The sequence below is a fragment of the Streptomyces sclerotialus genome, assembly GCF_040907265.1.
In the GTDB taxonomy this organism is placed as follows: domain Bacteria; phylum Actinomycetota; class Actinomycetes; order Streptomycetales; family Streptomycetaceae; genus Streptomyces; species Streptomyces sclerotialus.
Genome location: NZ_JBFOHP010000002.1, coordinates 5,003,533 through 5,059,926, shown reverse-complemented (window position 1 = coordinate 5,059,926; position 56,394 = coordinate 5,003,533). Strand labels below are relative to the sequence as shown.

Annotated in this window: 51 protein-coding genes (2 of these 51 cut by a window edge); 22 read left to right on the top strand and 29 right to left on the bottom strand. The window is 71.7% G+C overall.

Annotated elements, in window-relative coordinates; translation table 11 throughout:
- Positions 1-77 carry the start of a hypothetical protein gene (locus tag AAC944_RS22485; protein WP_051871478.1) on the bottom strand. It extends 133 nt beyond the left edge of the window, so 77 of the gene's 210 nt are visible here — the first part of the coding sequence; the start codon lies at positions 75-77; the stop codon falls past the left edge of the window.
- Positions 78-197: 120 nt separating this feature from the next.
- Between AAC944_RS22485 and AAC944_RS22480 the strand changes: the two genes are divergently transcribed.
- Positions 198-1,019 (top strand): helix-turn-helix domain-containing protein, encoded by an 822-nt coding sequence (locus AAC944_RS22480; protein ID WP_030609614.1) that lies wholly within the window; start codon positions 198-200, stop codon positions 1,017-1,019.
- Positions 1,009-1,200 (top strand): DUF397 domain-containing protein, encoded by a 192-nt coding sequence (locus tag AAC944_RS22475; protein WP_078888344.1) that lies wholly within the window; start codon positions 1,009-1,011, stop codon positions 1,198-1,200. Before AAC944_RS22480 ends, AAC944_RS22475 begins: the two co-directional genes overlap by 11 nt.
- On the opposite strand, the gene AAC944_RS22470 is transcribed toward AAC944_RS22475, so the two are convergent.
- Both AAC944_RS22470 and AAC944_RS22465 read right to left on the bottom strand, forming a co-directional pair.
- Complete coding sequence (locus tag AAC944_RS22470; protein ID WP_030609617.1) at positions 1,166-2,470, bottom strand: metallophosphoesterase; 1,305 nt, start codon at positions 2,468-2,470, stop codon at positions 1,166-1,168. The two genes, AAC944_RS22475 and AAC944_RS22470, sit on opposite strands and share 35 nt — an antisense overlap.
- Positions 2,467-2,739 carry an SCO4848 family membrane protein gene (locus tag AAC944_RS22465; RefSeq protein ID WP_030609619.1) on the bottom strand — a complete coding sequence of 91 codons (273 nt, stop codon included), beginning with the start codon at positions 2,737-2,739 and terminating at the stop codon, positions 2,467-2,469. Before AAC944_RS22465 ends, AAC944_RS22470 begins: the two co-directional genes overlap by 4 nt.
- A gap of 100 nt (positions 2,740-2,839) precedes the next feature.
- Here AAC944_RS22465 and AAC944_RS22460 point away from each other — a divergent pair, with 100 nt between their 5' ends.
- On the top strand, positions 2,840-4,129 hold the full coding sequence (locus AAC944_RS22460; protein WP_438272750.1) for a D-alanyl-D-alanine carboxypeptidase family protein: 1,290 nt from the start codon (positions 2,840-2,842) through the stop codon (positions 4,127-4,129).
- 77 nt (positions 4,130-4,206) lie between these two features.
- On the opposite strand, the gene AAC944_RS22455 is transcribed toward AAC944_RS22460, so the two are convergent.
- The 7 genes from AAC944_RS22455 to pdxR all read right to left on the bottom strand — a co-directional run bounded on the left by AAC944_RS22455 (position 4,207) and on the right by pdxR (position 11,022).
- Positions 4,207-5,115 (bottom strand): YihY/virulence factor BrkB family protein, encoded by a 909-nt coding sequence (locus tag AAC944_RS22455; protein WP_051871479.1) that lies wholly within the window; start codon positions 5,113-5,115, stop codon positions 4,207-4,209.
- A 100-nt stretch (positions 5,116-5,215) separates the two neighbouring features.
- Positions 5,216-5,797 (bottom strand): 2'-5' RNA ligase family protein, encoded by a 582-nt coding sequence (locus tag AAC944_RS22450; RefSeq protein ID WP_030609627.1) that lies wholly within the window; start codon positions 5,795-5,797, stop codon positions 5,216-5,218.
- 142 nt (positions 5,798-5,939) lie between these two features.
- Positions 5,940-6,953, bottom strand: a complete 1,014-nt coding sequence (gene trpS, locus AAC944_RS22445) for a tryptophan--tRNA ligase (RefSeq protein WP_030609630.1) — start codon at positions 6,951-6,953, stop codon at positions 5,940-5,942.
- Positions 6,954-7,078: 125 nt separating this feature from the next.
- Complete coding sequence (locus AAC944_RS22440) at positions 7,079-8,266, bottom strand: glutathionylspermidine synthase family protein (protein WP_030609634.1); 1,188 nt, start codon at positions 8,264-8,266, stop codon at positions 7,079-7,081.
- 13 nt (positions 8,267-8,279) lie between these two features.
- On the bottom strand, positions 8,280-8,636 hold the full coding sequence (locus tag AAC944_RS22435; RefSeq protein ID WP_030609636.1) for a hypothetical protein: 357 nt from the start codon (positions 8,634-8,636) through the stop codon (positions 8,280-8,282).
- Between the two features lie 137 nt (positions 8,637-8,773).
- Positions 8,774-9,520: an SDR family oxidoreductase gene (locus AAC944_RS22430; protein WP_030609639.1), complete on the bottom strand. Its 747-nt coding sequence runs from the start codon at positions 9,518-9,520 to the stop codon at positions 8,774-8,776.
- Positions 9,517-11,022: a MocR-like pyridoxine biosynthesis transcription factor PdxR gene (gene pdxR, locus AAC944_RS22425; protein WP_051871480.1), complete on the bottom strand. Its 1,506-nt coding sequence runs from the start codon at positions 11,020-11,022 to the stop codon at positions 9,517-9,519. Before pdxR ends, AAC944_RS22430 begins: the two co-directional genes overlap by 4 nt.
- A gap of 47 nt (positions 11,023-11,069) precedes the next feature.
- Between pdxR and AAC944_RS22420 the strand changes: the two genes are divergently transcribed.
- Positions 11,070-11,555, top strand: a complete 486-nt coding sequence (locus tag AAC944_RS22420; RefSeq protein ID WP_030609645.1) for a carboxymuconolactone decarboxylase family protein — start codon at positions 11,070-11,072, stop codon at positions 11,553-11,555.
- Complete coding sequence (locus AAC944_RS22415; RefSeq protein ID WP_030609648.1) at positions 11,552-12,274, top strand: isocitrate lyase/PEP mutase family protein; 723 nt, start codon at positions 11,552-11,554, stop codon at positions 12,272-12,274. Before AAC944_RS22420 ends, AAC944_RS22415 begins: the two co-directional genes overlap by 4 nt.
- Positions 12,275-12,346: 72 nt before the next feature.
- Here AAC944_RS22415 and AAC944_RS22410 read toward each other — a convergent pair whose 3' ends face one another.
- A complete protein-coding gene (locus tag AAC944_RS22410) occupies positions 12,347-13,510 on the bottom strand; it encodes a trypsin-like serine peptidase (RefSeq protein WP_030609651.1) in 1,164 nt (387 codons plus the stop codon).
- A 103-nt stretch (positions 13,511-13,613) separates the two neighbouring features.
- Between AAC944_RS22410 and AAC944_RS22405 the strand changes: the two genes are divergently transcribed.
- Positions 13,614-14,147 (top strand): GNAT family N-acetyltransferase, encoded by a 534-nt coding sequence (locus tag AAC944_RS22405; RefSeq protein ID WP_030609654.1) that lies wholly within the window; start codon positions 13,614-13,616, stop codon positions 14,145-14,147.
- 57 nt (positions 14,148-14,204) lie between these two features.
- On the opposite strand, the gene AAC944_RS22400 is transcribed toward AAC944_RS22405, so the two are convergent.
- The 10 genes from AAC944_RS22400 to AAC944_RS22355 all read right to left on the bottom strand — a co-directional run bounded on the left by AAC944_RS22400 (position 14,205) and on the right by AAC944_RS22355 (position 26,680).
- Positions 14,205-15,197 (bottom strand): ABC transporter substrate-binding protein, encoded by a 993-nt coding sequence (locus tag AAC944_RS22400; RefSeq protein ID WP_030609657.1) that lies wholly within the window; start codon positions 15,195-15,197, stop codon positions 14,205-14,207.
- A 3-nt stretch (positions 15,198-15,200) separates the two neighbouring features.
- On the bottom strand, positions 15,201-17,192 hold the full coding sequence (locus AAC944_RS22395; RefSeq protein WP_030609660.1) for an ABC transporter permease: 1,992 nt from the start codon (positions 17,190-17,192) through the stop codon (positions 15,201-15,203).
- Entirely contained in the window at positions 17,189-17,368 is a 180-nt protein-coding gene (locus AAC944_RS22390; protein WP_030609662.1) for a hypothetical protein, read from the bottom strand. Before AAC944_RS22390 ends, AAC944_RS22395 begins: the two co-directional genes overlap by 4 nt.
- Positions 17,368-18,495, bottom strand: coding sequence for a quaternary amine ABC transporter ATP-binding protein (locus AAC944_RS22385; protein ID WP_030609666.1), 1,128 nt, complete (start codon positions 18,493-18,495; stop codon positions 17,368-17,370). Before AAC944_RS22385 ends, AAC944_RS22390 begins: the two co-directional genes overlap by 1 nt.
- Positions 18,495-20,057, bottom strand: a complete 1,563-nt coding sequence (locus tag AAC944_RS22380; RefSeq protein ID WP_030609667.1) for a GMC family oxidoreductase — start codon at positions 20,055-20,057, stop codon at positions 18,495-18,497. The genes AAC944_RS22385 and AAC944_RS22380 overlap by 1 nt, the downstream gene beginning before the upstream one ends.
- Before the next feature lie 274 nt (positions 20,058-20,331).
- Positions 20,332-21,840, bottom strand: coding sequence for an aldehyde dehydrogenase family protein (locus tag AAC944_RS22375; protein ID WP_030609669.1), 1,509 nt, complete (start codon positions 21,838-21,840; stop codon positions 20,332-20,334).
- Positions 21,841-22,134: 294 nt separating this feature from the next.
- Positions 22,135-23,124, bottom strand: a complete 990-nt coding sequence (locus tag AAC944_RS22370) for a malate dehydrogenase (RefSeq protein ID WP_030609670.1) — start codon at positions 23,122-23,124, stop codon at positions 22,135-22,137.
- Positions 23,125-23,549: 425 nt separating this feature from the next.
- Positions 23,550-24,773 (bottom strand): helix-turn-helix domain-containing protein, encoded by a 1,224-nt coding sequence (locus AAC944_RS22365; protein WP_030609672.1) that lies wholly within the window; start codon positions 24,771-24,773, stop codon positions 23,550-23,552.
- 183 nt (positions 24,774-24,956) lie between these two features.
- Entirely contained in the window at positions 24,957-25,850 is an 894-nt protein-coding gene (locus AAC944_RS22360) for a helix-turn-helix domain-containing protein (protein WP_051871481.1), read from the bottom strand.
- On the bottom strand, positions 25,847-26,680 hold the full coding sequence (locus AAC944_RS22355) for a helix-turn-helix domain-containing protein (RefSeq protein ID WP_030609676.1): 834 nt from the start codon (positions 26,678-26,680) through the stop codon (positions 25,847-25,849). The genes AAC944_RS22360 and AAC944_RS22355 overlap by 4 nt, the downstream gene beginning before the upstream one ends.
- 315 nt (positions 26,681-26,995) lie before the next feature.
- On the opposite strand from AAC944_RS22355, the gene AAC944_RS22350 reads away from it, so the two are divergent.
- Positions 26,996-27,385 (top strand): peptidase inhibitor family I36 protein, encoded by a 390-nt coding sequence (locus AAC944_RS22350; protein ID WP_030609678.1) that lies wholly within the window; start codon positions 26,996-26,998, stop codon positions 27,383-27,385.
- A gap of 64 nt (positions 27,386-27,449) precedes the next feature.
- Here the strand turns inward: AAC944_RS22350 and AAC944_RS22345 are convergent, their stop codons facing one another.
- Together AAC944_RS22345 and AAC944_RS22340 are read right to left on the bottom strand one after the other, a co-directional pair.
- Positions 27,450-27,878: a DUF3017 domain-containing protein gene (locus AAC944_RS22345; protein WP_030609680.1), complete on the bottom strand. Its 429-nt coding sequence runs from the start codon at positions 27,876-27,878 to the stop codon at positions 27,450-27,452.
- 48 nt (positions 27,879-27,926) lie between these two features.
- Positions 27,927-28,781 (bottom strand): bifunctional methylenetetrahydrofolate dehydrogenase/methenyltetrahydrofolate cyclohydrolase, encoded by an 855-nt coding sequence (locus AAC944_RS22340; RefSeq protein ID WP_030609681.1) that lies wholly within the window; start codon positions 28,779-28,781, stop codon positions 27,927-27,929.
- 371 nt (positions 28,782-29,152) lie between these two features.
- Between AAC944_RS22340 and AAC944_RS22335 the strand changes: the two genes are divergently transcribed.
- Positions 29,153-29,782, top strand: coding sequence for a hypothetical protein (locus AAC944_RS22335; RefSeq protein ID WP_030609684.1), 630 nt, complete (start codon positions 29,153-29,155; stop codon positions 29,780-29,782).
- A gap of 70 nt (positions 29,783-29,852) precedes the next feature.
- Here AAC944_RS22335 and AAC944_RS22330 read toward each other — a convergent pair whose 3' ends face one another.
- The 3 genes from AAC944_RS22330 to purN all read right to left on the bottom strand — a co-directional run bounded on the left by AAC944_RS22330 (position 29,853) and on the right by purN (position 32,728).
- Positions 29,853-30,398: a hypothetical protein gene (locus tag AAC944_RS22330; RefSeq protein ID WP_030609686.1), complete on the bottom strand. Its 546-nt coding sequence runs from the start codon at positions 30,396-30,398 to the stop codon at positions 29,853-29,855.
- Between the two features lie 105 nt (positions 30,399-30,503).
- The gene (purH, locus tag AAC944_RS22325) at positions 30,504-32,072 is read right to left on the bottom strand and encodes a bifunctional phosphoribosylaminoimidazolecarboxamide formyltransferase/IMP cyclohydrolase (RefSeq protein ID WP_030609688.1); all 1,569 of its coding nucleotides are present in this window, start codon (positions 32,070-32,072) and stop codon (positions 30,504-30,506) included.
- A complete protein-coding gene (gene purN / locus AAC944_RS22320; protein ID WP_030609690.1) occupies positions 32,069-32,728 on the bottom strand; it encodes a phosphoribosylglycinamide formyltransferase in 660 nt (219 codons plus the stop codon). The genes purH and purN overlap by 4 nt, the downstream gene beginning before the upstream one ends.
- A 273-nt stretch (positions 32,729-33,001) precedes the next feature.
- Here purN and AAC944_RS22315 point away from each other — a divergent pair, with 273 nt between their 5' ends.
- A complete protein-coding gene (locus AAC944_RS22315; RefSeq protein WP_030609692.1) occupies positions 33,002-34,000 on the top strand; it encodes a hypothetical protein in 999 nt (332 codons plus the stop codon).
- Here the strand turns inward: AAC944_RS22315 and AAC944_RS22310 are convergent.
- Complete coding sequence (locus AAC944_RS22310; protein ID WP_051871482.1) at positions 33,984-35,420, bottom strand: cell division protein PerM; 1,437 nt, start codon at positions 35,418-35,420, stop codon at positions 33,984-33,986. The genes AAC944_RS22315 and AAC944_RS22310 overlap by 17 nt on opposite strands.
- 84 nt (positions 35,421-35,504) lie before the next feature.
- Here AAC944_RS22310 and AAC944_RS22305 point away from each other — a divergent pair, with 84 nt between their 5' ends.
- The gene (locus AAC944_RS22305) at positions 35,505-36,413 is read left to right on the top strand and encodes an RNA polymerase sigma factor (protein WP_051871483.1); all 909 of its coding nucleotides are present in this window, start codon (positions 35,505-35,507) and stop codon (positions 36,411-36,413) included.
- A gap of 112 nt (positions 36,414-36,525) precedes the next feature.
- Here the strand turns inward: AAC944_RS22305 and sucD are convergent, their stop codons facing one another.
- Complete coding sequence (gene sucD / locus AAC944_RS22300) at positions 36,526-37,410, bottom strand: succinate--CoA ligase subunit alpha (protein ID WP_030609702.1); 885 nt, start codon at positions 37,408-37,410, stop codon at positions 36,526-36,528.
- A gap of 21 nt (positions 37,411-37,431) precedes the next feature.
- Entirely contained in the window at positions 37,432-38,610 is a 1,179-nt protein-coding gene (sucC, locus tag AAC944_RS22295; protein ID WP_030609704.1) for an ADP-forming succinate--CoA ligase subunit beta, read from the bottom strand.
- Between the two features lie 703 nt (positions 38,611-39,313).
- Here sucC and AAC944_RS22290 point away from each other — a divergent pair.
- From AAC944_RS22290 to AAC944_RS22235, 12 genes are all read left to right on the top strand, one after another.
- Complete coding sequence (locus AAC944_RS22290; protein ID WP_030609707.1) at positions 39,314-41,206, top strand: phage tail sheath family protein; 1,893 nt, start codon at positions 39,314-39,316, stop codon at positions 41,204-41,206.
- Positions 41,207-41,245: 39 nt separating this feature from the next.
- The gene (locus AAC944_RS22285; protein ID WP_030254205.1) at positions 41,246-41,770 is read left to right on the top strand and encodes a phage tail protein; all 525 of its coding nucleotides are present in this window, start codon (positions 41,246-41,248) and stop codon (positions 41,768-41,770) included.
- Between the two features lie 86 nt (positions 41,771-41,856).
- On the top strand, positions 41,857-42,612 hold the full coding sequence (locus AAC944_RS22280; protein WP_030609710.1) for a T4 family baseplate hub assembly chaperone: 756 nt from the start codon (positions 41,857-41,859) through the stop codon (positions 42,610-42,612).
- Complete coding sequence (locus AAC944_RS22275; RefSeq protein ID WP_030609713.1) at positions 42,605-43,378, top strand: hypothetical protein; 774 nt, start codon at positions 42,605-42,607, stop codon at positions 43,376-43,378. Before AAC944_RS22280 ends, AAC944_RS22275 begins: the two co-directional genes overlap by 8 nt.
- A gap of 46 nt (positions 43,379-43,424) precedes the next feature.
- Entirely contained in the window at positions 43,425-44,402 is a 978-nt protein-coding gene (locus AAC944_RS22270; protein ID WP_051871484.1) for a Pvc16 family protein, read from the top strand.
- Between the two features lie 32 nt (positions 44,403-44,434).
- Complete coding sequence (locus AAC944_RS22265; RefSeq protein WP_030609717.1) at positions 44,435-46,444, top strand: ATP-binding protein; 2,010 nt, start codon at positions 44,435-44,437, stop codon at positions 46,442-46,444.
- Between the two features lie 14 nt (positions 46,445-46,458).
- A complete protein-coding gene (locus AAC944_RS22260; protein WP_368396404.1) occupies positions 46,459-46,782 on the top strand; it encodes a hypothetical protein in 324 nt (107 codons plus the stop codon).
- Positions 46,779-53,975 carry an eCIS core domain-containing protein gene (locus AAC944_RS22255; protein WP_030609723.1) on the top strand — a complete coding sequence of 2,399 codons (7,197 nt, stop codon included), beginning with the start codon at positions 46,779-46,781 and terminating at the stop codon, positions 53,973-53,975. The genes AAC944_RS22260 and AAC944_RS22255 overlap by 4 nt, the downstream gene beginning before the upstream one ends.
- A 22-nt stretch (positions 53,976-53,997) precedes the next feature.
- A complete protein-coding gene (locus tag AAC944_RS22250) occupies positions 53,998-54,687 on the top strand; it encodes a hypothetical protein (RefSeq protein ID WP_030609727.1) in 690 nt (229 codons plus the stop codon).
- 58 nt (positions 54,688-54,745) lie between these two features.
- Entirely contained in the window at positions 54,746-55,411 is a 666-nt protein-coding gene (locus tag AAC944_RS22245; RefSeq protein WP_030609730.1) for a hypothetical protein, read from the top strand.
- Positions 55,408-55,794, top strand: a complete 387-nt coding sequence (locus tag AAC944_RS22240; protein ID WP_030609733.1) for a LysM peptidoglycan-binding domain-containing protein — start codon at positions 55,408-55,410, stop codon at positions 55,792-55,794. The genes AAC944_RS22245 and AAC944_RS22240 overlap by 4 nt, the downstream gene beginning before the upstream one ends.
- Positions 55,787-56,394, top strand: the 5' portion of a protein-coding gene (locus AAC944_RS22235; RefSeq protein ID WP_030609736.1) for a hypothetical protein. Its footprint extends 535 nt past the window's final position; only the first 608 of its 1,143 coding nucleotides appear in the window; the start codon lies at positions 55,787-55,789; its stop codon lies beyond the right edge, outside the window. Before AAC944_RS22240 ends, AAC944_RS22235 begins: the two co-directional genes overlap by 8 nt.

Below are 56,394 nucleotides of genomic sequence, written 5' to 3'. Positions count from 1 at the left end.
CGCAGGCACTGCTCGCAGTCGGGCAGGGGCCGGGGAACCGGCAGGGGAAGGGACGAGGGCGGCTGTACGGCCAGCATGCGGAAGCACTCCTTCGAGGGGCGGGCGCGAACTCTTCCCCCTCAGCTTCGGCCGGTTTCCCTACGCTCAACAGCGGGTGACGCGTGACACCGGGTCCGTCACCGGAGGGGGTGGGGCACATGCTGGGTGAGGGCATCCCGGAATCGCGTTCGGCGTACGGCACCGAGCTGCGGCAGCGGCGCGAAGCGGCCGGACTGACGCAGGAAGCGCTGAGCCAGCGCGCGATCATGTCCCGTACGCACATCGCCCACATCGAGGCGGGCCGCCGTAAGCCGTCGCTGGACGACGCGCGACGGCTGGACCAGGTGCTGAATACGGGCGGCTTCTTCGAACGCTTCCTGCCGACGCTGGACGACCGGTCGCTGCCGAACTATTTCGCGCTGGCGGCCGAGCTGGAGAAGCGGGCGACGATGATCCGCGAGTACGCGTCGTCGCTGGTCCCGGGCTTGCTGCAGACCGAGGCCTACGCGCGGGCGGTCTTCCGGGCCTACTACCCGCCCAGGAGCGCTGAGGCGTATGACAAGGTCGTCGGCACACGCATGGAGCGCGCTCGCATGCTGCAGGCCCCCACCACGCCGGTGATGTGGGACCTGCTGGACGAGGCGGTGCTGCGCCGCCCCATCGGCGGTCCGGCGACCATGGCCGAGCAGCTGCGGCACATCGCACAGCTGGGCGAGAGCGAACGCATCCGGGTACACGTCATCCCCTTCGGCGTCGGCGCGTACCCGCTACTGGAGGGGCCGGTCATGCTGATGTCGTTCGACGACGCACCGCCCGTTGCCTACGCTGAGGGCCTGAAAACGGGCCACGTCATCGACTTTCCGGCAGCTGTGCAGCAGTGTCTCCTGAACTACGAACTGGCTCTGAGTGACGCGCTCTCGCACCGGGACTCGCTGGCGTTGATCAGATCGGTGGCGGAGGAGTACGAACATGTGGCGTAAGTCGAGCTACAGCGGCGGCAACGGCGCCAACTGCCTTGAGGCCGACCTCAGTCGTCCGCCCGGCGTCCCCGTGCGCGACAGCAAGAACCCGCACGGGCCCGTGCTGATATTCGGGGACGCCGCCTGGGGCGCGTTCATACGCGCGGTCACGCGCTCCGCGCCGCCAACTGGATCACCGTGACGTCCGGCGGGGCGCCGACGCGGACCGGTGGGCCCCAGGCGCCTGCGCCGCGGGTGACGTAGAGCTGGGTGTCGCCGTAGCGGTCCAGGCCCGCGACGGTCGGATTCGCGGCCTCGGCGATCAGGTTGCCGGGCCAGAGCTGGCCGCCGTGGGTGTGGCCGGAGAGCTGGAGGTCCACACCGTGCCGTACCGCCTCGTGGATCATCACGGGCTGGTGGGCCAGGAGGACCGAGGCGCGGGCCGGGTCGCGGTCGCCGAGCGCACGGGCGTAGTCGGGGCCGTCGGCGTGGTTCTCGCCGGAGATGTCGTTGACGCCGGCGAGGTCGAAGCCGGGCAGTTCGACGCGGGCGTTGCGCAGCGGGTGGACGCCCAGTTCGCGTACGTGGTCGACCCACTCCTCCACGCCGGAGAAGTACTCGTGGTTGCCGGTGACGAAGAAGGACCCGTGCCGGGCCTCCAGCCGGCGCAGCGGCTCGGCGGCCGGGCCGAGGTCGGCGACGCTGCCGTCGACGAGGTCGCCGACGACCGCGATCAGGTCGGGGCTGGTGCGGTTGACCGCCGCCACGACCCGTTCGGTGTGGGCGCGGCCGAGGATCGGGCCGAGGTGGATGTCGCTGACGACGGCGATGCGGTAGCCGTGCGCGGCGCGCGGGAGCTTGCCGAGCGGGACGGTGACCCGCTTCACGCGCGGGCCGCTGAGCACGCTGTACGTGCCGTACCCGACGGTCGCGGCGGCTGCGGCCGTCGCGCCGACGGCCACGGTGCGGGCGACGAAGAGCCGCCGGGAGGGGGGCACGGCGGGCACGGCGGTCACGGCCGGGGACGCCTCGGCTACCGGTGACGCTTCGGCAACCGGCGGCGCTTCGGTGGCCAGGGAACCCCCGGCCGCCGGGGGCACCGCGGCGGCCGGTGCTTCGGCCCGCTCTCCCGTGTCCGTCACCGCGTCCGCGCCCGCGCGGCGTGCGGCGATCCGCAGCCACACCGCCCGTACCACCTCACCCGCGAGCAGCGCGAGGGTGAGGTAGAGGACCAGGGCGAGCCAGAGGTAGCCCGGCCAGGCGAAGGCCTGCTGGAGGGGGAAGGGGGCGCCCGCGCGGGGCGCGACGAAGGCGCCGAGGATCAGCAGCGGGAGGACGACGGCGAGCACCGTGCCGGTGCGGCGCGCGGCGCTGCCGGGAGAGGTCGTGTCGCGGACCAGGCGGCGCCAGAGGTACCGGTGCACGGCGCCGAGCAGCGCGAAGATCGCCGCGACGACCAGGAGGAAGATCACGTGGCGGACTTCTCGTCCGCAGGGGCGGCGGCCTCGCGCCGGAGGGCCCGTACGCCACGCAACCCGATCACTCCGATTGCCGTCCCCAAGAGAAAGGACGTCACGGCGAGCGCCAGATGCACCCAGAAGTAGGCAGTCGGGTCACCTGCGTCATCGAAGGCGAGACCACTTCCGTCCTTGACCAGATTCTTGACGAAAGTGATCCAGATGAACCAGCTCCAGACCCCGAAGGCGAGCAGGAACCAGGAGACGGGGCGCGAGAGCTTCATGCCTTCCAGTATGAGCGGCGGGCCTGCGGCGCCGTCGGCAGGGGCCGCATCCGACGGGGTGGCGACTGGCGCGCCGGGCACTGCGGGTACGTTCACCGACGTGCCGACGATTCCTCCCTCCCCCGCACCCGCCCCTGCCCTGTCCGCAGCCCGCCGCCGTACCGGCCGCGGGGCCGCGGCCGCCGCCCTGGTGTGCGCGGCGCTGGCCGCCCCGCAGGCCGTGGCGGCGCCCGCGTACGCCGACGGAGCGAAGCCCTCGAAGACGCCCGGGCCGCCCGCGAAGATGTCCACGGTCGGCGGCGATCAGCTGGCGAAGGCCGGTACCCAGGTACGGCTGAAGGACGGCGCCCCGAAGCTGCCGAAGGGGCTGTCCGCGCGCTCGTGGATCGTCTCCGACCCCGAGTCCGGCGAGGTGCTCGCCGCGCGCAACGCGCACTGGCCGCTGCCGCCCGCCTCCACGCTGAAGATGCTCTTCGCCGACACCCTGCTGCCGAAGTTCCCCAAGACCCAGAAGCACAAGGTCGCGCCGGAGGACCTGGCGGGCATGGGCGAGGGCAGCAGCCTGGTGGGCATCAAGGAGAACCAGACCTACACTGTGCACGACCTGTGGCTGGGCGTCTTCCTGCGCTCGGGCAACGACGCCGTGCACACCCTGGCCGCGATGAACCACGGCGTCCCGCAGACCGTCCGCGACATGCAGGCCCACGCGGACGAGCTGAACGCGCACGACACGCACGTCGTCACCCCGGACGGCTACGACGCGAAAGGGCAGGTCTCCAGCGCGTACGACCTGAGCCTGTTCGCCCGGTCCGGGCTGCAGAACGCCGACTTCCGGGAGTACTGCTCGACGGCGTTCGCGCAGTTCCCCGGCGAGGCGAAGAAGGGCAAGAAGCGGCCGACCTTCGGCATACAGAACACCAACCGGCTGCTGACCGGCGCGTTCGGCATGAAGCCGTACAAGGGCATCGCGGGCGTGAAGAACGGCAACACCACCCACGCGGGCGCGACCTTCACCGGTGTCGCGCAGCGCGGCGACAAGGTACTGCTCGTCACGGTCATGAACCCCGCCAAGAACGAGGCGAACGAGGTCTACAAGGAGACCGCGGCGCTGTTCGACTGGGGCTTCGCTGCCCGGGACAAGGTCGAGCCGGTGGGGCGGCTGGTCGGCCCGCAGAGCGAGGAGGGCGACGCCACGAAGCCCGGCGCGGCCGAGAAGGCACACGAAAAGCCGTCCGCCGCGCATCTGGCCGCGACGGACGGCGGAAGCCCGGGCGGCGCGTGGACCGCGCTGGGGATCGCGGGCGGCGCGCTGGTGGTCCTGGGCGGCGTGGCCTTCGCGGTACACCGCCGCTGGCCGCTCCCGGAGCTGGTACGGCGCCGCGGCCGCTGAAGCCCCGGCCCTCCGGCGGGCCGCGGCGGGGGGCGTCAGGCGGCCCGCCGGAGGACGTCAGGCAACCGTGAAAGGCGTCAGGCAGCGTCCTCCGCGGTGTCGCCGGCCGCCGCGGCCGGTACCTCGACCGGCTCGTCGGCGGGCTCCTGGGTGGCCGTCCACGCCGCGCAGAAGACCAGCAGCTTCGCGGTGAAGTTGATCCACAGCAGCAGCGCGATCGGGGTGCCGAACGCGCCGTACATGTTCTTCGCCGCGACGCCCTGCAGATAGCCGCTGAGCGCGTACTTCAGCACCTCGAAGCCGACCGCTCCGATCAGTGACGCGACGGCCACGGCGCGGCGCGGCGGCTCCGCGCCGGGCAGCTGGGTCAGGACGTACGCCAGCAGCAGGAAGTCGGCGAGCACGGCGATCAGGAAGCCGGCCAGCTTGAGCAGGACGCTGCCCGCGCCGTCCTCGGGGATGCCGAGGCCCTGCGCCACCCGGCCCACCGCGGCCGAGGCGAACGCGGAGCAGGCCAGCGAGACGACCGCCACGCCGCCCAGGCCCAGCAGCAGCGCCCCGTCCCGGGCCTTGGCCAGGAAGAAGTTGCCGTCCTCGTCGTCGGTCTCCCACACGGCACGCAGGCAGTCCCGGAGCGACTGGACCCAGCCGACGCCCGTGAAGAGCAGCGCGGCACCGGCGATCACCCCGACGGTGCCCGCGTTCTCCACCAGCGCCCCGACGTCCAGCTGCCCGGCGATGCCGGGGACCTGCTCGGTGAGCTGGTGCTGGAACTCGCGCAGCTGCGCGTCGGTGAGCGTCGCGGCGCCGATCGCCGCGGAGACCGTGAGCAGCGGGAAGAGCGCGACGAAGCTGGTGAACGTGATCGCGGCGGCCAGCCGGGTCCAGTGCACGCGGTCCATCCGCTGGTAAGCGCGCCACAGGTGCGTGCGCATCAGCCACACCACGGCAGAGCCGATCACCGGCAGCCTGGTCAGCCAGTCCATGAACCCCGTCTACCCCCTCCGGCCGGTGTCCCGTCCGGCGGAACCCTAACCTCCGGATGGCCGTACGCCAGGGAGGACGCGCGCCAGGGAGGACGCGCGGCTAGTGGGACGGGGCCGGCGGCCTGGTGAGGTCCGCCTGCCGGGGCACGCCCGCGACCGGCGCGCCGAAGGGGTACTCGCGCTCCAGCCGCCAGACGCCGTCCGCGCCCTGCTGGTACAGCGCGAAGCCGCCGATCGTCCAGGCGGCCTCGAAGTCCGCCAGCTCCCGCTGCGCCCGGTCCATCGCCTCCTCGGAGATGCCGTGCGCGACGGTGACGTGCGGGTGGTACGGGAACTGCAGCTCACGGGCGCACGGCCCGGACGCCGCACGGATGCGCTCCTGGAGGGCCGTGCAGCCCGCCTTGCCGTCGACGAGCTTGACGAAGACGACGGGCGAGAGCGGCCGGAAGGTGTCGGTGCCCTTCAGACGCAGCGTGAAGGGCCGGAAGTCCGCCGCGACCTCGGCGAGGTACTCCTCGACCCGCGGCAGATCCGCGGGGTCGGCCTCGGTGGGCGGCAGGAGGGTGACGTGGGTGGGGATGGCGTGCGCGGCCGGGTCCCCGAAGCCCGCGCGCTGCTCCTGGAGGAAGCGGCCGTACGGCTCCGGGACCGCGATCGAAACGCCGAGCGTTACGGTCCCCACTGCGTTCTCCTCCCTGAAAAGGATGGTGTCCCCGGTTGCCAGTGTGCCGGGTGCGCCGCCGTTACGGCGAGCGGCGCCGGTCCCGCCCCCGCCGGGACCTCCGGCCCCGTCCCGCGGGGCCGGGGCGGTCCCGCGCGTGCCGTCAGTGCTTGGCGGGCAGGAAGCCGATCCGGTCGTACGTCGTGGCCAGCGTCTCGGCGGCCACCCCGCGCGCCTTCTCGGCGCCCTTGGCCAGGATCGAGTCCAGCGTCTCGGGGTCGTCGAGGTATTCCTGCGTACGGTCCCGGAAGGGTGTGACGAAATCGACCATCACCTCGGCGAGGTCGGTCTTGAGCGCTCCGTACATCTTGCCCTCGTAGTCCTTCTCCAGCTGCGGGACGTCCGTGCCGGTGAGGGTGGAGAGGATGGTCAGGAGGTTGCTCACGCCCGGCTTGGCCTCGCGGTCGAAGCGGATCACCGTGTCCGTGTCGGTCACCGCGCTCTTGATCTTCTTGGCCGTGACCTTGGGCTCGTCGAGCAGGTCGATGATGCCCTTCGGCGAGGACGCCGACTTGCTCATCTTGATCGCCGGGTCCTGAAGATCCTGGATCTTCGCGGTCTCCTTGACGATGTACGGGTTCGGGACGGTGAACGTGTCACCGAAGCGCTGGTTGAAGCGGTCCGCGAGGACGCGGGTCAGCTCCAGGTGCTGGCGCTGGTCCTCGCCGACCGGGACCTGGTCGGCCTGGTACAGGAGGATGTCGGCGACCATCAGCACGGGGTACGTGAAGAGGCCGACCGTCGTGCGGTCCTGGCCCTGCTTCGCCGACTTGTCCTTGAACTGGGTCATCCGGGACGCCTCGCCGAAGCCGGTGAGGCAGTTCAGCACCCAGGCGAGCTGCGCGTGCTCGGGGACGTGGCTCTGGACGAAGAGGGTGCAGTGCTCGGGGTCCAGACCGGCCGCGAGGAGCTGGGCGGCCGCGACGCGGGTGTTCGCGCGCAGCTCCTTCGGGTCCTGCGGCACGGTGATCGCGTGCTGGTCCACGACCATGTAGAACGCGTCGTGGGACTCCTGGAGCGCTACCCACTGGCGGACCGCGCCGAGGTAGTTGCCGAGGTGGAAGGAGCCGGCGGTGGGCTGGATACCGGAGAGCACACGCGGACGATCGAGAGCCATGCCACTTATTGTCTCAGGTCCGCGGACGATCCCCGCCGCCCGGTGGAGAACCTGTGACGGCGGTCTCGTCACCTCCGTGCCTCGTCCGCGCCTCCTCCGTACCTCATCAGCGCCTCGTCCGTGCCTCAGAGGATCACGTGCGGCAGGAAGCGGGCGTACTCGTCCGTGACCAGGCCCGCCGACTCCCGGATGCCCAGGCCCGCGGCCTCGTCCTCGACGACCCAGGCGCCCAGGACGACGCGGTTGCCGTCGAAGTCGGGCAGCGGCGCCAGCTCCTGGTAGCAGCAGGCCTCGTCCCGTGCGGCGGCGGCCGGCGCGCCCGGTGGATGGACGGTGACGCCCGCGCCCTCCCGGCCGAGCAGCGGCTTGGCGACGTACCCGGTGGTACGGGCCAGGTCGCGGGGGCCGTCGAGGTAGGCCGGGAGGAGGTTCGGGTGACCCGGGTACAGCTCCCACAAGATCGCCAGCAGCGCCTTGTTGGACAGCAGCATCTTCCAGGCGGGCTCGATCCAGAGGGTGGAGCCCGTACCGCCGCCGTTGTCGAGGGTGTCCAGGACGTGCGGGCCGAAGCGGTCGGTGGCCAGCCACTCCCAGGGGTAGAGCTTGAAGCAGGCCCGGACGAACTTCAGCCGCTGGTCGACGAAGCGCCCGGCGAGCCGGTCCCAGCCGATCTCCTCCATGGAGATCGCGATCGTCTCCAGGCCCGCCTGCTGCGCGGTCTCGATGAGGTAGGCGACGGTCATCAGGTCCTCGCCCAGCTCGTCCCCCGCGGAGTGCGCGAAGTGCAGCGGCGCGCCCGGCGGCAGCAGCTTCGCCTGCCGCTTCCAGGCGTCGACCAGCCGCTCGTGGAGGGAGTTCCACTGGTCGGCGCCGGGGAACCGCTCCTCCATCCAGAACCACTGCGGACTCGCCGCCTCGACGAGCGAAGTGGGTGTGTCAGCGTTGTACTCCAGCATCTTCGCCGGGCCCGTGCCGTCGTAGCGCAGGTCGAACCGTCCGTAGAGGGAGGGCAGTTCGTCCCTGCGCCGCCATGCCTCGGCTATCAGCCCCGCCAGGCGCGGGTCGTCGATGCCGAGGTCGGCGAAGCGGTCGTGCTCGACGATGTGCGCGGCCGCGGCCAGACACATGCCGTGCAGCTCCTCGACGACCTCCTCCAGCGCCTCGACCTCGGCCAGGCTGAACTCGTAGTACGCGCTCTCGTCCCAGTACGGGCGCAGCGAGTCGTCCGGGTAGCGGGTCAGGGGGTAGATCAGCCCCTGCGCCTCGACGGTCTCCTGCCAGCCCGGGCGGGGTGTGATGGTGTGCCGCCGCATCGCCGCCCGCCGCTCAGCCGCCGGCCGACCCCGAGCAGCCGAAGCCGCCCCGGTCCACCGCCTGGCTCTTGCTGAACGTGCCGTAGTCGGCGTAGCCGCGGTCGACGTCGGCGTCGTAGTACCACTGGCCGTCGATCTGGCGGCCGCCGGACCTGCCGCCCTTCTTGCCGCCCTTGGCCGCCGAAGTGCCGCCGCTGGTGCAGTTCTTGCTGTCGACGACGCGGTAGCCGGTGAGCGCGTCGTAACTGCCGCGGTCCACGCACCGCTTGTCCGGCTCGGACCCGCAGGAGGTGAGGGCGGCGGCCAGCGCGCCCATCCCGCCCAGGATCACCGTGCTCGACCGCAGCCGCCGCCGTACCTTTTCCGCCATTTCTCGAACTCCCCCGTGAAACCGGTGACTCGGTGGAACACTTCCGCCTCAGCAGCCTAGACGCCCTGCTCCGCGCCGGGGACGGCCCCCCGCCCGTACCGGCGCCACGGGACGGGAGGTACGGCCCAAAGGGGCGATTACCGGCCGCCCGCGACCCTCAGGACCGTGCCCGTGGCGTACGAGGCGTCCGGCGAGAGCAGCCAGACGATGGCGGCGGCTATCTCGTCGGGAGCGCCGGGACGGCGGAGGGGGATGCCCGGGGCCGCCTGCGCGGCGCGGTCGGGGGCTCCCATGGCGGCGTGCATGTCCGTGTCGATGATCCCCGGGGCGACGGCGTTGACGCGGACGCCGTCCGGACCCAGCTCCTTCGCCAGCCCGACGGTCAGGGCGTCGAGGGCCGCTTTGGACGCGGCGTAGTGGACGTAGTCGCCGGGGCTGCCGAGGGTGGCGGCGGCCGAGGAGACGTTGACGATCGCTCCGGTCCGGCGCGGGGTCATGACCTGCGCTGCACGACGGCAGCAGAGCAGGGCGCCGAGGACGTTGACGTCGAGGACCCGGCGCAGCACGTCGGTGTCGGCGTCGGCGAGCCTGCCGAGCGGGCCGGTCACACCGGCGTTGTTGACCAGTCCGGTGACCGGGCCGAGCCGCTCGGCCGCCGTGTCGAACAGCCGGTCCACGTCGGCCTCTTCGGCGGTGTCGGCCCGCACGGTGACGCAGCGTGCCCCGGCGGCCCGTACCGCCTCGGCCGTCCGCCCGGCGGCCTCGGCGTCCGCCACGTACGACAGGGCCACGTCATGGCCCGCCCCGGCCAGCCGGAGGCAGGTCGCGGCGCCGATGCCGCGGCTGCCGCCGGTGACGAGGGTGACGGGACGGGGGGTGGTCATGTGGCGGCTCCTTGCGGTGGTCGGTCGGGGTGACGGTTTCCGGCGGACCGTTCAGGGGGCGGCGGCAGTGCTCGCAGCAGTGCGTCCAGGGCGCCGGAGAAGGCGTGCTCCGGTGGGTGGCCGTAGCCGACGACGAGGGCGTCCGCGGGCTCGTCGGGAGGGAGCGGCTCGTCAGCGCCGGACGGTCGCGGGGCCGTGAAGGTGGCCAGGCCTTCGAGGGCCAGGCCGTTGCGGCGGGCCGCGCGCAGGGTCGGCCGCTCGGTCCCGGCGGGCAGCTGGAGGACCGCGTGCAGTCCCGCGGCGAGGCCGGTGACCCGGACGTGCGGTGCGCGGGCGGCGAGCGCGGCGGTGAGCTGGTCGCGGCGGCGCCGGTAGCGCAGCCGCATGGTGCGGACGTGCCGGTCGTACGCGCCGCTGGAGAGGAGTTCCGCAAGGGTCAGCTGGTCCAGGGAGCCGGACTGCCACTCGCCGGTGTCCTTCAGCGCGAGCAGCGGCGCGACGAGCCGGTCCGGCAGTACGAGCCAGGACAGGCGCAGGCCGGGGGCGAGGCTCTTGCTGGCGGTCCCCATGTAGACGACGTGCTCGGGGTCCAGGCTCTGCAACGCGCCCACCTGCCGCCCGTCGTACCGGAACTCGCCGTCGTAGTCGTCCTCCAGGACCAGCCCGCCGGTCCGCCGCGCCCAGTCCACGGCGGCGGCGCGGCGGTCCGGGTGCAGCGGCACGCCGGTGGGGAACTGGTGCGCGGGGGTGAGCAGCACGGCCCCGGCACCGGGCCGGCCGGCGAGCAGGTCGGTGCGGGCGCCGTGCGCGTCCACCGGGAGCGGTACGGGGCGCAGCCCCGCGCGGTCCAGGGCGTCGCGGTGGAAGGGCAGGCCGTAGGACTCCACCGCGGCCTCGCGGGCGCCGGACCGCCGCAGCAGCCGGGCGAGCAGCGCCAGGCCCTGCACGAAGCCCGCGCACAGGACGATGCGGTCGGGGTGGGCGTACACGCCACGGGCCCGGGCGAGGTAATCGGCGAGTACGGCACGCAGCTCGGGCCGCCCGGCCGGGGAGCCGTACCCGAACGCCTCACCCGGCGCGACGGTCAGCGCCTGCCGGGCCGCGGCGAGCCAGGCGGTGCGAGGGAAGGCGGAGACGTCGGGGGTGCCCGCGGTGAGGTCGTAGGCCGGCGGGGGCGGTGCGGCGGGCGGCCGGGCCCGCGTGCGCGCCGGTTCCGGTGCTGCCGGGCGCCGCGGCACGCGCTCCGCCACTCGGGTGCCCGATCCCTGGCGGGCGGTGAGCCAGCCCTCGGCGACCAGCTCGGCGTAGGCCTCGGCGACGGTGTTGCGGGCCAGGCCCAGGTCGGCGGCAAGGGTGCGGGAGGACGGCAGCCGGGTGCCGGGGGCGAGCCGCCCGGTGCGCGCCGCGTCCCGCAGCGCGTGCACCAGGGCGGCGCGTCTGCCCTGGGTGCCGGGCAGATCCAGGTACAGATCGCGCCCGAAAGCGGCCCAGGAATCGGTCATGGAAATGGACCATACCGAGGGACCGGTCCGGACGTAGCGTCGGACTCATGACGACGAACACGACGACCGGCCAGGGCGCCGGTACGCACGGCCCCCGCCTGAACTGGTCCGAGCACGCCCCCGAGGTCATGAAGGCCATGATCCGCCTGGAGACGGCGGCCAGGAAGGGCCTCGACCCCGCACTGGTCGAGCTGGTCAAGATCCGGGCCTCGCAGCTCAACCACTGCGCGTACTGCATCGACATGCACATCACGGACGCCCGTAAGGCCGGCGAGACCGAGCAGCGGATCTACTTCCTGAACGCCTGGGAGGAGGCCGCCGAGGCGTACACCGAGAAGGAGCAGGCGGCGCTCGCGCTCACCGAGGCCGTCACGGTCCTCACCGACGGCTTCGTGCCGGACGCGGTGTACGCGCGTGCCGCCGCGCACTTCGAGGACGCCGAGCTGGCCCAGCTCATCGCCCTGATCACCACCATCAACGCCTGGAACCGCTTCGGCGTGACCTGCCGGCTGACGCCGGAGTCCCTGAAGTGACGGCGGCGCGGCTGCGCGCCCTGCACCACGGGCGGGCCCCCGGGGACCCGCTCGTGCTGCCCGGCCCCTGGGACGCCGCGAGCGCGCGGGTCTTCGCGGAGGCCGGGTTCGAGGCGTTGGCCACGCCGAGCGCGGGCATCGGCGAGTCGCTGGGGTACGGGGACGGGCACACCCCGGCGGACGAGATGTTCGCCGCGGTCGCCCGGATCACCCGGGTGGTCGACGTGCCGGTCACCGCCGACGTGGAGGCGGGGTACGGGCTGTCCGCCAAGGAGCTGGTCGAACGGCTCCTGGAAGCGGGGGCCGTGGGCTGCAACCTGGAGGACTCCGACGCGGCGACCGGCACGCTGCGCGATCCGGCGGAGCAGGCGGAGTGGCTCGCCGAGGTGCGGGCCGCCGCCGGGGACGCACTGGTGATCAACGCCCGGATCGACACGTTCCTGCGCGGGGTGGCGGGGGCCGGGCCCGCCGTGGAACGGGGACTGCGGTACGTCGCGGCGGGCGCGGACTGCGTGTACCCGATCCTCGCGCCGCCGGAGCTGCTGGCCGAGCTGGCCGCGGGCATCGGCGCGCCGGTGAATGCCGTCGCCCTGCCGGGCGGACCGTCCCCGCGCGAGCTGGGGGCCGCGGGCGCCTCCCGCGTGACCTTCGGCGGCGGGCTGCAGCGCCAGGCCATGGAGACGCTGCGCGGGGTGGCGGCGGCGCTGCGGGCGGGCTGACCGTACGCGGTGGCCGCTTCCGTACGGGTACGGAAGCGGCCACCGGTCGGTCCTACCGCCGTCCGCCGTGCGTCACCGTCCGGCGAACTTCTTGCTGATCGCGTGGAACACGCCCTCGGCCTCGGGGCCGAGCTGCGGTCCGGCCAGCCAGGTGTGGTCCAGCGAGCCGATGGAGCTGTTGGAGACCAGGGCGAGTTCGCCGTCGCGGCTGGCGAACCAGCCGCCGCCGGAGGTGCCGCCGGTCATGGTGCAGCCGATCCAGTGCATGGCCGGGGTGCCCTGGGCCATCGTCAGCCGCACGGGCCGGTCGAGGCAGTTCATCATCTTCGCGCCGTCGTACGGGGGCGCCGCCGGGTAGCCGATCGCCTTGGTGGAGCTGATGCCGCCACTGCCCGACGGGGCATCGAACCAGACCGGCACCGAGGCGCCGACGGTCTCCTCCAGCGACTTGCCGCCGCCGTTCTCCGGCTTCACGTGCAGCACGGCGAAGTCGTAGGCGGACGCGGCGTTGCCGGTGCGTCCGCCGCCGTCGATCCACTGCGAGGAGGTCTGGGACCAGTCGGCCCACCAGGTGCCGTACGGGGTGATGTTCTGCTGCGAGGAGGCGGAGACCTGGTTCGCGGGCAGTCCGTTGTCGTTGTACGACGGGACGAAGACGATGTTGCGCATCCAGCCGCCGCTCTTGCCGGTGTGCACGCAGTGGCCCGCGGTCCACACCAGGTTGGACTTCCCCGGGTTGGCCGGGTCGGAGACGACGGTGCCGGAGCAGACCATGGGGCCGTCGGGACTGTCGAAGAAGATCTTCCCGACGGGCGCCATGTGCTCGTGGTACGGGCGCTCGACCTGCTGCGCGGTCACCGGGCGCGGCTCGGGGTCGGTGGCGCCCGGGCCGCCGCCGGAGCCGGCGCTCTGCGTGGTGACCACGGGCGCGTCCTCGGCCTTCGCCATCCGGGACGGCTTCCACAGGTCCTTGATGATCGGGTTGGCGAACTCGGACGCCTTCCGGGCCCAGGTCTCCTTGTCCCAGTCCTGCCAGCCGCCCTGCTCCCACTTCTTCAGCGCGTCCAGGCTGTTGGGCAGGCCGTTGGGCAGCTTGGGCGTGTCCGGCGACCCGCCGGCCTCGGCCGCGCTGTCCTGGCCCGCTGCCTTGGTGTCCTCGGGCCCGCACGCGGTGGCGGTGACGAGCAGCGCGGCGACCGCGACGGCGGCTGCCGCGGTACGGCGTATGGATGACATGGAACCTTACTCCCCGTTATGAACCGGTTTTTGTCATGACCCCATTCAGGGCCCGCCCTACTATGCCGGTAACCAGGGGTCGACGCGCGAGGAGGAGTCTGTGATGCACGTCTTACTGGAGACGGAACGGCTGCGCCTGCGCGCATTCACCGGTGCGGATCTGGACAATCTGCGTGAGCTGCACGGGGATTCCGAAGTCATGCGATTTCTGGACGGCGGCCCGCCGACACCGGACGCACTCGTCACCCATTATTCGCACCCGGGGCATTTCGGTTACTGGGCCGCGGAGGAACGTGCCACCGCCGCATTTCTCGGCTGGTTCGAATTCCGGCCCGTGCGCGACGGCCGTACCGACGAGGTCGAGCTCGGGTACCGGCTCCGGCGCTCCGCCTGGGGGAGGGGCTACGCCACGGAGGGCTCCCTGGCGCTGCTCCACAAGGGCTTCACCGAGCTGGGCGTGGTGCGGGTGACGGCCACGACGATGGCCGTGCACACCGGTTCCCGCCGGGTGCTGGAGAAGTGCGGACTGCGGTACGTCCGCACGTTCCACGAGGAATGGCCCGACCCCCTCCCGGGCGCCGAGCACGGCGATGTCGAATACGCGCTGACGGCCGAGGAACGGTCCCGGTCCGGATGACGACGGCCGGGCACCCCCTGAGGGATGCCCGGCCGCTTCACCGCCACTCTCGGCGGATCACTTCTTCGGCAGCCACTTCTGCCATACGTCCCGGTTCTTCTTCACCCAGCTCGCGGCCGCGTCCTCCGCGGACATGTGCTTGTCGGCGATGAGCTCGGAGACGTAATTCTGGTCCTCCACCGACCACTTGAAGTTCTTCAGGAACTTCGCGGCCGGGCTGTCGCCCTTGGCGAAGTCGGCGTTGAAGAACTTCTTCAGCGGGGTCGTCGGATAGGCGCAGTCGATCGACTCCGGGTCCTTGGTGCCCTTCTCCGCACACTCGTCGGTGTACTTCGGGAGCTTGACCTCCTCCAGCGGCAGCTGGTTGAAGAGCCAGTGCGGCGCGTACCAGTACGTCAGGAAGGGCTTCTTCTCCTTGGCGAACTGCTGCATCTGCGTGATCTGCGCCGCCTCGGAACCGGCGAAGACGACCTCGTAGTCCAGCTTGAGGTTCTTCACCAGCGCCTTGTCGTTGGTGACGTAGGACGGCGAGCCGTCCATCAGCTGGCCCTTGTTCCCGCTCTCCGCGGTCCGCAGCTGCTTGGCGTACTTGTTGAGGTTCTTCCAGTTCAGTACGTCCGGGTGCTTGTCGGCCCAGTACTTCGGGACCCACCAGCCGATGTGGCCGTCCACGCCCAGGTCGCCGCCGTCGACGATGGTCTTCTTCTCGTCGACGTACATCTTCTCCTGGGCCGGGTGACCCCAGTCCTCCATGATCGCGTCGACCCGGCCCTGGCTCAGCGCGTCCCAGGCCGGGGTCTCGTCCACCTGGACGGTGTCGACCTGGTAGCCCAGCTCGTGCTCCAGCAGGTACTTGGCGACCGCGACGTTGGACTGCGCGCCCACCCACGTCTGCGTGGAGAGGGTGACCGTCTTGGTACCGGCCGCCGCGGCGAACGGCGACGTCTGCTTGGTCATGTCGGCCTTGCCGCAGCCGCTGAGGGCCAGCAGTACGGCTCCGGTCAGCGCCGTGGCGCCGACGGCCGTGGTCCGCTTACGCATACGGGTCATGGCTCAGGCTCCCTTCCCCGCGCGGCGGTCCGTCGGCTGCGTCACCCGGTCGAGCATCAGGCCCAGGCAGACGATGGCGATACCGGCGATCATGCCGAGACCCAGGTCGCCCTTGGACAGGCCGGTGACGACGTCGTAGCCGAGCGCGCCACCGCCCACCAGGCCGCCGATGATGACGACGGCGAGGACCAGGACGACGCCCTGGTTGACGGCCAGCAGCAGCGCGGGCTTGGCCAGCGGCAGCTGCACCTGGCGGAGCTGCTGCCAGCGGGTGGCGCCGAGCGACCGGGCGGACTCCATGGCGGCCGGGCTGACCTGGCGCAGGCCCTGGGTGGTGATGCGGATGACGGCGGGCAGCGCGTAGACCACGGCCGCCGCCGCGGCCGGGGCGCGGCCCACGCCGAACAGCGCGACCACCGGGATCAGGTACACGAACTGCGGCATGGTCTGGCAGACGTCCAGCACCGGCCGGAGGATCTTCTCCATCCGGGCGCTGCCGGCCGCGAGCACGCCCACGCCGATGCCGACGACCAGCGTGACGACCAGCGCGGACAGCACCTGCGACAGGGTGTTCATGGACGGCACCCAGACGCCCAGCACGCCGATGACGGCGAGCGCGACGGTCGCGGTGAGCGCGGTGCGCCAGGTCCCGATCAGCCAGGCCAGCGCGGCGACGATCAGCAGCGCGCCCCACCAGGGCAGCGCGGTCAGGCCGTCGCGGAGCGGGTTGAGCACCCAGGAGGTGAAGCCCGCTGCCCAGTCGGCGGTGCCGCCGATGACGGGGATGCCGGAGTAGAGGTGGTCCACCATCCACTCCTTGAAGTGGTTCACCGGCGGGGCGATGTCGACGACGGCGCCGGACGGCCAGATCAGCGAGCCGGCGAGGCGGCCCGCGAGGACGGCGAGCGCGGTCACGACGGCGACGGCCGGCCAGACGAACCGGCCGCGCAGCCAGGCAGGTCCGGTGCCCTGCCCGTCGCCGAGCCGCTCGCCCGCCTTGGCGGTGGTGCGGTCCATGACGATGGCCAGCAGCACGATCGGGATCGAGGCGGCCAGCGCCGAGCCGACGTCGACGGAGGCCAGCGCCTGGTACACGCGGTCACCGAGGCCGGCGGCGCCGATCATCGAGGCGATGACCACCATGGACAGCGCCATCATGATCGTCTGGTTGACGCCGAGCAGCAGCTCCTTGCGGGCCAGCGGCAGCCGGGCGGTCAGCAGCCGCTGCCGGCCGGTGGCGCCGAGCGAGGAGACGGCCTCCAGCACGCCGGCGTCGGCGCCGCGCAGGCCGAGCGCGGTGAGCCGGGCCATCGGCGGGGCCGCGTAGATCACGGTGGCGAGCAGCGCGGCGGGGACGCCGATGCCGAAGACCATGACGAACGGCAGCAGGTACGCGAAGGCCGGCAGCACCTGCATGGTGTCCAGGACCGGCCGCAGCAGGCGGAACATCCGGTCCGAGAGACCGCCGGCGAGGCCGAGGACGGCACCCACGACGATCGAGACGAGGACCGAGACGACCATCAGCGCGATGGTCTGCATGGTCGGCACCCACATCCCGAGCACGCCGCTGACCGCCAGCGACAGCAGCGCGGTGACGGCGATGCGCAGGCCCGCGACGCGCCAGGCGACGAGGGTGACCAGTGCGGTCACGCCGGTCCAGCCCAGGGCGAGGAGGCAGAGGTAGACGGCGCGTACGGAGATGACCACGCCGTTGGAGAGGTGGCCGAGGAAGTAGACGAAGAACCAGTGCGAGTCGCGGTTGTCCACGATCCAGGTGCTGGCGTCGCCGAACGGACCGGAGAGGTCGACGGTCAGCGCGTCCGGCCAGACGCCGCTCGCCCATTTGGCGTTGACGAGCGGGACGAGAACGGCCGCGGCGACGGCGAGGACGAGCAGCTTGCCGAGGGCGCCGTGGCGCAGCGAGGCGGTGAGGCGGGCCGCGCGCGGGGAGGCGCCGGCCGCCGCGGTGGCGGGGCTGGTCGTGGCGGCGCTCATACGCGCCCCCGCTTCGCGCTGCCGGTCGGCACGTTCAGCGCGGCGGCGCGCTGGGCCTCGTGCCAGTACCGGCGGGCCGCTGCGCGCAGCCCTCGCAGGGACAGCGGCCGGACGGCCGCGGTGCGGGCTCTCAGGTTCGGTGTCACGGGGACGGTGGGGACGGTACGGGGATGCATCAGGCGGCCGCCTTTCCCTCGGCGGGATCGCCTTCGTCGAGCCGGGCCACCACGTTGAGCAGACAGGCGTGGTCCACGACACCCACGCAGCGGCCGTCCTCGACGACGCGCGCCGCGCCGCCGGAGCGGGCCACGGTCTCGATGGCGTCGGAGATCAGCGTGTCGGGGGCGAGCGCGGCGCCCTCGTCGGCCTCGCCGGACTCGGCGGGCCGCATGGCGCGGCGTACGGTCAGGACCTGCTCGCGCGGCACGTCGCGGACGAAGTCCCGGACGTACTCGTCGGCCGGCGAGCCGACGATCTCCTCGGGGGTACCGAGCTGGACGATCTTCCCGTCCCGCATCAGGGCGATGCGGTCGCCGAGCAGCAGGGCCTCGGCGAGGTCGTGGGTGATGAAGACCATCGTGCGGCCCTCCTCCTTGTGCAGGCGGATGACCTCCTCCTGCATGTCGCGCCGGATGAGCGGGTCCAGCGCGCTGAAGGGCTCGTCGAAGAGCAGGATCTCGGGGTCGACGGTGAGCGCGCGGGCCAGGCCGACGCGCTGCTGCTGGCCGCCGGAGAGCTGGCCGGGGCGGCGCTGTTCCAGGCCGCCGAGGCCGACCTTCTCGACCATCTCCATGGCCTTGGCGCGGCGTTCGGCCTTGCCGACGCCCTGGATCTCCAGGCCGTACGCCACGTTGTCCAGCACCGAGCGGTGCGGCAGCAGGCCGAAGTGCTGGAAGACCATGGCGGCGCGGTGCCGGCGCAGCTCGCGCAGCGCGGACTTGTCCATGCCGCGCACGTCCTCGCCGTCCATCTCGAGGTCGCCGCTGGTCGGCTCGATGAGCCGGGTCAGACAGCGGACGAGGGTGGACTTGCCGGAGCCGGAGAGGCCCATGACGACGAAGACCTCGCCCTTCTTGACGTCGAAGGTGACGTCCCGGACGGCGGCGGTGCAGCCGGTCTTCTCGCGCAGCTCCTGCGCGGAGAGCTCGGTGAGCGAAGCGTCCTCCGGGATCTTCTCGGCCTTGGGCCCGAAGACCTTCCACAGGTGGCGGACGGCGAAGACGGCGTCCTGCCCGGGCGCCGGTGCGGCGGGCGTGGCGGGGGACTTGTCGTTGGCGGATGCGCCGATGACGGTGCCGGCCATCACGCATCACCTCCCTGGGTCGGGGTCTCGGTGAGAATCTCGGCGCACTTCTCCCCCACCATCAGCACGCCGATCATCGGGTTCACAGCGGGCATCGTCGGGAAGACGGACGCGTCCGCGATACGGATACCGTTCAGCCCGCGGATCTTCAACTGCGGGTCGACGACGGCCAGTTCGTCATCCGCGGCACCCATCTTGCAGGTACCGGCGGGGTGGTACACGGTGTGCGCGGCCTTGCGCACGAGCTCGCTGATCTCCGCGTCGTCGGTGACGTCCGGGCCGGGGAAGACCTCGCGCTTGAGCCACTTCTTGAACGGCTCGGCCTCGGCGACCTTCCGGGCCAGCTTGATGCCGTCGACCAGGGTCTGCCCGTCGTAGTCGCCCTCGTCCTCGAAGTACTTGAAGTCCAGCGCGGGCTTGACCTCGGGGTCCGCGGAGGTCAGGTAAAGGCGGCCGCGGGCGCGGGACTTGGGGATGTTCGGGGTCATCGACACGCCGTGCTCGGGGCGTTCGTAGCCCAGCCGCTCGGGGTTGTCGGTGAAGGGGATCTGGTAGAAGTGGAACATCAGGTCCGGGCCCTTGTGGTCCGGGTCCCGCTTCACGAAGAGGCCCGCGTCGGAGTCCATCGCGGAGTTGCCCGGGAGCGGCCCGTTGGTCTCCCAGACGATGACCGACTCGGGGTGGTCGATGAGGTTCTCGCCGACGCCCGGCAGGTCGAGCTTGCACTCGATGCCCAGCGCCTCCAGGTCCTTCCTCGGACCGATGCCGGAGTGCATCAGCAGCCGCGGGGTGTCCACCGCGCCGGCGCAGACCAGCACCTCGCGGCCGGCCTCCAGGTAGATCTCCTCGCCGTCCTTGGTGCGGACGTGGACGCCCTTGGCGGTGGTGCCGTCCAGCTCCAGCTTGTACGCCCAGGTCTCGAGCAGCAGCGTGAGGTTCGGGCGGTCACCGGCCTCCATGTGCGGGTGCAGGTACGCCACCGACGCGGACGACCGCTTGTTGTTCTCCGGGTGGTACGACAGGTCGAAGAACCCGACGCCCTCCTCGAACGGCTGGTCGTTGAAGCCGACGACCTCGGGGACGTCCAGGGCGTCCTTGACGGCCTCGATCCAGTCCGTGGCGATCTGGTTCTGGTCCTTCTTGGCCACGCGCACGATGTTGTTGCGCAGCTTGCCGAAGTACGGGTCCATCGCCTTGGCGTTCCAGCCGGTGGCGCCCGCCGCTTCCCACTCGTCCCAGTCGGACGGCAGCGGCTTGAAGGAGATGAGGGTGTTGTGCGAGGAGCAGCCGCCGAGGACCTTGGCGCGGCTGTGCAGGATGTGCGAGTTGCCGCGCGGCTGCTCGGTGGTCGTGTACTCGTAGTCCAGCTCGCCGCCGAGCAGGCCGAGCCACTTGCGCAGCGTCAGCACGTCCTCGCGGTCGATGTCGGACGGGCCGCCCTCGATGACGGCGACGGTGACGTCGGGGTCCTCGGTCAGGCGGGAGGCGATCACCGATCCTGCGGTGCCGCCGCCGACGATCACGTAGTCCGCTGACATCTTCTTCGCTGCTGCGGGAGGCATGGGGAGCTCCTTGTGGTTTTTCAACGTGCGTGCGGTTGCGCAGTTCTTGGGAGCGGATGCGCTCGGCCGGTGGGCGGGAGGGCCCGGCGTGGGCGAGCGGTGACGCGCTGCGGGGCTGCGGATCCGCGGGGCCGCTTCGTTGCGGCCGGGAGATTCAGGGGGCGGGCCGGGCCTGCGGGGGTACGGGTGCGGCCGGGCCCGCGGGAGGGGCGGGCTTGCGGGTGTCCGGGCGGGCCGCGACGGTGCTGCGGCCCACCCGGTCACCGCGAGCGGGTCAGCCCGCGAACCAGCGCACCGGCTCCGGGCGCAGGTTCTCGTAGATGTGCTTGCTCTCGCGGTACTCGTCCAGACCGGCCGGGCCCAGCTCGCGGCCGATGCCGGACTTGCCCATGCCGCCCCACTCCGCCTGCGGGAGGTAGGGGTGGTAGTCGTTGATCCAGACGGTGCCGTGGCGCAGCCGGGCCGCGACGCGGCGGGCGCGCGCGGTGTCGCCGGACCACACCGCGCCGGCCAGGCCGTACTCGGTGTCGTTGGCGAGCGCGACGGCCTCGTCCTCGGTGGTGAAGGTCTCCACCGTCAGGATCGGCCCGAAGGTCTCCTCGCGGACGACCTTCATGTCGCGGTGGCACTGGTCCAGGATGGTCGGCTGGTAGAAGTAGCCGCCCTCGGGCCGGACGTCGGAGGGCTTGGGGCGGGAGCCGCCGCAGCGCAGCCGGGCGCCTTCCTTGAGCGCGGACTCGACGTACGCCTCGACCTTGTCCAGCTGCTGCTGAGAGACCAGCGGGCCGCACTCGACGCCCTCTTCGGTGCCGCGGCCGAGCTTGATGCGCTCGGCACGGCGGGCCAGCTCGGCGACGAAGCGGTCCTTCACCGAGGCCTGGACGATCAGCCGCGCACCGGCCGAGCAGACCTGCCCGCTGTGGATGAAGGCGGCGTTCAGCGCCTGGTCGACGGCGGTGTCGAACTCCTCGTCCGTGGCACAGGCGTCCGCGAACACCACGTTGGGGTTCTTCCCGCCCAGCTCCAGGGCGATCTTCTTCGCGCCGGACACGGCGGCGGCGCCCGCCTTCGTACCGCTGACCACACCACCGGTGAAGGAGAACAGATCCACATCCGGGTGCTCGGCCAGCCGCTGCCCGACGGGCACGCCCGCGCCGGTGACGATGTTCGCGACGCCGTTCGGCAGCCCGGCCTCCACCAGCAGCTTCACCAGGTGCACGGTGGACATCGGCGTGACCTCGCTGGGCTTGATCACGAAGGTGTTGCCGGCCGCCAGCGCCGGGGCGATCTTCCAGCTGGCCTGCAGCAGCGGGTAGTTCCAGGGCGTGATCATCGCGCAGACGCCGACCGGCTCGTACACGACGACGCTGTGCACGTCCTCGCTGCCCGCGTCGACGACCCGGCCGCCGCTCTCGTTCATCACGAGGTCGGCGAAGTACCGGAAGGCGTTGGTCACGTCGTCGACGTCGACGCGCCCCTCCTCCAGGGTCTTGCCGGTGTCGCGGCTCTCGATGAGCGCGATCTCCTCGCGGTCCCGCTGCAGCAGGTCCGCGACGCGGCGGAGCAGCGCGGCCCGCTCGGCCGCCTGCGTACGGGGCCACTCGCCGGCCCCGCCGTCGAACGCCCGGGACGCCGCGGCGACGGCCGCGTCCACGTCCTCGACGCCACCCTCCGACACGTTCGCCAGCACCGTCGCATCGGCGGGGTCGAGGACCTCCCGCGTGGCGTCGGATGCGGCGGCGCGCCACACCCCGTCTACGTGAATGGTCTCGATTGCCGACACGTCCGCTCAGCCTTCCACTTCTACTTGCCGTTCTGTGCCTGCCGGTTCACACCAGCAACATCGACCCCTCCCCCTTTATCCGTTCCTCATGCGCAAAACTTCACGGAAGGTGACGGGAGTCACGGAATCGTTATCGGTACGCCAGCGTTTGTCCCGTTATCGTGATTCGATGCGCACTACAGCGGGGTGATCGTCGCCGTCGGCACACGACGAGAGCCCCGGAAACGCGACGAGCCCGTACCGCTCACCTCTCGGTGAGTCGGTACGGGCTCGGGTTCACCCGAAGGGGTCGGGTCAGATCAGGCCCAGGCCGCGGACCGCGTCGCGCTCCTCGGTGAGCTCCTTGACCGAGGCGTCGATGCGGGCGCGGGAGAAGTCGTTGATCTCCAGGCCCTGGACGATCTCGTACTTGCCGTCCTTGGTGGTGACCGGGAAGGAGGAGATGATGCCCTCCGGCACGCCGTAGGAGCCGTCCGAGGGGATACCCATCGAGGTCCAGTCGCCGGCGGCGGTGCCGTTCACCCAGGTGTGGACGTGGTCGATGGCGGCGTTGGCGGCCGAGGCGGCCGAGGACGCGCCACGGGCATCGATGATCGCCGCACCGCGCTTGGCGACGGTCGGGATGAAGTCCTCGGCGAGCCACTTCTCGTCGTTGACGGCCTCGGCGGCGTTCTTGCCGGCCACCTCGGCGTGGAAGATGTCCGGGTACTGGGTCGCGGAGTGGTTGCCCCAGATCGTGAGCTTCTTGATCTCGGAGACCGGGACGCCGGTCTTCTTCGAGAGCTGCGAGAGCGCGCGGTTGTGGTCCAGGCGGGTCATCGCGGTGAAGCGCTCGGCCGGTACGTCCGGCGCGGCGGCCTGGGCGATCAGCGCGTTGGTGTTGGCCGGGTTGCCGACGACCAGGACCTTGATGTCGTCCGCCGCGTGGTCGTTGATGGCCTTGCCCTGCGGCTTGAAGATGCCGCCGTTGGCCTCCAGCAGGTCACCGCGCTCCATGCCCTTGGTACGGGGGCGGGCGCCGACGAGGAGGGCGACGTTCGCGCCGTCGAAGGCGACGTTCGGGTCGTCGGTGATCTCGATGCCCTGGAGCAGCGGGAAGGCGCAGTCGTCGAGCTCCATCGCGGTGCCCTCGGCGGCCTTCAGGCCCTGCGGGATCTCCAGCAGCCGCAGCTTGACCGGCACGTCGGCGCCGAGCAGGTGACCGGAAGCGATGCGGAAGAGGAGTGCGTAGCCGATCTGGCCGGCGGCGCCGGTGACGGTGACATTGACGGGAGTGCGGGTCATGGCGATCTCCTGCGGCGAGTTCTTCTGGGGGCAAGCCCCAGAGCCACCATGGTTGCGGTGGGCGGTGGGTGTTCCTGCCCATGTATACGGAGCCCCTCGACACCTCGATGTATCTCGGTATCAAGAGACCCGGGCGTCAGGCTATCGGACGGCGGCGCGCGTCCGGTGACAGGCCGGTGTGTGACTCCTCACCGGCCGTCACCCCACCGGTCGCCGGCCGCGCGCCCGGGGACGCGCAGCCGGCCCGCGGCAGGGGTGGGCGGCCGTCCGCGACAAGGAGGGGGAGCGCAAACGGCCGCCGGGTGGTGCCACGCCCGTGGGGGGGCCGACCGGTCGTCTGCCCCGGATCGGCCGGGCCATGCCACCCGGTTCCGCGGTACGCCCCGAACGGCTCACCCCCCGTCGCCCGTCCCGCCCCGCTCCGGTCAAGGGCCGGTGGCCGGGGCCGACCCGGTGGCCGGGGCCGACCCGGTGTCCGCAGCGGCCCGCGGCGCCGTGCAGCTCTGGTAGCCGGCGTTCGTCGTACCGCACGCCCTGACCTTCTCCGGCGCGCCGCTGACCCGCACCATCGCGGTGTACGCCGAACCGTCCCGGCCCGCCGTCGCCTCCTCCGTACGCCCGCCGGAGGTGACGGTGGCCCGGTCGCCCTGGGCCGCACCCGTGACGCGGGCCCAGGCGGTACCGCAGACCTTGCTGTACCTGACCTCGATCAGCGCCCTGCCCATCACACCGCGGGACGGCGTGGTGGCCTGGTCACCGCCGCACCCCATCTCCTCGGGGTCCTTGCCGGCGCAGCCGGCTCCGGTGCACTTCACACCGGCCGGCAGCGCCGGTTCCTCGGACGGGACGGGCGCGGGCGCGGGTTTCGCCTGCTGTCCGCCGTTCCCGGCGCCGAGCAGCAGTACGGCGGCCGCGATGAGCAGCAGCGCCCCGACGACCCCGGTCACGAACATCGTGACCCGGCGGCGGCGCTCCGGGTCCTGCGGCCCGGCGGGGAAGGGCGGGCCGGGCTCGGCAGGGACGGACGAAGGAGATGTCGGCGGAACGGCGGGCGCGGGGTGCGCGCCGAGGGCCGCGAAGCCGGCCGCGGCGGGGGCCGCTGAGGCCTCTGGAGCCTCTGGAGCGCGCTGGTGCGGCACTCTCGCCGCGGCCGGTGCCTCGGGCGGTACAGCCGGTGCCTCGGGCTGCACGGCCGGTGCCTCGGGCGCCGCCGGGGCTGAGGCCACCGGCGGTGCGGCGGTCACGTGCGCGGCGCCGCCCGGGCCGCCGGACCGCTTGCCGGACCGCTTCGCGGTGTCCGGCGCCGGGCCGAACTCCCCCAGCGCGGCCCGTGCCTCGGCCACCCGTATCGCTTCCATCGTGACGTCGTGCCGCATCTCCGCCCGGCTCCAGGCGCGTTCGGCCAGCTCCCACAGGGTGGTGAGGTGACCGGAGTGCGCGCCCGTCACCTCGGCCAGCGCCACCACCGCACGCCGCGGTGGCAGCAGCCGCCCGTTGAGGTACCGCTCCCAGGACGTCTTGCTGTAGCCCGTACGGTCCGCGACGGCCGATATGCTCAGGCCGCTGCGCTCCACCAGCCTGCGTAACTGACCGGCGAACTCCCTCACTTGCGGATCGAGTTCGTCCGGTAGCGCCCTCCAGCGAGGCATTGCCTCCCCCTAACCCCCCGAACTGCTGCGGTCATCCGTTGAGATGCCACACGTCAGGATGCCAGTTCCCAGGGAGGGGGCGCAGGGAAGCGTTCACGCTTCGGACACGCACCTCCGCGCGCCGGACACGTACGGAGCCGCCGGCTCCGGCCGGTGCCGGGAGGCCCGGCACCGGCCCAAGGGTCAGGGCCCGGGAGGCTCATGGCCGCCGGGGGAACGGAAGCACCGCTGCCGGGCGCCGTCCGCCGGGTCGAGGCAGAGCGTGATCCCGCCGCCTGCCGACGCGGCCGACATGGGCGTCACCAGGTACCCCCCGGCGTCGTACGCGTCGGCCACCCGCACCGTCCGCGGCCGCTCCCCCGGCACGGTCAGCACCACCCGGTCACCGACCCTGCCGTGCGTGATCCGGCCCCACGCCGCGCGGCAGACCGTGCTGTACCGGATCTGGAGCCGCACCCCGCCGGGGACCGTCCGCTCCAGCGGAGTCACCAGCCGCCCCGCGCCGCCGCACCGCATGGACTCCGGGTCCTCGCCCGCACAGGCCGCGCCCCGGCAACCGGCCGAGGAAGAAGCGGACGCGGGCACCGCCCCGGCCGCGGGCCGCCGCTCCCCGGCCCCCTCCCCCGGCACGGCGAGCAGCACCGCCGTGAACGCGGCGGCCGCGGCACCGGCGGCGACACCCGCGGTGGCCGCGGCCCGCCGCCCGTGCCGTACCGGCTTCGGCTTCGGCTGCGGGCCGTCGGCCGGGGCCGCCCGCGCCGTCTCCGGCGCCGCCTCCGCCGGTACGGCCGCCGCCACGGAACCGGCGGCCCCCGCGCGCCCGCTCCAGGCGTGGTCGGCCAGCTCCCACAGCGCGAGGAGCCGCCCCGGTGGCTGCTGGGCCAGGCGGCACAGCGCCGCGACCGCGTCCCGCGGGGGCAGCTTCTTCCCGTTGAGGTACCGCTCCCAGGACGACTTGCTGTACGGGGTACGCGCGGCCAGCGCCGCCAGGCTCAGCCCCGTACGCGTCCGCAGCTCCCGCAGCCCTTCGGCCAGCCGGACGGTCTCGACCTGTCCCGGCGTCCGGGCGCCGCTCACCGGCGCAGCACCTTCCACGTGTCGGGCCCCACGATGCCGTCGGCAGGCAGTCCGCTCGCCGCCTGCAGCCGCTTCGCGGCGCGCATCGTCCGCTCGCCGACGATGCCGTCCACCGTGCCCGGGTCGTAGCCGTGGTGACGCAGCAGGCACTGGGCCTCGACGACCTCCCAGCCCCCTACCCCGCCGGCCAGCACCGCCTCGACCGACCTGCTGTGCCCGGCGGACAGCGTCCCGGCCTCCGTGCGGCCGACCTCGCAGCCGAACGTCTGGCCGGGCGTGGGCCGGAAGGCACCGGCCGAGGCGCCCGACACGCCGGCCTGCCCCGCCGGGGCGCCCTGCCAGGGGCGGAGTACGAGCAGCGCGACGGCGGCCGCCAGGAGGGCCGCCGTGAGGCCCGCGACGACCAGCGTCCGCACGCGGCGCTGCGGGGCGGGAACGGCCTCGGACGCGGGCCTCCCGTCCGGCGCCGGCGGTCCCTCGGGCGCGGGCGGCCCGTCCGCGGCAGGTGCCTCCTGGTGGCCGGGCGGCGGAGCCGCGGGCGTCTCCGGTGCCGGCCGGTGGGCTTCCTGCCAGGCCGCCGCCGCGACCTCGTGCAGGGCCAGTGACCGGGTCGGGTCGGCGCCGCACAGCCGTGCGAGCGCCTCGACCGCGTCCCGTGGCGGCAGCTTCTTGCCGTTGAGATAGCGCTCCCAGGACGACTTGCTGTACGCGGTCCTGGCGGCCAGCGCGGCCAGACTGAGGCCACTGCGGTCCTTCATTCCCCTGAGCTGTACGACCAGTTGCCGCACCCGCTGGTCGAGCGGTGCGGGCAGCTCCTGCCAACGCGACATGTCCCACCCCGTACGCGTCGAAAGTCCCCCGAGGCGTCATGCCCCCTGTGGTGCGGATGATGCCCACGAGCGGCCGCCCGGTTCCCTCTGCCGCGGTTCCCGCACCGCGCGGTGCAGCGTGCGGCGTCCCGCACGCGTCCCACGCCGGCGTCCCCGCTCCCGGCGTCCCAGCAGGTCAGCCCCTGGTACGTCCCACGATCGCCCAACTCCCGCCGGAACGATGGCAGTTCCTCAGCCGCGGGCCGCACAGTCGTCATCGGAAACCGGGCGGCGCGGTCCACCCCGCACCGCCCCCGACACGGGGAGGAACCCACCATGAACGCACGCAAGCGGATCGCGATCGGCATCTGCACCGTCACGCTGGCGGCCGGGCTGGGCGGCGGGACCGGAACGGCCGCCGCGGCCCCGGCGCAGGCGACGGTCAAGGCGAGCTGCCCGTCAGGCGCGCTGTGCCTGTGGCAGGACAGCGACTTCCGCGGCCGCCGCCTGGTCTTCCGGGACACCGGCTACTGGCAGTACCTCAACCGGTACGGCTTCTCCCACAGCGTGTCCTCGTACTGGAACCGCCGGGGCGACGACGCGGCCTTCCTCAGCCACTCGGGGCGGAAGATCTGCATCGACGGCAGCGAGCGCAACGGCCGGATGGGCGGCTGGAACGACCAGGTGAAGGCGGTCTACCTGGCACGCACCGGCAGCAACTGCTGAACGGAACGGGGCCGCGCGGCGCTCAGCGGCCGCGCGGCCCGGCTCACAGGCGCACGATGCGCACTCAGCGCACCGTGAAGTGCACGACGTCGTCCAGGAACGGCAGCGTCAGCCAGGGATCGGGCTGGATCATGAACGCCAGCATCACGATGACGAAGCCGAGCCCGCCGTACGTCGCCATGTCCGTGAAGCGTGACCGCACGGCGAGCATCCCGACGGACGGCAGGACGCGCCGCAGCACGGCACCGGCCAGCAGCGCCAGCCCGATCAACAGCGTCCCCGCCCGGAAGGCGTCGAAGGCGATCACCAGCAGGCCGAGCGCGACCCCGCCGATCACCGTGAGCAGCGGCCACTGCCGGACCGGCGCGGGCGCGTCACCCGGCGCCGCGCGGCCGCCGCCCTGCGGGCGTGCGGTGTCCTTGGTGAACAGCGGAAAGCGGCGCGTGAGGCGCTGCGGCCTGGACACCCCTTCCGAGTGCGCTCCGGCGTTCATACGCTGGCTGCCCCTTCTGTCGTCCGTACCCCGTCGGCCCGCCGTGGCTCAGCCGGCCGCGCGCTCGGCGGCCTCGACCACGTTGACCAGCAGCATGGCGCGGGTCATCGGGCCGACGCCACCCGGGTTGGGGGCGACCCAGCCGGCCACCTCGCGCACGCCCGGGTGCACATCGCCGACGATCTTGCCGTTCTCGTCCCGGCTGACGCCGACGTCCAGGACGGCCGCGCCCTCCTTGACGTACTCCGGCTTGATCAGGTGGGGCGAGCCGGCCGCCGCCACGATGATGTCGGCTTCCTTGAGGTGCTTGGCGAGGTCCCGGGTGCCGGTGTGGCACTGGGTCACGGTGGCGTTCTCGGACTTCCGGGTGAGCAGCAGCGGCATCGAGCGGCCGATGGTCACGCCGCGGCCGACCACGACGACCTCGGCGCCCTTGATCTCGACACCGTACTGGCGCAGCAGCCGCAGGATGCCGTTCGGGGTGCAGGGCAGCGGGGCCGCCTCGTTGAGCACCAGGCGGCCGAGGTTGGTGGGGTGCAGGCCGTCGGCGTCCTTGGCCGGGTCGATCAGCTCCAGGACGCGGTTCTCGTTGATGCCCTTGGGCAGCGGCAGCTGGACGATGTAGCCGGTGCAGGCCGGGTCCTCGTTCAGCTCGCGGACGGCCGCCTCGATCTCCTCCTGGGTCGCGGTGGCCGGCAGCTCGCGCTGGATGGACGCGACGCCGATCTCGGCGCAGTCGCGGTGCTTGCCCGCGACGTACTTCTGGCTGCCGGGGTCCTCGCCGACCAGGATGGTGCCCAGACCCGGCTGGACACCCTTCGCCTTCAGCGCCGCCACGCGGGCGGACAGGTCGGACTTGATCGCGGCGGCGGTGGCCTTGCCATCGAGAATCTGGGCGCTCATGGGTCCTATCCTCCCGGATGACGGCGCCGCCGTACCAATCAGGGGCCGGTTCGGGGGTTGACGCGCGTAGAGGTGTCGTGGTTGTCGCGAAGCGAGTACAGAGTCGTCCGGTCTCGGTAACAGGAACGGCACATATCAGGATCAGCCGGCGACCAGTGCCTCTCGTCGGCTGGACAAAGTCTTTATCCGGACTTCACGATGTTGCGTAACGTGCCGCACTCGCAGGAGGGGCCGAATGCGACGGCGGCACGCTCGGGGGAGAACACCAAGCACTCTTCACAGCTCACGCAGCGACGCGGCTGCGAGGGCGGTCAGGTGGCTTCCCGTCGTAACCGTCGGCCCGCCACGTCCCCGCCCGAAGGAAGCCTTCCGTGAGTTACCCTCCGCCGCCCGCCGGCGACCAGAACAACCCCTACGGCCAGCAGTCTCCCCAGGGCCAGCCCGGCTACGGCTACCCCCAGCAGGCCCCCCAGGGCGTCCCGCCCCAGCAGGGCTACGGCTACCCGCAGCAGCAGGCGTACCCGCAGCAGCAGTACGGCGGCGGCTACCCGGCCGCCCCGCAGACGATGCCGGGCGGTGTGAAGGCCGCGCAGATCATCATGTTCGTCATGTCCGGCCTCCAGGTGCTCGCCGGGATCGGCGCGATCATCGGCGGCGCGGTCATCGGTAACGAGCTGTCCGACGCGTCCTCCGAGTACGGCACCACCACCGACACCAGCTCGCTGGCCGCGATCGGCACCGGCGTCTTCATCGTCATCGGCATCCTGGCACTGGCCTTCGCCGTCTGGGGCATCCTCACCGCCGCCAAGTTCTCCAGCGGCCGCGGTGGCGTCCGTATCTCGGCGATCATCTACGGCTCGGTGACGATCCTGGGCAGCCTGATCAACCTGTTCGCGCTGTTCAACCCGCTGGCCCTGGTCTCCCTCGCCGTGGGTGTCCTGGTCATCGTGTTCGTCGTCAAGTCCGACGGCGCCGCCTGGTTCAGCCGGCCGCGCGCCTGACGCTCAGCGGACAGCGCAGGGCCCGTACCGCCTCGGCGGTACGGGCCCTGCGTCATTGCACGGGCAGCCGTCAGACGCTCAGCGAGCGCGCGTAGTTGACCTGCTGCATGACCTGGTACGGCACGCTCTCGTGCGTCGCCGGGATCATCGTCGAGTGGTACTTGCCGCCGCTGTTCACCGTCACCTGGACGTGCCCCGTGGTGGTCTTCTCCTTCATCAGGAGGAAGAGCAGGCCGAGGAAGCAGAAGAGGAAGAAGACGACGGTCAGGACGATCGCGTACGTCGGCATCTTCTCCTCGGTGCGCGACATGTCCGTGACGGTCCACACCGCGCCCTTCAGGGGCAGTTGGCCGGCCGGCGTGATGATGCCGTCGGGGGTGACGGTGATGTCACCGAGCACCATGAGGGGCTGGGCGTAACCGCCCGGAGCACCCGCCTGGCCGGGGGCGCCCTGCGGGTAGCCGTACCCGGGTGCGCCCGGGGGCGGGGAGCCGGGCCCCGGGTAACCGTAGGCGGCGCCCGGAGGAGGGCCCTGCGGGGGCGGCGGCGTCCCTCCTGGAGGTGGCTGGTCCGCAGGCCCGAAGCCGCCGTGCGGTGGCGTGTTTCCGTCACTCATACGGCGGAGTATGCCGCATGCACGGGAGGCGCGTCGCCCCGTGAGGCGAGGGCCGCCCCACCCGTAGGTGCGGCGGCCCTCGCCTTCGTACGCGGTGCCCGCGGCTCAGTGGAAGAAGTGCCGCGTGCCCGTGAAGTACATCGTCACGCCCGCCTTCCGGGCGGCCTCGACCACCTGCTCGTCACGGACCGAACCGCCCGGCTGGACAACGGCCTTGACGCCGGCCTCGGTCAGGACCTCCAGGCCGTCGGGGAAAGGGAAGAACGCGTCGGAGGCGGCGTAGGAGCCGCGCGCCCGCTCCGCACCCGCACGCTGGACGGCGAGCTTGGCGGAGTCCACGCGGTTGACCTGGCCCATGCCGACGCCGACCGTGGCGCCGTCCTTGGCGAGCAGGATCGCGTTGGACTTCACGGCGCGGGAGGCGCGCCAGGCGAAGGCCAGCTCGGCGAGCTCGTCGGCGGAGAGCGCCTCGCCCGTGGCGAGCGTCCAGTTGGCCGGGTCGTCGCCGTCGGCCTGGAGGCGGTCGGTGACCTGGAGCAGCGCGCCGCCGTCGATGGCCTTGACCTCGACCGCGGTCTTCGGGGCCTCGGGGGCGCGCAGCACGCGGATGTTCTTCTTCTTGGTGAGGGCCTCCAGCGCGCCGTCCTCGTAGTCCGGCGCGACGATGACCTCGGTGAAGATCTCCGCGACCTGCTCGGCCATCGCCTTGCTGACCGGGCGGTTGACGGCGATCACGCCGCCGAAGGCGGACAGCGGGTCGCACTCGTGGGCGCGGCGGTGCGCCTCGGCGACGTCCGCGCCGATGGCGATGCCGCAGGGGTTGGCGTGCTTGATGATCGCGACGCAGGGCTCGGCGTGGTCGTACGCGGCACGGCGGGCTGCGTCCGTGTCCGTGTAGTTGTTGTACGACATCTCCTTGCCGTGCAGCTGCTCGGCGTCGGCGAGGCCACCCTTGCCGTCCACGTACAGCGCGGCGCCCTGGTGGGGGTTCTCGCCGTACCGCAGGACGTTCTTGCGCGCGTAGGTGGCGCCGGTGAAGGACGGGAAGCCGCTGTCGTCCGCGGCCGCGTAGTCGTCGGCGAACCAGGACGCCACGGCCACGTCGTACGAAGCGGTGTGCTGGAAGGCCTCGGCGGCCAGGCGCTTACGGGTGGCCAGGTCGAAGCCGCCCTCGGAGGCGGCCTCGAGCACGTCCTCGTAGCGGGCCGGGTTGACGACGACGGCCACCGAGGGGTGGTTCTTGGCGGCGGCGCGGACCATCGACGGGCCGCCGATGTCGATCTGCTCGACGCACTCGTCCGGGGTCGCGCCCGAGGCGACGGTCGCGGCGAACGGGTAGAGGTTGACGATCACCAGGTCGAACGGCTCGACACCCAGGTCGGAGAGCTGCTTCCGGTGGTCCTCCAGGCGGAGGTCGGCCAGGATGCCGGCGTGCACCTTCGGGTGCAGCGTCTTCACGCGCCCGTCCAGGCACTCGGGGAAGCCGGTCAGCTCCTCGACCTTGGTGACGGGGACGCCGGCCCCGGCGATCTTCCCGGCGGTCGAACCGGTGGACACGAGCTGGACGCCCGCCGCGTGCAGCCCCTTCGCCAGCTCTTCCAGCCCGGTCTTGTCGTAGACGCTGACCAGCGCGCGGCGGATGGGCCGCTTGGTACCTTCGGCGGTCTCGGTCACGGGATAACTACCTTTCGTCCCTCAGTGCGGTAGCCGTTACGGGCCAGACGCCCCACGACATCGACGAGCAGCGAACGCTCGACTTCCTTGATCCGCTCGTGCAGCGCGGATTCGTCGTCCTCGTCCCGGACCTCGACCACGCCCTGGGCGATGACCGGACCGGTGTCGACGCCGTCGTCGACGAAGTGGACGGTGCAGCCGGTGACCTTCGCGCCGTACGCGAGCGCGTCGCGTACGCCGTGGGCACCGGGAAAGCTGGGCAGCAGCGCGGGGTGGGTGTTCACCACGCGGCCGCCGTACCGGGCCAGGAACTCCTTGCCCAGGATCTTCATGAAGCCCGCCGAGACGACGAGGTCCGGCTCGTACGCGGCGGTCGCCTCGGTGAGCGCCAGGTCCCACGCGGCGCGATCGGCGTGGTCCTTGACCCGGCAGACGAAGGTGGGCAGCCCGGCGCGCTCGGCGCGCTCCAGGCCGGCGATGGCCTCCCGGTCGGCGCCGACGGCCACGATCTCGGCGCCGTACGCCGCGGCGCCCTGCTCGGCGATGGCGTCCAGCAGCGCCTGGAGATTGGTGCCGGAACCGGACACCAGCGCGACGATCCGGGCCGGGCGGCCCGGCCGGGCGGGCGCGGGGACGGTGAGGGGGGAGGGAGCCACGGCGGTTCTTTCTCGGTCTCGCGAGGTTTGTGTGGTCGTACAAGGCCGTGGGTACCGGAAATCCGGGGAACCCTACGAAGGCGCCGACCGTCAGCAACGATACCGGCACACCGCGCGGCCCCCACGGGACGGGGGCGCACGCGGGAGGTAGCGTCGGGCGTAAGACCGCATGTGATCTCCCGGTGGATCTGGTGATCACAGGTGATTCGTGGTGACCCGCCGCCGGACTGACGGCCCGGCGAACGGACGAGACAAGGGGAAGACGCACCTCAGATGACGGACCGACGCCGCCGGGCGGCCCTCCTTCTCCTCCCTCCCCCAGCTACCGCTGGGTGGTACCCCCAGCCCGCCACCGCTCCGGGGACGGTGCTGCTGTCGCGCGAGCACAAGCCGTCGTCCCCCTCGGAAGGACAGCAAGGCGCGGGGACCGGTGGCACGGGGGACCCCGACGGCCGGGAACGCCAGGGCTCCGGCCAGGACCGGGACGACGAGGACAACCCCTTCGCCGCACCGCCCGCCGGCACGCCCGACCAGGAATGGCGGCCCCGCCACGCGCACTCCGGCCACCGCGGCGACGACGGCTCCGAGGGCTCCTCGGGCGAGCAGGGCTCCGGCGCGGGCTGGGGCAGCCAGTGGAGCAGCCGCCAGCCGGGACGCCAGGGCGGCGGGTTCGGCAGCCGGCCCGGGCGCGGCGGTCCCGAGGGGCCGGGCGGCCCCGGTGGTCCCGGCGGCCCCGGCCAGGGCGGACTGCGCTGGGACCCGACCGACCCGGCCCAGCGGCGGGCGCGCTACGCACTGCTGTCGGGCATGTGGGCCTTCTTCTTCGCGCTGTTCAGCCTCCCGGAGATCGCCCTGCTGCTCGGCGCGCTGGCGCTGTACTGGGGCATCAGCTCGCTGCGCGCCAAACCGCGCGCGGGCAGGCCGGGCGGGACCGGACAGGCCAAGGCGAAGGCCACCGCTGCGGACGTCGCGGGCGGCGGCCCCGTGCACGACGCCGACACCACTCCGGCGGCGGGCCCGCCGCACGCGACCGCCGGCAACACGGGCACGCCCGCGACGTACGGCGGCGGGCGGCCGCAGACCACCGCGGCGCTGAGCGGGCTGGTCACGGCGTGCCTGGCGCTGGCCATCGTGGCCGCCGGCTTCACGCTCCAGCTCGTGTACAAGGACTACTACACCTGCGTCAACGACGCCCTCACCCAGTCGGCGCGGCACTCCTGCGAGGAGCTCCTCCCGGAGCAGCTGCGGCCGATCCTCAGCGTCCAGGAGTAGACCGGGCCCCGCGCACCGGGGACCGGCCGAGCCGGCGCCAGAGGTACCACTCGCGCAGGAGCAGCGCGCCCGGTACGGCGACGGCGGCGGTCCAGCCGGCCGCTGCCGCGCCCGTGAGCCACCAGCTCGGGCCGACGTGCCGGAGCGCCGCGGTGCCGAGCGGGCCGCCCGCCGCCCCGGCCAGCGCGGCGGCCCCGGCCCCGCACCACAGCGCCGCCAGTCCGGCGACCCCGGCGGTGGCCCGCCGGTTCCAGCGCAGCAGCCGTGCCTCGGCGGCACGCGCGCGGCGTTTCCCGGCCGACGCGTCGCCGGTCCGCAGCGCCGCTTCCCGTACCCCGTCCACCGCGGCCCGCACGGGTCGGGCGGCGTACCACGCGGCGGCCAGCCCCGCCGCAACGGGTCCCACGGCCACCACCCAGGTCAGTGGCGATCCGGCGCCCTCCTGGGGGACCGCGCCGAGCAGCGGGAAGGGCGGCAGCCCCGCCGGGAGGCCGGTGGCGCCGAGCGGGCCCACCGCGCTGCCGGCGCCGAGCGTGAAGCCGGGGCCGAGCGCGTAGGCGGCGCCCCAGACGGCGGCGTTCGGCAGCAGCAGGAGGCAGATCAGCAGGACCGTGCCGCGGCCCGGCCAGTCCTGGGCGAGGTGGAGGAGGCTGTGGCGTACGGCGCCCGCGTGCCACACCAGGCCGGCCAGTACCAGCAGCGTCCCCGTGGCGAGCAGCACCGCTCCGGCGGCGCACGCGGCCCGCAGTGCGGCGGCCCGCCGGGGCCGGGCGAGCGCCGCGCGCACTCCCGGCGGCAGGGCGGCCCAGGCGCGGCGGAGGCCGGCGGGCGGCAGCACCGCACGCAGTCCGACCGTGCGCGCGGCCGCCGCCGCGGCCGCGCCCGCCGCGGTGAGCGGCACGAAGAGCAGTGCGCTGGAGGGTGCGACGCGCAGCGGTCCGGTCGCCGCGTACGCCACGGTGGCCGCGGCGATCAGCAGGTAGCCGCCGAGGAACCGGCCGAGCACCGCACCGGGGGAAGCGGCGCGCGGGCCCGCCCCGCGCGCCGCCTGCCGCGGCACAGGCCGGTGCGCCGCGCCCGACAGGGCGTGCTGGGCGCACCGGTACAGCAGCGCTACGGGCACGGCGACCATGAGCAGCGGGGTCACGCCCACCGGCACGGCGGCGGCGCCCGGGCCCGCGGTGCGTACGAGGTCCGCGCCGTGCGCCAGCAGCCACAGGTCGGCGGCGACGTGCAGCGCGCCGGAGGGGCTGCCGGCCGGGGCCGGCGCGGCGATCCACAGGAGGAGCACGGAGACGGTGCAGACGCCGAGGCTCAGCCCGGCGGTGACCGCGCCCACGAGGAACGCGCCGCCGTTGGTGGTGGCGCGGGGTGCCGCGGCGCCGCCGGGCGTGGCCGCCGTCGGGCCGCTGTCGGTCATCTGGCTCACGCGGCCATGCTGCCAACAACACCCGTTTCCACCACGCAGCGGGCGGATGCCGGACGTGTCGCCCAATATGCGTTTATGGGATTTACTACTCGGAAGCCCCAGGAGACTCGTAAACCCAGGAAGAGCCGGCGGCCCTCGAAGCCCGGGAAGGCCCCCCGGCCCCGGAAGGCCGGACGGCGTGGCAACGCCGAAGCGCCGTCGGACGCCGCGTGCGACGCACCGGCTGACGCGCTCTCACCCTCCGCCGCCTTCGACGCGCTGTACGACCGGCACGCGTCGGCCTTCGCCCGGCAGGCGTTCCTGCTCACCGGGCGGCCGGAGCTCTCGCGCGAGGCGGTCGAGCGGGGCTTCCAGCTGGCCTGGCAGCGCTGGCCGGAGGTGGCCAGGGACCGCGACCCGGCCGGATGGGTGCGGGCCGCGACCCATGAGTACGCGCTCTCCCCCTGGCACCGGTTCCGCCCGAGCAGCTTCCGCTCCCCCGTGAAGGTGCCGGGGACCGGGCGGCCCGACCCGCTGCTGGCCGCCCTGCTGCGGCTGCCCCCGCCCTACCGCCGCGCTCTGCTGCTGCACGACGCGGTCGGCCTGGAGCTGCCGGAGACCGCGGCCGAGGTCGAGGCGAGCACACCGGCGGCGGCGGGCCGGCTGACGTACGCCCGCCAGACACTCGCCGGGCGGCTGACGGAACTGGGCCTGGACGGCGCGCCGCCGGCCCGGCAACGGGCGATCCTGTGCGAGCGGCTGGCCCGCCTGGCCGACGACCATCCGGTACGGACGCCGACGGCGCATGCCGTACGGACGGGCGGCGAGCGCAGTACCCGGCGGACGACGCGGGGCGCGATCGGGCTGACCGGGCTGATCGCCGCCCTGACCGCCGGTGCCCTGTGGGCCGGGGGCGGCGAACGGTACGTACCGCCGCCGGCCGGGCCCGGGGTTCCCGCGGCCGGTGACACCCGGGCCGAGCACGACCCGCAGCAGCGCCCGTAGTACGGCGCGGCCGCATACGACGCGGACCCGTACACCCCCCAAGGGAGTACGGGTCCGCTGAGAAAGCTACGCGTGCGCCGCGTCAGGGACGCAGCGCCGCGCCGCGCCGGGTTCAGCCGGCGAGCAGCTCGCGGGCGAGCTCGGCGGTCTCGGTCGGGGTCTTGCCGACCTTGACACCGGCGGCCTCCAGGGCCTCCTTCTTCGCCTGGGCGGTGCCGGAGGAGCCGGAGACGATGGCGCCGGCGTGGCCCATGGTCTTGCCCTCGGGCGCGGTGAAGCCCGCGACGTAGCCGACGACCGGCTTGGTGACGTTCTCCTTGATGAAGTCGGCCGCGCGCTCCTCGGCGTCGCCGCCGATCTCGCCGATCATGACGATCAGGTCGGTGTCGGGGTCCGCCTCGAACGCCTTGAGGGCGTCGATGTGGGTGGTGCCGATGACCGGGTCGCCACCGATGCCGACGGCGGACGAGAAGCCGATGTCACGCAGCTCGTACATCATCTGGTAGGTCAGCGTGCCGGACTTCGACACCAGGCCGATACGGCCGGGCTTGGTGATGTCGCCCGGGATGATGCCGGCGTTGGACTGGCCGGGGGTGATCAGGCCGGGGCAGTTCGGGCCGATGATCCGGGTCTCGTTGCCCTTGGCCGACGCGTACGCCCAGAAGGCGGCCGAGTCGTGGACGGCGATGCCCTCGGTGATCACGACGGCCAGGCCGATGCCCGCGTCGACGGCCTCGATGACGGCGTCCTTGGCGAACTTCGGGGGGACGAAGATGACGGTGACGTCCGCACCGGTCTTCTCCATCGCCTCGGAGACCGAGCCGAAGACGGGCACCTCGGTGCCGTCGAAGTCGACGTTGGTGCCGGCCTTGCGGGGGTTCACGCCGCCGACGATGTTGGTGCCGTCACCCAGCATGAGCTTGGTGTGCTTCATGCCGGTGGCGCCGGTCATCCCCTGGACGATGACCTTGCTGTCCTTGGTGAGGAAGATAGCCATGGTTGTCGGTGTCCTCGTCCCTTACTTAGCCGCAGCCAGCTCAGCGGCCTTGTCGGCCGCGCCGTCCATGGTGTCCACGCGCTGCACCAGCGGGTGGTTGGCGTCGGACAGGATCTTGCGACCCAGCTCCGCGTTGTTGCCGTCGAGGCGCACGACCAGCGGCTTGTTGACGTCCTCGCCCTTGGACTTCAGGAGCTCCAGGGCCTGCACGATGCCGTTGGCGACCTCGTCGCAGGCGGTGATGCCGCCGAAGACGTTGACGAAGACCGACTTGACGTCCGAGTCGCCGAGGATGATCTCCAGGCCGTTCGCCATGACCTCGGCGGAGGCGCCGCCACCGATGTCGAGGAAGTTGGCGGGCTTGACGCCGCCGTGCTTCTCACCGGCGTACGCGACGACGTCCAGGGTGCTCATGACGAGACCCGCGCCGTTGCCGATGATGCCGACCTCGCCGTCGAGCTTGACGTAGTTCAGGCCCTTGGCCTTGGCAGCAGCCTCGAGCGGGTTGGCTGCGTCCTTGTCCTCCAGGGCCTCGTGCTCCGGCTGGCGGAACTCGGCGTTGGCGTCCAGGGACACCTTGCCGTCGAGGGCGATGACGTCACCGGAGGCGACCTTCGCGAGCGGGTTGACCTCGACGAGGAGGGCGTCCTCGGCGACGAAGGTCTCCCACAGGGTCACCATGACGTCGGCGACCTTGTCGGCGACCTCGGCCGGGAACTTCGCCGCGGCGACGATCTCCTTGGCCTTCTCCAGGGTGACGCCCTCGTTGGCGTCGACCGGGATCTTCGCCAGCTCGTCGGGCCGGGTCGCCGCGACCTCTTCGATGTCCATGCCGCCGGCGACGGAGGCCATGGCCAGGAAGGTGCGGTTGGTGCGGTCGAGGAGGTACGAGACGTAGTACTCCTCGACGATCTCCGGAGCGGTCTCCGCGATCATCACCTTGTGGACCGTGTGGCCCTTGATGTCCATCCCGAGGATGTCCGTCGCGCGGGCGACGGCCTCGTCGGGGGTCGCGGCGAGCTTCACGCCACCGGCCTTGCCGCGCCCGCCGACCTTCACCTGGGCCTTGACGACAGACTTGCCGCCCAGCCGCTCGGTCGCCTCGCGGGCCGCCTCAGGCGTGTCAATGACTTCACCGGCCAGCACCGGTACACCGTGCTTGGCGAAGAGGTCCCTCGCCTGGTACTCGAACAGGTCCACGCGCGTCCGTCCCTTTGCTTCTCAAATAGCCACGAGTCGTGGTGATCGCGGTTCGTTGTCTGCGCGGGCGTGCCGCGAGGGCAGGGTGACAACGCAGTCACAGCAAGGGCGTACATCGTCAGCCGGTACGCGGCATGTCCGTCTCGCAGGTTATCCCCGCGGCAGCGGCCCTTCTAAATCGCAGATCACACTGCGGCGGTGATTACTGTCACAGATCACGCGGACGGAGGCGCGCGTCACAGTCCCGGCCGGACGTGGCCGGATCCCGACGGTGCCCCGCACGGGGCCCTCACGCGGAGTACACCCCTCCGCCGCCCGCCCTCCCCCGGCCCCACGCAACCGGCGTCCGGTATGCACCCGGGCGAGCGACTCACGGCAGTACGGCCCGCACACCCGTCGCACCGCCCCGTTCACCGGTTCGACACGATCCACACAACTCCTGCGCAAAAGCTGACCGGAACGACTCCTTGACCCCCCAACTGTCAGCCCTGGAAACTGCGTTGAGCACTTACGCATCAGGAGTCACAGGCCGGCCGTCACCACGGCCGCCTGGTCCCGGCCGGCCCGACCCGGCAGGGACAGACGGGGGAGAACTGATGAGTAGGCGTGGCCGCGTAGGGGTGCGGCGGCGTCAGCTTGCCCGCCCCCTCTTCCGCCCTCTTGGTGCCCTCTTACTCGGTGCCTGACAGGGATTGGAGGGGGAATGCCGACAAACGCGACCTATCCCGGCGTCTACGTCGAAGAGCTTCCCAGCAGCGTCCGCAGCATCACCACCGTCACCACCTCGGTGACCGCCTTCGTGGGACACACTCGCCGGGGCCCGCTCAACACTCCGGTGCGCGTCACCAGCTTCGCCGACTTCGAGCGCCGCTTCGGCGGTCTGACCTCGAAGAGCCCGCTGAGCTACGCCGTGCACCAGTTCTTCGGCAACGGCGGCACCGTCGCGGTGATCGTGCGGGCCGTCAAGGCCGGCACCGGCGAAGAGGCCGGCGTCACCCTGGAGTCCACCGAGGGCCACAGCGAGTGCCCGGTGCTGGAGGTGCACGCCAAGGAGCCCGGCATCTGGGGCGACGGCCTGCGCATCGCCGTCGACCACGACACGCCCACCCGTCGCACCACCACCCCTGCACGAGGCGCTTCGCGCCACCCCTCTCATGGGGCCACCTTCAACCTCCAGGTCCTCGACGCCAAGGGCACCGCACGCGAGTCCTACGGCAACCTCTCCATGGACCCCGAGAGCGGCCGGTACGCCGAGACGGTGATCAACGCCGGCTCCCAGCTCATCCGCGTGAAGGTGCTCGACGAGGGCCGCCCCGACCCGTCCGGCACGGTCTCCAAGCCGTTCGCGCACGACCTGCCCGACCTGAACGTCGATCTCACCGTCAAGATCGGCGACGTCGAGCGCGAATTCACCCTGTACGACCCGGACCAGGACGGCGAGGCCCCCTGCACCGTCACGGAGCTCGCCCTCCTCCTGGAGCGCAAGCTGCGCGCGCTGCCCGACGCCCCGGGCAAGCACGCCTTCGCGGGCGCCCAGGTCACCGCCTTCGGCCGCCGCCTCCAGGTGGTCGCCGGGTCCGTCGACCCCGAGGACGTGGTGCGGTTCGTCGGCGAGTGCGCCAACGACCTCGGCCTGGAGGCCTCGGTCAATCCGCCGGTCTTCCCGCTCCGCGGCGGCGTGGACGGCGACGTCCCCGGCCCGCGCGACATCATCGGCAGCGAGGCCCGCAAGACCGGCCTCCAGGCGCTGCGCGACGTCGACGACGTGAACCTCCTCTCGCTGCCGGAGCTGTCCGGCTACGAGAACACCGAGGACATGGTCACGGTCCTCTCGGCCGCCGAGCGGCTCTGCCAGGAGCGGCGCATCTTCCACCTCGTCGACGCGCCCTCGACCTGGGTCTCCGTGGACTCCGCACGGGCCGGCATCGGCGCCCTGGACTCGGTACGCGGCAACCACTCCGGCCTGTACTTCCCGCACCTCCAGCTCACCGACCCGCTCACCGGCCGGCTGCGCACCTTCCCGCCGTCCGGCGCCATCGCGGGCGTGATCGCCCGTACGGACAGCGAGCGCGGCGTCTGGAAGGCACCGGCGGGCACCGAGGCGCGCCTCGCGGGCGTGCACTCCCTCTCGGTGAAGCTCACCGACCGGGAGAACGGCCTGCTGAACCCGCTGGGCATCAACTGCCTGCGGACCTTCCCCATGGTCGGCCCGGTGGTCTGGGGCGCCCGCACGCTGCAGGGCGCCGACGCGCTGGACAGCGAGTGGAAGTACGTACCGGTCCGCCGCCTCGCACTGCACGTCGAGGAGTCCCTGCTGCGCGGCCTGCAGTGGGTGGTCTTCGAGCCCAACAACGAGCAGCTCTGGCAGCAGATCCGGCTCAACGCCTCCTCGTACCTGCACGGCCTGTTCCAGCAGGGCGCCTTCAAGGGCGGCACCCCGCGCGAGGCGTACTTCGTCAAGTGCGACAAGGACACCACGACGCCCGAGGACATCGACAACGGCATCGTCAACGTCGTCGTCGGTATCGCGCCGGTCAAGCCCGCGGAGTTCGTGATCGTCAAGATCCAGCAGATGGCCGGGCAGTTCGAGCTCTGACCATGAGGAATCAAGGAACGAAGGAACCGAAGGAATCCGATGGCTGAGTTCACGATCAATGCCCATCGCTTCGACCCGTACAAGAACTTCAAGTTCCTGGTCCTGTGGGACGGTCGTACGGTCGCGGGCATCAGCAAGATCTCCCCGCTGAAGCGGACCACCGAGGTCGTCAAGCACCGCCACGGCGGCGACCCCTCCTCCCCGCGCAAGTCGCCGGGCCGCTCGGAGTTCGAGGGCATCACCCTGGAGCGCGGAGTGACCCACGACCCGGAGTTCGACCGCTGGGCCAACAAGGTCTGGCAGGTCGGCGCGGGCCTGGGCTCGGAGGTGTCGCTCGCGGACTTCCGCAAGGACATCGTCATCCAGGTCCTCAACGAGGCCGGCCAGGTCGCCGTCTCGCACAAGATCTACCGGGCCTGGCCGAGCGAGTACCAGGTGCTCGGCGAGATGGACGCCAACGCCAATGCGGTGGCGATCCAGAGCCTGAAGCTGGAGTGCGAGGGCTGGGAGCGGGACTACGAGGTCGAGGAGCCGCAGGAGCCCTCGTTCACGCACCCCGCCTGAGCGCCGGACGGTACGGCGAGCACCCCTGCGTACGCACCGTACGCCGCGTACGCGAAGCACCTGAGCACCACCGGACGAGGTGAGGAATGGCGGTCACCGGGCCCGCTGAGCTGCTGGCCACCTGGGAGGCCGGGCAGGTCTTGCAGGACAGCGGCCGCGCCCTGCTGCTGCACCGCGCCGCCCGCCCCGAGGCCGGCACCGACGCACTGCTGTCGGTGCCGGCGGGCGAGCGCGCGGCGGACCTGTTCGCGCTGCGCCACGCGCTGTTCGGCGCGCGCATGCAGGTCAAGCTGGCGTGCGCGGACCCGGAATGCGGCGCGGCGATGGAGTTCGAGCTGGACGCCGCCGAGCTGGGCTCCGTACGGCCGCGGCCGCCCGAGGACGGCCTGCGGGTCGCCGAGGGCGGCTGGTCGGTGACGTTCCGGCTGCCCACCATCGCCGACCTCGCCGAGGCCGCGTCCGCGGCGGCGGACGCGGCGGACGCCCGCCGGCTGCTGGCCGCCCGGTGTGCCGTGTCGGCCGCCCAGGACGGGCGGCCGGCCGGCCCCGGGGAGCTGGAGCGGCTGCCGGAGGCGGTACTGAAACGCTTCGCCGAGGCGGTCGAGGAGGCCGACCCGGGCGCCGAGGTGACGCTCAGCATCGCCTGCCCCGAGTGCGGCGCCACCACCCCGGCCGAGCTCGACATCGCCGCCTACCTGTGGACCGAACTGGACGCCTGGGCCCGCGACGTGCTCCTGGACGTCCACCTGCTCGCCTCCGCCTACGGCTGGAGCGAGCCCGAGATCCTGGCGCTCAGCCCGCTGCGGCGCCGCTACTACCTGGAGCTGTGCGCGGATGTCTGACGACTACTTGGGGCGGCTGGTAGCCCGGCACGCGCCGGCACCGCGTGCGCTCCTGGGCGCGCCGGGCAGCCGCGCGGCCGGCAGCCGCACCGGACCGGGCGGGCGCACGCTCGTACAGCCGCGGCTGCCGGGCCCCTTCGAGCGCATCGAAGCACTGGGCGGCGCACCGGCCGACCCTTCGCACGAACCGGCACCGCTGTACCCGCGGACGCCCGCACCCGCACCGCCCGAGGGCGAACGCCTCCGCTTCGAACGGGAGATCAGGACCACCGAACGGGAGACGACCGTGCTGCGGTCCGAGGTCCCGCGCCCGGACGGCCCGGAACCCGCCGAGCGCTCCGCGTGGCCGGTCACGCCCTTGCTCCGGCCGGCCGCACACCCGCAGCCGGGATTGCGGCCCGCCGCGCCCGAGGGGCAGCGCGCTGCGGCACGGCGTACGGGGGACCGTGGGGAGGAGCCCGGCCCCGTGCGCCCGGCGGCGGTCCCGCCCGCTCCCGGCGGCCCGGACGCCGCCCCGCGCGCCGTGGCGCCCGCGCTGCGTCCCCGTACGGACGTACCGGCGGCCCGTGACGCGGCACGCGCCGCGGCCGGCCGGCGCGGGCAACGGCCCGCCGAGCGCGTCGTGCACGTACAGATCGGCCGCCTGGAGGTCAGCGCGGCCGGCCCGGACCGGCCCGCGTCCGGTGGCGTTACGGCGCGTGGCGAACGGCGGGGGCCCGCCCTGAGCCTGGCGGACTACCTGGCGCGCGGGGAGAGGACGAGCTGACGGTCATGGTCACGACGACTTCACGGACTTCACGGGGACTGAACTCATGAGCAACGCACTCGCCGTCGCGACGGTCACCCAGGCCCTTGCGCTGCTGATCGAGCACAATCTGCACCCCGAGATCGACATGGCCGTCTCGGTGGAGACCCGCAAGCCGCCGGCCGAACCGGCCCTGGACCCGACGATCACGGTCTTCTGCTACCAGGTCACGCACAACCCCTCGATGCGCAACAACGACCTGGTGACCCGGGCCGCCGACGGCACGCTCCTGAAGCGTTCCGCCGCCGCGATCGACCTGCACTACCTGATCAGCGCGTACGGCGAGGAGACGGAGCTGGTCGGGCAGCGGCTCATCGGCAGTGTGGTGCGCACGCTGCACGAGATCCCGGTCCTGCCCAAGGAGCTGATCGAGGAGGCGTGTCAGCGGCCGTACCTGGTGGGCAGCGACCTCGCCGAGTCCCTCCAGCGGGTCCGCTTCACGCCGACCCAGATGGACGTCGACGAGACCTCCAAGCTCTGGGGCATGCTCCACAACACCCCGTACTCCCTGTCGGTGGTCTACCAGGCCTCGCTGGTCCTCCTGGACGGCCACGAGAAGCCGGCCCCGGCGAAGCCGGTGCAGCGCCCGGACGTCCGCGTGCTGCCGTTCGGGGCGCCGGGCGCGCCGGAGCGGCCGGGGCCGGCCCCGGCCGGGGAGGCGGCGGAGCCGGGCACCGGGCCCGCGTCCGAGAAGGCGGCGTCCGAGAAGGCGGCTGCGGGGGCGGGGGCGGGGGCGGGGCGCGCACCGGCCGCGGAGGCGCCTCGCACGGAGGCCGCCCCTGCCACGGAGGCCGCCCCTGCCGCGGAGAAGAAGGCCGCGGAGAAGGCCGCGGAGAAGCCCGCTGCCGCGGCCAAGAAGGCGGCCGGTGGCGCGAAGACCGGGGGCGGGCCCGCTCGTACGCGTACCCGCACCCGTAAGGCGGCGGGTGGGACCGGCGCCGGCGCCACGGGCCGTGCGGACAAGGACCAGGGCAAGGAGAGCTGAGGCCGGTGCGCGGAGCGGGGGGTACCGAGGACATGGGTGAGCGCGAGGGGACCGGTACGGCGGACGGTGCCGCGCTGGCCGCTGCCGTGCGGTCCGTACTGGCGCGCGTGGACGCCCACGCCGCACGGGCCCGCGGTACGGATGCGGGTACGGCAGACGGCAACGGACCCGCGGCCGACGTCCCGACCGCGGCCGACGTCGCGTCCGCCCCCGGTGCAGCCGTCGAGCCCGCGCCCGCCGCCCCGAAGGTGGCGTCCCTCGACGCCCTGACCGCCTGCTTCGGCCTCAGCACCTTCGAGCGCGAACTCGTCGTGCTCGCCGCCGCCTCGGAGCTCGACCCGACCGCCGACGCGCGCTGCGCCGCGGCCGCCGGCGACCCCAGCCGCGCGTATCCGACCTTCTCCCTCGCCCTGGCCGCCCTCGCCGAGCCGCACTGGAGCGCCCTCACCCCCGTCGCGCCGCTCCGCCGCTGGCGCCTGATCGAGCTGGACGACGAGGCCCGGCTGACCACCACCCGGCTCCGCCTGGACGAGCGCATCCTGCACTTCCTGGTCGGCACGCCGTACCTGGACGCCAGGCTGCACGGCCTGCTCCGCCGCACGGCCGCCCCCGCCGCCCTCCCGCCCTCGTACGACGCGGCGGCCGACCGGGTGGCCGCCGGCTGGTCCGGTGGTGGCGAGGCCGCCCTCCGCGTCGAACTGGTCGGTGCCGACCTCCGCACGCGCGCCGACATCGCCGCCACCGCGGCCCGCCGCTCCGGCCTCGGCCTGTACTCCATGGCCGCCGACGACGTGCCCACCGACCCCGCCGAACGCGACCGGCTCGCCCGCCTGTGGCAGCGCGAGGCGATCCTCCTCCCCGCAGCGCTGCTCATCGAGGTCGGCGAACTCGACCGCGACCAGCACGCCGCGGCGGACTCCTTCATCGCGGGCGCCGCCGTCCCCCTCGTCGTGTCGAGTCCCGACCCCCGCCGTACGGAGCACCCGCGCGGCGAACGCGTCACCGTCCCCAAACTCTCCGACGAGGAGCACCTCGCCCTCTGGACCGACGCCTTCGCCGACGTCCCCGAGGTCACCGACCGGCACCTGCAGGCCCTCGTCGCGCAGTTCCAGCTCCCCCCGCACGTCGTCCGCTCGGCCGCCGCGACCGTACGCCGCGACCTGCCCCACTCCGACGTGTCGGACGGCGCGGAACTGGCCTGGCAGGCCGGCCTCACCGAGGCCCGCATGGGCCTGGACGAACTGGGCCGCCGCATCGAGCCGCGGGCCGGCTGGGACGACCTGGTACTCGCCGACCGCCAGCTCCGCATCCTCCAGGAGATCGTCGCCCACGTACGCCAGCGCAGCACCGTCTACCAGGACTGGGGCTTCGCGAAATCCCTCCGCAGCGGCCTCGGCGTCACGGCCCTCTTCGCGGGCGGCTCCGGCACGGGCAAGACCCTGGCCGCCGAAGTAATGGCCAAGGAACTGGGCCTCGACCTCTTCATCATCGACCTGTCCCAGGTCGTCAGCAAATACATCGGCGAAACGGAGAAGAACCTCAGCCGAGTCTTCGACGCGGCGGAACGAGGCGGCGCCCTGTTGTTGTTCGATGAAGCCGACGCGCTCTTCGGCAAACGCAGCGAGGTGAAGGACAGCCACGACCGCTACGCGAACCTGGAGGTCAGCTACCTCCTCATGCGCATGGAGGCGTACCGCGGCCTGGCGGTCCTCACCACCAACATGAAGAAGGCCCTGGACTCCGCCTTCATGCGCCGCATCCGCTTCGTGGTCGACTTCCCCTTCCCCGGCGAGAAGGAACGCGCGGAAATCTGGCGCCGAGTCCTCCCCGCCCAGGCCCCCATGAAGGGCATCGACCCGGACCTGCTGGCACAGCTCACGGTCGCCGGCGGCTCGATCCGCAACGTCGCGCTCTCCGGCGCCTTCCTGGCCGCCGAGGAGGGCGAGCAGCTCCAGATGCGCCACATGCTGGCCGCGGCCCGCACCGAATACCTGAAGCTGGAACGCTCCTTGACGCCGTCGGAGGTCCACGGATGGGTCTGAACGAGTACAGGAACGTGCGAGGAGAAACGGCCCCGACGGCTCCGACAGTCCCCGCCGCACCGGCACCGTCCTCCTTCCGCATCGACATCGGCGAACTGGTCCTGGACGGCTTCGACGCCCGAGTCGACCCCGACCGCGTACGGGCGTCCTTCGAACGCGAGCTGACCCGCCTGGTGGCGGAGCGCGGCGTACCCCTGGCCGCGAACGGCACCCCGCTTTCGTTGGACGGGTTGGCGGGCCTGCCACCCCTCCCCCGTACGACGTCCCCGGTCCGCCTGGGCGAAGCCCTCGCCCGCTCGGTCCACGCGGGCCTCACCGGCCGAGGGGAGGCCCGATGAGCACGTCCCACTCCTCCTCCCAGGACACCAACCGGTCCGCCGCCGAGAAGCGCCGCAAGCGCCGGGAACGCAACGCCAGGTCCCGCACCCCGGAACCGAAGGACATCGTCAGCGGCGCCGGCCACCCCCTGGACCCGAGCGTCCGCCGCGACCTCGAAGAACAGCTCGGCCACGACTTCAGCCAGGTCCGCCTGCACACCGACCGCGACTCCGCCCAACTGGCCGACATGATGGGCGCCGACGCCTTCGCGGTAGGCCAGGACATCTTCTTCCGCGAGGGCACGTACCGTCCCGGCACGGCGGACGGCCAGCGCTTGCTGGCCCATGAGCTGCTGCACACGGTCCAGAACCCGCACGGCCTCGGCGCCCTCCGCGCCGGCCGCGACCTGGGCGCCGTATCCCTCCCCCAGGAGGCGATCGAACGGGAGGCGGAGTCGGCGGCCCGGTCGTCGGTACTTGGTGCGCTGCAGGAATCCGTACGCGACGAACAGCCCGCCGCCGAGGTGGAGGAAGGCCAGGCGACGCCGGGCTGGCTCCGGTACGCGACGGTGGACGCGGACCGCCGCCGCATGGAACAGCTGGACCCGGCGACGCTGGTGGACCGGCTGGCGAACGGGGTGCTGCGTTCGCTGCGCGGTGACCCGGAGGACCGGTCAGGGCGGGCCCGTCTGCAACTGGCACGCATGTCGCCGGAGCTGCAGGAAAGCGTGCTGGACCGGCTGGAGGTCCGGCTGCTGACGCCTGAGGTCGACCGGCTGCTGGACCTGGTCGACGAGGTCGAAGAGGGCGGACCGCTGCCGCTGGTGGCGGCCGCGACCCCCGAGTCCGTCCAGGACGAGGCCGAAGTCATCGCGCAGGAGCGGACACAGCAGAACGCCGCCGCAGCCGACAAGCGCGAGCAGGACGAACAGGAGAACGACGACCGCAGGAAGCGGGCGCAGCAGCGCAAGGACGCGGACCCGGCGGGAGACGGCGGCCCGGAGCGGGACGCCCCGTCGACTGCCGGGGGCGCGCCCAGGGCCCCTGCGGCGTCCACCTCGACAGGTTCCCAGGCGGCTGGACAGGCCGCCGCGCAGGACAAGCAGGCGGCCTCGGCCCGGCAGAAGGACCAGGCCCAGGCCAACCAGGAGGACAAGGAAGCCGACGCCCAGGCCGCGCAGAAGGACAAGGACGCCGAGAACTCGGCGCGCGGCCAGGACGAGGACGGCGAGGAGCGGTCGGACGAGGAGGCCTCGGCCGCCGAGAAGGACGCGCAGGGCGGCGAGGGCGAGCAGGAGGACGCCACCGCCAAGGACAAGGGATCCGACGCGGAGGCCGTGGACAAGAGCGATGCCGAGCCCGGCGAGAAGGACCGCACCGGGCAGCGCGACGACGAGCGCCGCAAGGGCGATCCAGAGAACGAGGAGGATGCCGACGACGAGCCTTTGGGGCTTGAAGAGGAATCCGAGGAGCTCGACGAGGACGACGGTCTCGACGCCGAGGAGGACGAGGACGACGGCCTGGAGGCGGCGGACGAAGAGGACGCCGACTCCGCGGACACCGAGGAGGAGACCTCCGCGGAGGGCCTGAGCGGTACGTCCCCCTCCGCTGCCAAGCAGCGGAACCGGAACGACGCCCCGGACGCCGACCATCGGTACGGGCCCCCCGGCGTGCTGGACTCCCCGGTCGACAGGAGCCAGTCGGACGAAGCCGTGCAGCGGGCGAAGGGCGATGCTCACGGGGCCGGCTCCGGCCGTGCCTCCTCCGAGGGGACGCAGGAGCCCGACGACCGGATCGCCACTGACCTGGACATCGACAAGTCGATCGAGCAGGAGATCGGCCCCGAACCGGACGAGAAGGCGGACGACAAGCTCGGCGCGGAGCCCGGCGAGAAGGGTTCGGGCCCGTCGGACCCTGAAGATGCCGAGCGGGAGCGGGAGCAGGCCGAAGAGCGCAAGGAGGACGAGGAGGCCAAGCGGCGGGACGATGCGGCCCGTACCGCTTCTGAGGGCTCGGGTGTGGCGCGCGGGCCCGAGGACGATACGACCGCGCCGGGGCAGCTGTCGAAGGCCGAAGAGGACGCACGCAAGCAGGCAGCCGCCTCGTCCCCCGAGTCCTCGGCTTCGGAGGCGGCCTCGGGCTCCGGCCCGGGTGCGGCATCCGGCGAGGGGAAGAGCTCGGAAGGGTCAGCGGACAAGGACGCCTCGTCGTCCGGCGGCGGAAACTCCGGTACGCGGTCCGGCAGCGGGTCCAGCGGTGGTTCCGATACGGAAAGCGGCTCGGCCTCCGGTTCGGCGACCGGCTCCGCCACCGGCAAGGATGAAGGCACGTCGGGTGGTACGCCGGGCGGCGGCGCATCGGTGCAGGACAGCGCGGATACGAAGGCCGGCACCGGTACGACCGGTACCGCCCACGGCAAGGAGACCGAGGCGCCGGGCACCGCCGGCACCAAGGACGCCACCCAGACCACGGACGTCAGCGAGGGCAAGGGACCCGCGACCACACCGGGCACGGACGCCGGCCCGGACAAGGCGTCCGCGCCCGGCCCGGTGAACGCACCCAAGGTCACCTCGGCCCCGGGGGCGACGGCCCCGTTGTCCGCCGCGGCCAAGAACGGAGCCGCCAACGGCGGCGCCCCCAAGGACGCGCAGCCGCCCAAGCCCGGACCGGGGAAACCTACGGCGCGTCCCAAGGCCGCGGCCGCGCCGGGCAAGCGGCAAGCCGCCCGGCAGGCGGCCAAGAACGTCCGGCGCGGCGGAGGCGGCGGAGGCGGCCGTACGGCTGCGGCGCCTGCCAGGGGAGGCAGGGGCGGTGGCGGCCGTGCCGCGTCCGGCCCGGCGAAGCCGAAGAAGGACGCCCCGGCGCCTGACGTCTCCAGGAGCACGCCCGAGGCGGGGCTGGCCACGATCTCCAAGCTCAAGCCGTACCAGATGCTGGAGACCTTCAAGGGCGTCGACACCGCGGTGGGCACCCAGGTCGGCAAGGAGCGCGCGGCGCTGCGCAAGGGCCCGCCGCAGATGGAGCGTCCGATCGGCTCGCCGCGTACGCTGCCGGGCGGGCCCACGCCCGCGGCACCCGGTACGTACACCAATGCCAAGGTCTCCCGCACGGATGCGGCCAAGGGCAAGACTCCCGAGATCGAGGGCGAGGAGCGGCCGAAGGGGCAGCCGCCCGGCGTCGACGTCCCGGAGCCGAGCTGGTGGGACATCCTCCTCACCATCGGCGTGGAGATCCTGAAGAGGATCTTCCCGTTCGACGACCTGATCGACTCGGTCATGAACCTGCCGACCACGGACGACGGGCTCAAGGGCGCCCGCGTGGGCAACGCCCCGGGGCTGCCGCTCCAGGACGATTCGGACCCGCAGCGTACGGACGAGCAGAACCAGAAGCTGGACGAGCGCAAGGACGAGCTGCACCAGGCGGGCCGCGAGGACGCGGCGCGGCCGATGGGCGAGGACCAGATCTATCCGGACGCCCCGCACGAGACTCTCAAGGGCAAGGTGCCCGGCGGCGGGAAGAAGGGCGGCAAGCAGGGCGGTGGGCGCAAGGTCGCCGCCGGCGGCGTACCGATCGAGTCCGCGTCCGCCGTGGCCGAGCACGACCGCGGTCCACAGATCCAGGCGGGCTTCGCGCAGGGCCAGCAGAAGATGGGCCAGGAGCGCAAGGCCAAGGACGAGAAGGCGAAGAACGACAAGAAGAAGCACGATCAGGACCTGAAGCGCGAGGTCGACGCCAGCACGAAGAAGCAGGCCGGCGCGCGCGAGAAGGGCCAGAGCGACATCGCCGATGCCCGCGACAAGTGGCGCAAGGAGCAGGACGACAAAGTCGCGGACATCGACGACAAGAAGGGCAAGAAGTACGACAAGGTCCGCAAGGACATCGACGACAAGAACGAGCAGACCGACAAGGACGTCGACAAGCGGACCGAAGACGACAACAAGAAGATCGACGACGAGCAGACCAACTCGGAGAAGGACGCCAAGAAGAAGCAGGAGGACAAGAAGAAGGAGGCCGAGAACGGCGGCGGCGGATTCCTCGAGCGGCTCAAGGAATGGTGGGAGAACCTCAAGAAGGACATCGAGGAATTCTTCGCGCGGGCCCGCAAGGCCGTCACGGACCTCATCGACAAGTTCAAGCGTGAGGTCTTCGAGCTGATCGACAAGGCCCGTAACTGGGTCGTCGAGCAGATCAACGACTTCGCCGACGCCCTGATCGCGTTCGGTGACGAGCTGCTCGCCGATTACCCGGCGATGCGCGACAAGTGGCGCAACACGATCAACGCCGGCCGCGACTGGGCCGTGCAGAAGGTCAACGAGGCCGCCGACGCGCTCAAGGAGGTCGCCGGCAAGCTCCTCGACGGGCTGTGCGGCGCGCTGCTCGAAGGCCTGGACCTGCTGGAGGGCGGTCTTAAGGCCGCGGTCGACGTCGCGGAGACCGTGACCGTCGAGGCGGTGGAGTTCGGTAAGGGCGTCGTCCAGGCGCTCGGCGACTGGGCAGCCATCTTCAACGACATCGTCTCCGATCCCGGCGGCTGGATCAGCAAGGCAGGTGCCGCGGCCGAGACCGGCGCCAAGGAACACCTCTTCAACGAGATCAAGTCGGCCGTCAAGGAGTGGGTCAAGCAGAAGGTCCAGGAAATCATCGGAATTCCGATGGAGGACTTCCAGGCGCTCATCGAGGGCGGCGTCAGCGCCGAAGAGATGGGCAAAATGGCCTGGGACGAAGCGGTCCCGCAACTCCCGATCATCATCGGCGTCATGGTCGTCGAGAAAGTCGTCGCCAAGCTCATTCCCGGCGCCGGCTGGGCCATGGCCATCATCGACGCCCTCAAGGCCGCCTGGGGCGCGCTCAGCGAGATCCTGGCCGCCTTCGGCCTCTTCATGGACTTCCTCAAGTCCGTCAAGAGCGGCAACGGCGCCCTGCCCTTCGCCAAGGCGGTCGCGGCAGGCGTCGTCGCCCTGCTGGAGCTGGTCTACCAGGCACTGGTCGAGGGCATCGGCCGGTTCATGGGCGGAGTCGCCAAGCGGCTCGGCGACATGCTCAAGGACATCCGCGGCAAGAAGAAGGGCCCGGGCGCACCCGAGGCGCCCGGCCGGCCCGGCGCACCCAACCGCCCCGGAGACCCGTCACAGACCAATACGCCCGGGCGTCCCGCCGAACCGGGTCGCCCCGGCGCACCCGGCCCGGCGGCCAACCGACCGCACCGGTCCGAAAAGCCCGGCGAGCCCGGCGGTCAGAGCGACAAGCCGGGCCAGCGCCCGGCCCCCCGCAAGCCCTCCCCCGACAAGACCTCCCGCCCGGAGCAGGGCCCGCGTCCGGAGAAGCGCCCCTCCCCGGAGAAGAAGCCGGATCCGAAGCAGCAGCCCAAGCCCAAACACAAGAAGAAGCCCGACGAGCACGAACGCCGCGACGACGGCCGCGAGGTCAACGCAGCCCGCCGCCGCCTCCGCGACGCCAAGCGCAAGCAGCGCGACGACGACAAGGCCGGCCCCACCAAGCGCCACGGCCCGGCCCGCGACACCCTCCGCAAGAAGCGCGACGACGACCCCACGCGCCCCGACAAGCGCGACCAGGACAAGTCCAAGAACAGGGACAAGAAAAAGGACGAGGACAAGGACCTCCTCAACAAGAAGCCCACCGACAAGAAGATCAAGAAGCAGGACACCAAGGGCCACGACAAGGACAAGCACAAGAAGGATGACAAGGAGCGGGACCGCGACCGCAAGAAGAAGCTGACTGATAAGAAGCGCACGCGCCGCAAGCCCGAGTCTCGCACCCGCCGCAAGCTCCGCCGCGCCCGCCAGACCATCAAGTCCGCGGTGAGCAGGGCTCGCCGCGCCGCCCGCCGCCTCTTCGGCAAGGGCCGCAAACTCGGCCGCAAACTCAACAACCGCACGCATCGCCTGCGCGACCAGTGGAGGCGCCAGCGTGACAGGCTGCGTCGCAACCACGACCGCCGGCGCAACCGGCGGAACCCCGAACCCCAACGCGAGCCCGAGGGGAGGCGAGACTACGACCTTCCGAAAGTTCGCTTCCGTACGGACAACGGAGAAATACACACACTGCAATTCGACGGCAAGGGCAGAAGCGCCTCACTCGCCGTGCACAGCAACATGAGCGCCCTGCAGGCGTATTTCGCTTCATGGCAGCGCGACATCACCAAAATCAAGGACGCTCCGGAGCGGAAGGCGGAGCAGGAGGAAGCACTCAAGGCCGCCAGGGCGCGCGGCGCAATGGTGGAGGGGCTGCAGGACCAACTCCCCCAAGAGACTCCCCGCCCGTCATCTCCCGCGTACGGAACACCCGTATACCTCGGCAGTCGCGGCAACGACTTCCAGGGAGCAATGCGAGTGCTGAAGTACCACATGGACAAGCTGGCGGAACTCCTCGCAGAACGGTACTCGGATAACGGAGAACCACTTCCTGACACCATTCTCCCGCCGTTCTCGGATGGGCCAATGGCTAGCAGTTTCCAGGCCCATTACATCAAGGCAGAAACGCCCCGGGGAACGGACACCGGTCACCGTCCGTTCGTGAACCCCGTGGGTTGGAAGTACATAACCGATCGCGAGATGAGCGAAGGGTCTGCATGGGTGCGTATGCACATGCTGCCTGCGCCGCTCGGTGGTCACGCAACCACCTCGAACCTCGTACCAGCGCGTGGCGAAGAGAACCTCGACGCCGCACATGAAGTGGAACACCCCGCTGCACTCGCAGTCGGAAAGGAAGTCAGGAACAAGCAACACTCACCAGCACCTGAACGAATGATCTGGTACGACGTCAGCATCAACTACTGGTCAACATATCGAGGTTTCCCCAGCTCACTGAAGATGAAGTGGGGAGGATATTCCCACAAGGACGGGAAGTGGACCAGGCGTGGCGGCGGAACTTCTTGGGAAGAGCAGCCAGAGCCCCCGGACTCGACCGCTCTACCGGTGGCCCGGATCAACCGGGACACTGCAAGCCGCATAGCAAGGATCACCCACGTCAGCGATTACTTCGCCACCGCCATCGTCAAGCTGAGAAAAGAGAAGGGAATGAAATTCCTGGGCCTTGGGAGCCTCCTGTTCGCATTGCGGCAAGGATACGACCTGACCGGAAATGGACGTACCACTCCACCTACAGGAGGCACCACCGTGAAGCGGCAGGCCGCGATTGATGCACTGAAGGAGGCAGACAAGAACCAGAAGCTCGACTTCTCTCTCTTCCGCTGACCACACCCAAGAGGAACAGAAGATGAATCATCTGACCCCCTACGAAGCAGGCTGGGCCAAAACTCTGGAGGAGCTTCGGAACGCCCCAGCGTTCCGGATGCACAAGCACCTCCAAGGGGAAATCGATCTCATCACCGGAGACGCCCACGCGGCATTCGAACAACTCGCGGAGTGGGAACACATCACCCTCGACCCGGCACTGCAGAGTCACTACCTTCGTTTCTCCAGGCTTTCAGCCGCCTGGGAAACCATTGCCCCTCACCCGAACTTGGCCGGCGAGTTCAATCTTCACCACCTCTACGAAGCGCTCTGCAAAAACCCTCCAGAGCACCTGATCACTTCACATGACACAGAGGAACAACGTCGACTGATCTCGGAGCTGCACGTCTTCGACGACACACCGACGAGCGGAGTGGGCTCCTTCGCGGCACTGCGGACCCAGCCAGGAGCCAACAATCCCGAAGTGTGGCTATTTCAAATTTCACAGAGCCCCATGAAATTGGATATCGACTACCGTGAATATCTCGACGTGCTACAGGTAACTAAAGGAACCTTCGGCTGGCAATATCTTTTCACTGAAACCTCGTTGAAATCCGAAGAGTTCGAGTTCACCGTCTACCGCCTGAAGACCATGCTCCAGGTCTTCCCTGAAATTTTCCCCGATCACGACTACGCGCCACTCAAGGAGCGACTCGCTGAGAGAATTCGGTAGGGCGAACACAGCTCCTGCCACCCTTTTACCCACTTGAGGTCTTCAGGAAAGGGCACCCATGACCACCTACGCCGACATTCCCAAGCCCATCCGTTCCGGCATAGTCATCGTTGACCCGGAGCGCGGGACGCCGCAGCGGATTATTGTGCTGCAGTTCAATCCCGACACGCTTGAGCGTTCGGTCGCGCCGCAAGCCGCCGGCGGGGAAGGCGGCGGAGGTGGTGGGGACAGTGGCGGGGACCGGAATGAGGCGCTGAGGCTCAAGGGCCCCGCGCAGGAGACGTGGAAGTTCACTGCGGAGATCGATGCCACGGATCAGTTGGATGTGGCGGCGCCGGATGGGATTCATCCGCAGCTTGCCGTGCTCGAGATGCTTGTGCAGCCGACTACCGAGCAGCTTCGGGCGGCCAGCAAGTTGAGCAAGAAGGGGACTATTGAGATCAGTCCCATTGAGATGCCGTTGACGCTCTTCACCTGGGGGAGCAAGCGGGTGATGCCGGTCAGGTTGACGGAGTTGTCCGTCAATGAGTCGGCGTTTGATGTGAATCTGAATCCGATCAGGGCCTCGCTGTCCATCGGGATGAAGATTTTGACGGTGAGTGATCTGCCGGCCGGGCATCGGGGGGCTGAGTTGTATCTGGCTCACCTTGCGCAGAAGGAGCAGTTGGCGCGGCGGGCGCGGGCCGGGAGCTTGGCGCAGCTGGGGCTCGGGGGAGGGATCTGAGCGTGATCGAGCCGTATGAGAGTGCGTTGGATGATGTGCCGGGGGCGCACCCGTACCCCAGGAGTAGCCGGTACCACGATGTGGAGATCGGCGTTCACAGGGCGAGCGACGGTACCGAGGTGAAGTACGCCAAGCGGAGGTTGTTGCCGCCATTGGAGTACGACAGCGATGAGACCGTGCCGCATGTCGTCAGCGAGGGCGAGCGGGCCGATCAGCTCGGGCAGCGGTATTTCGGGGATTCGGGGCAGTGGTGGCGGGTTGCTGATGCCAATCCCGTACTCGATCCGCGGGAGTTGACCGACGAGCCGGGAGAGGTCATAGCCGTGCCGTTGCCAGGTGGGTTCGCCGGAGGCATGGGTGGGCCGGGGGTGCGGAATGGCTGATGATCTGCCCGTGGGGGGTGGGCCCATTCATGTGTCGCTGTACATGGGGCCCAAGCTGGCGCGGCTGGTGCCGCAGGAGGTGACCGAGGCGCTGCTGTCCGCGCAGATCACCAGTACGGCGGGTGAGCGGAGTGGGTTCCAGCTCGCCTTTGATCTCACCAAGAAGGGCGCCATAGTCGACCGGCTGCTGCCAGAGGGGTTTTTCGATCCGAAGACCCGCGTCATCCTCACGGTTGCCGTGAAGGGAACGCCTGTCGTGCTGCTCGACGGGCTCATCGTGCGGCAGGAGGTCGGGGCCAGTAATCAGCCTGGGCAGACCACGCTCACGGTGACGGGGGAAGACCTCACGCTGCTCATGGATCTGGAGGAGCGGACCGACCGGTATCCGAACCTCGCGCCGTCGCAGCGGGTCGAGCGGATTCTCGGGAAGTACGCGGATTACGGGATCGATGCGCGGATCATTCGGGAGCAGGTGCCGCAGCCGCCGAGAGAGCAAGCCCGCGTGGATTACCAGACCGGGACCGATCTGCAGTATGTGAATGACCTGGCGCGGGCCAATGGGTACACCTTCTACCTCGATCCCGGGCCCGTTCCCGGGCG

What these genes read in the sequence shown, in the direction of transcription:
- AAC944_RS22255 (WP_030609723.1), top strand. Translation starts at nt 46,779, where the DNA reads ATGAGCACGTCCCACTCCTCCTCCCAGGACACCAACCGGTCCGCCGCC.
- AAC944_RS22345 (WP_030609680.1), bottom strand. Translation starts at nt 27,878, where the DNA reads ATGAACGCCGGAGCGCACTCGGAAGGGGTGTCCAGGCCGCAGCGCCTC.
- AAC944_RS22480 (WP_030609614.1), top strand. Translation starts at nt 198, where the DNA reads ATGCTGGGTGAGGGCATCCCGGAATCGCGTTCGGCGTACGGCACCGAG.
- AAC944_RS22270 (WP_051871484.1), top strand. Translation starts at nt 43,425, where the DNA reads ATGAGCAACGCACTCGCCGTCGCGACGGTCACCCAGGCCCTTGCGCTG.
- AAC944_RS22310 (WP_051871482.1), bottom strand. Translation starts at nt 35,420, where the DNA reads ATGACCGACAGCGGCCCGACGGCGGCCACGCCCGGCGGCGCCGCGGCA.
- AAC944_RS22290 (WP_030609707.1), top strand. Translation starts at nt 39,314, where the DNA reads ATGCCGACAAACGCGACCTATCCCGGCGTCTACGTCGAAGAGCTTCCC.
- AAC944_RS22265 (WP_030609717.1), top strand. Translation starts at nt 44,435, where the DNA reads ATGGGTGAGCGCGAGGGGACCGGTACGGCGGACGGTGCCGCGCTGGCC.
- AAC944_RS22390 (WP_030609662.1), bottom strand. Translation starts at nt 17,368, where the DNA reads ATGCATCCCCGTACCGTCCCCACCGTCCCCGTGACACCGAACCTGAGA.
- AAC944_RS22380 (WP_030609667.1), bottom strand. Translation starts at nt 20,057, where the DNA reads ATGCCTCCCGCAGCAGCGAAGAAGATGTCAGCGGACTACGTGATCGTC.
- AAC944_RS22285 (WP_030254205.1), top strand. Translation starts at nt 41,246, where the DNA reads ATGGCTGAGTTCACGATCAATGCCCATCGCTTCGACCCGTACAAGAAC.
- AAC944_RS22350 (WP_030609678.1), top strand. Translation starts at nt 26,996, where the DNA reads ATGAACGCACGCAAGCGGATCGCGATCGGCATCTGCACCGTCACGCTG.
- AAC944_RS22365 (WP_030609672.1), bottom strand. Translation starts at nt 24,773, where the DNA reads ATGCCTCGCTGGAGGGCGCTACCGGACGAACTCGATCCGCAAGTGAGG.
- AAC944_RS22385 (WP_030609666.1), bottom strand. Translation starts at nt 18,495, where the DNA reads ATGGCCGGCACCGTCATCGGCGCATCCGCCAACGACAAGTCCCCCGCC.
- AAC944_RS22430 (WP_030609639.1), bottom strand. Translation starts at nt 9,520, where the DNA reads ATGACCACCCCCCGTCCCGTCACCCTCGTCACCGGCGGCAGCCGCGGC.
- trpS (WP_030609630.1), bottom strand. Translation starts at nt 6,953, where the DNA reads ATGGCTCTCGATCGTCCGCGTGTGCTCTCCGGTATCCAGCCCACCGCC.
- AAC944_RS22465 (WP_030609619.1), bottom strand. Translation starts at nt 2,739, where the DNA reads ATGAAGCTCTCGCGCCCCGTCTCCTGGTTCCTGCTCGCCTTCGGGGTC.
- AAC944_RS22330 (WP_030609686.1), bottom strand. Translation starts at nt 30,398, where the DNA reads ATGAGTGACGGAAACACGCCACCGCACGGCGGCTTCGGGCCTGCGGAC.
- AAC944_RS22475 (WP_078888344.1), top strand. Translation starts at nt 1,009, where the DNA reads ATGTGGCGTAAGTCGAGCTACAGCGGCGGCAACGGCGCCAACTGCCTT.
- AAC944_RS22305 (WP_051871483.1), top strand. Translation starts at nt 35,505, where the DNA reads ATGGGATTTACTACTCGGAAGCCCCAGGAGACTCGTAAACCCAGGAAG.
- AAC944_RS22435 (WP_030609636.1), bottom strand. Translation starts at nt 8,636, where the DNA reads ATGGCGGAAAAGGTACGGCGGCGGCTGCGGTCGAGCACGGTGATCCTG.
- AAC944_RS22370 (WP_030609670.1), bottom strand. Translation starts at nt 23,124, where the DNA reads ATGACCCGCACTCCCGTCAATGTCACCGTCACCGGCGCCGCCGGCCAG.
- AAC944_RS22420 (WP_030609645.1), top strand. Translation starts at nt 11,070, where the DNA reads ATGACGACGAACACGACGACCGGCCAGGGCGCCGGTACGCACGGCCCC.
- AAC944_RS22395 (WP_030609660.1), bottom strand. Translation starts at nt 17,192, where the DNA reads ATGAGCGCCGCCACGACCAGCCCCGCCACCGCGGCGGCCGGCGCCTCC.
- AAC944_RS22410 (WP_030609651.1), bottom strand. Translation starts at nt 13,510, where the DNA reads ATGTCATCCATACGCCGTACCGCGGCAGCCGCCGTCGCGGTCGCCGCG.
- AAC944_RS22280 (WP_030609710.1), top strand. Translation starts at nt 41,857, where the DNA reads ATGGCGGTCACCGGGCCCGCTGAGCTGCTGGCCACCTGGGAGGCCGGG.
- AAC944_RS22315 (WP_030609692.1), top strand. Translation starts at nt 33,002, where the DNA reads ATGACGGACCGACGCCGCCGGGCGGCCCTCCTTCTCCTCCCTCCCCCA.
- AAC944_RS22245 (WP_030609730.1), top strand. Translation starts at nt 54,746, where the DNA reads ATGACCACCTACGCCGACATTCCCAAGCCCATCCGTTCCGGCATAGTC.
- AAC944_RS22250 (WP_030609727.1), top strand. Translation starts at nt 53,998, where the DNA reads ATGAATCATCTGACCCCCTACGAAGCAGGCTGGGCCAAAACTCTGGAG.
- AAC944_RS22400 (WP_030609657.1), bottom strand. Translation starts at nt 15,197, where the DNA reads ATGACCCGTATGCGTAAGCGGACCACGGCCGTCGGCGCCACGGCGCTG.
- AAC944_RS22340 (WP_030609681.1), bottom strand. Translation starts at nt 28,781, where the DNA reads ATGAGCGCCCAGATTCTCGATGGCAAGGCCACCGCCGCCGCGATCAAG.
- AAC944_RS22275 (WP_030609713.1), top strand. Translation starts at nt 42,605, where the DNA reads ATGTCTGACGACTACTTGGGGCGGCTGGTAGCCCGGCACGCGCCGGCA.
- AAC944_RS22405 (WP_030609654.1), top strand. Translation starts at nt 13,614, where the DNA reads ATGCACGTCTTACTGGAGACGGAACGGCTGCGCCTGCGCGCATTCACC.
- AAC944_RS22455 (WP_051871479.1), bottom strand. Translation starts at nt 5,115, where the DNA reads ATGGACTGGCTGACCAGGCTGCCGGTGATCGGCTCTGCCGTGGTGTGG.
- AAC944_RS22355 (WP_030609676.1), bottom strand. Translation starts at nt 26,680, where the DNA reads ATGTCGCGTTGGCAGGAGCTGCCCGCACCGCTCGACCAGCGGGTGCGG.
- pdxR (WP_051871480.1), bottom strand. Translation starts at nt 11,022, where the DNA reads ATGACCGATTCCTGGGCCGCTTTCGGGCGCGATCTGTACCTGGATCTG.
- AAC944_RS22440 (WP_030609634.1), bottom strand. Translation starts at nt 8,266, where the DNA reads ATGCGGCGGCACACCATCACACCCCGCCCGGGCTGGCAGGAGACCGTC.
- sucD (WP_030609702.1), bottom strand. Translation starts at nt 37,410, where the DNA reads ATGGCTATCTTCCTCACCAAGGACAGCAAGGTCATCGTCCAGGGGATG.